The 57,671-nt window shown below is 44.2% G+C and carries 53 protein-coding genes and 1 pseudogene (2 of these 54 cut by a window edge); 40 read left to right on the forward strand and 14 right to left on the reverse strand.

The features are described 5' to 3' along the window. On the forward strand, window positions 1-1,009 hold the 3' portion of the coding sequence (locus VCHENC03_RS18145; protein WP_009705263.1) for a GGDEF domain-containing protein. Its footprint begins 353 nt before the window's first position; 1,009 of the gene's 1,362 nt are visible here — the last part of the coding sequence; its start codon lies beyond the left edge, outside the window; the stop codon is at window positions 1,007-1,009. Window positions 1,010-1,217: 208 nt separating this feature from the next. Continuing rightward, complete coding sequence (locus VCHENC03_RS18140; RefSeq protein ID WP_009705264.1) at window positions 1,218-2,105, forward strand: LysR family transcriptional regulator; 888 nt, start codon at window positions 1,218-1,220, stop codon at window positions 2,103-2,105. Between the two features lie 21 nt (window positions 2,106-2,126). Here VCHENC03_RS18140 and VCHENC03_RS18135 read toward each other — a convergent pair whose 3' ends face one another. After that, window positions 2,127-2,735 carry a response regulator transcription factor gene (locus VCHENC03_RS18135; RefSeq protein ID WP_009705265.1) on the reverse strand — a complete coding sequence of 203 codons (609 nt, stop codon included), beginning with the start codon at window positions 2,733-2,735 and terminating at the stop codon, window positions 2,127-2,129. 366 nt (window positions 2,736-3,101) lie between these two features. Between VCHENC03_RS18135 and VCHENC03_RS18130 the strand changes: the two genes are divergently transcribed. From VCHENC03_RS18130 to VCHENC03_RS18120, 3 genes are all read left to right on the forward strand, one after another. After that, window positions 3,102-5,021 carry a HAMP domain-containing methyl-accepting chemotaxis protein gene (locus VCHENC03_RS18130; RefSeq protein WP_009705266.1) on the forward strand — a complete coding sequence of 640 codons (1,920 nt, stop codon included), beginning with the start codon at window positions 3,102-3,104 and terminating at the stop codon, window positions 5,019-5,021. Between the two features lie 100 nt (window positions 5,022-5,121). Then, a complete protein-coding gene (locus VCHENC03_RS18125) occupies window positions 5,122-5,844 on the forward strand; it encodes a nitroreductase family protein (RefSeq protein ID WP_009705267.1) in 723 nt (240 codons plus the stop codon). Window positions 5,845-6,105: 261 nt separating this feature from the next. Continuing rightward, the gene (locus VCHENC03_RS18120; RefSeq protein ID WP_009705268.1) at window positions 6,106-7,086 is read left to right on the forward strand and encodes a chemotaxis protein; all 981 of its coding nucleotides are present in this window, start codon (window positions 6,106-6,108) and stop codon (window positions 7,084-7,086) included. A gap of 44 nt (window positions 7,087-7,130) precedes the next feature. Here the strand turns inward: VCHENC03_RS18120 and VCHENC03_RS18115 are convergent, their stop codons facing one another. Continuing rightward, window positions 7,131-7,679: a type II secretion system protein gene (locus VCHENC03_RS18115; RefSeq protein ID WP_009705269.1), complete on the reverse strand. Its 549-nt coding sequence runs from the start codon at window positions 7,677-7,679 to the stop codon at window positions 7,131-7,133. Window positions 7,680-8,032: 353 nt separating this feature from the next. Here VCHENC03_RS18115 and VCHENC03_RS18110 point away from each other — a divergent pair, with 353 nt between their 5' ends. From VCHENC03_RS18110 to VCHENC03_RS18090, 5 genes are all read left to right on the forward strand, one after another. Continuing rightward, window positions 8,033-8,755: a sulfite exporter TauE/SafE family protein gene (locus VCHENC03_RS18110; protein WP_009705270.1), complete on the forward strand. Its 723-nt coding sequence runs from the start codon at window positions 8,033-8,035 to the stop codon at window positions 8,753-8,755. Between the two features lie 82 nt (window positions 8,756-8,837). Continuing rightward, complete coding sequence (gene rarD, locus VCHENC03_RS18105; protein WP_009705271.1) at window positions 8,838-9,743, forward strand: EamA family transporter RarD; 906 nt, start codon at window positions 8,838-8,840, stop codon at window positions 9,741-9,743. 105 nt (window positions 9,744-9,848) lie between these two features. Further along, window positions 9,849-10,235: an MAPEG family protein gene (locus tag VCHENC03_RS18100; protein ID WP_009705272.1), complete on the forward strand. Its 387-nt coding sequence runs from the start codon at window positions 9,849-9,851 to the stop codon at window positions 10,233-10,235. After that, window positions 10,229-10,762 carry a hypothetical protein gene (locus VCHENC03_RS18095; RefSeq protein ID WP_005441327.1) on the forward strand — a complete coding sequence of 178 codons (534 nt, stop codon included), beginning with the start codon at window positions 10,229-10,231 and terminating at the stop codon, window positions 10,760-10,762. The genes VCHENC03_RS18100 and VCHENC03_RS18095 overlap by 7 nt, the downstream gene beginning before the upstream one ends. A 366-nt stretch (window positions 10,763-11,128) precedes the next feature. Then, window positions 11,129-11,668: a phosphatase PAP2 family protein gene (locus VCHENC03_RS18090; protein ID WP_009705273.1), complete on the forward strand. Its 540-nt coding sequence runs from the start codon at window positions 11,129-11,131 to the stop codon at window positions 11,666-11,668. Window positions 11,669-11,743: 75 nt separating this feature from the next. Here the strand turns inward: VCHENC03_RS18090 and VCHENC03_RS18085 are convergent, their stop codons facing one another. Continuing rightward, window positions 11,744-13,108 (reverse strand): endonuclease/exonuclease/phosphatase family protein, encoded by a 1,365-nt coding sequence (locus tag VCHENC03_RS18085; RefSeq protein ID WP_009705274.1) that lies wholly within the window; start codon window positions 13,106-13,108, stop codon window positions 11,744-11,746. Window positions 13,109-13,476: 368 nt separating this feature from the next. On the opposite strand from VCHENC03_RS18085, the gene VCHENC03_RS18080 reads away from it, so the two are divergent. After that, on the forward strand, window positions 13,477-13,791 hold the full coding sequence (locus VCHENC03_RS18080) for a DMT family transporter (protein WP_005441333.1): 315 nt from the start codon (window positions 13,477-13,479) through the stop codon (window positions 13,789-13,791). Window positions 13,792-13,880: 89 nt separating this feature from the next. On the opposite strand, the gene VCHENC03_RS18075 is transcribed toward VCHENC03_RS18080, so the two are convergent. Next, on the reverse strand, window positions 13,881-14,780 hold the full coding sequence (locus tag VCHENC03_RS18075) for a DMT family transporter (protein ID WP_009705275.1): 900 nt from the start codon (window positions 14,778-14,780) through the stop codon (window positions 13,881-13,883). A 150-nt stretch (window positions 14,781-14,930) separates the two neighbouring features. On the opposite strand from VCHENC03_RS18075, the gene VCHENC03_RS18070 reads away from it, so the two are divergent. The 4 genes from VCHENC03_RS18070 to VCHENC03_RS18055 all read left to right on the forward strand — a co-directional run bounded on the left by VCHENC03_RS18070 (window position 14,931) and on the right by VCHENC03_RS18055 (window position 18,112). Next, window positions 14,931-15,383 (forward strand): NUDIX hydrolase, encoded by a 453-nt coding sequence (locus tag VCHENC03_RS18070; RefSeq protein ID WP_009705276.1) that lies wholly within the window; start codon window positions 14,931-14,933, stop codon window positions 15,381-15,383. A 16-nt stretch (window positions 15,384-15,399) separates the two neighbouring features. After that, entirely contained in the window at window positions 15,400-15,987 is a 588-nt protein-coding gene (locus VCHENC03_RS18065) for a GNAT family N-acetyltransferase (protein WP_009705277.1), read from the forward strand. A 173-nt stretch (window positions 15,988-16,160) separates the two neighbouring features. Then, window positions 16,161-16,571 carry a GNAT family N-acetyltransferase gene (locus VCHENC03_RS18060; protein ID WP_005441349.1) on the forward strand — a complete coding sequence of 137 codons (411 nt, stop codon included), beginning with the start codon at window positions 16,161-16,163 and terminating at the stop codon, window positions 16,569-16,571. Between the two features lie 128 nt (window positions 16,572-16,699). Further along, window positions 16,700-18,112, forward strand: a complete 1,413-nt coding sequence (locus VCHENC03_RS18055; RefSeq protein WP_009705278.1) for a coniferyl aldehyde dehydrogenase — start codon at window positions 16,700-16,702, stop codon at window positions 18,110-18,112. Window positions 18,113-18,237: 125 nt separating this feature from the next. On the opposite strand, the gene VCHENC03_RS18050 is transcribed toward VCHENC03_RS18055, so the two are convergent. Then, a complete protein-coding gene (locus VCHENC03_RS18050) occupies window positions 18,238-20,955 on the reverse strand; it encodes an SO2930 family diheme c-type cytochrome (protein WP_009705279.1) in 2,718 nt (905 codons plus the stop codon). A 45-nt stretch (window positions 20,956-21,000) separates the two neighbouring features. Continuing rightward, entirely contained in the window at window positions 21,001-22,287 is a 1,287-nt protein-coding gene (locus tag VCHENC03_RS18045) for an outer membrane protein transport protein (RefSeq protein ID WP_032802373.1), read from the reverse strand. 468 nt (window positions 22,288-22,755) lie between these two features. Here VCHENC03_RS18045 and VCHENC03_RS18040 point away from each other — a divergent pair, with 468 nt between their 5' ends. Continuing rightward, a complete protein-coding gene (locus tag VCHENC03_RS18040) occupies window positions 22,756-23,733 on the forward strand; it encodes a ribonuclease Z (RefSeq protein ID WP_032802374.1) in 978 nt (325 codons plus the stop codon). Between the two features lie 87 nt (window positions 23,734-23,820). Here VCHENC03_RS18040 and VCHENC03_RS18035 read toward each other — a convergent pair whose 3' ends face one another. Further along, the gene (locus VCHENC03_RS18035) at window positions 23,821-24,300 is read right to left on the reverse strand and encodes an aminoacyl-tRNA deacylase (RefSeq protein ID WP_009699021.1); all 480 of its coding nucleotides are present in this window, start codon (window positions 24,298-24,300) and stop codon (window positions 23,821-23,823) included. 129 nt (window positions 24,301-24,429) lie between these two features. Here VCHENC03_RS18035 and VCHENC03_RS18030 point away from each other — a divergent pair, with 129 nt between their 5' ends. The 3 genes from VCHENC03_RS18030 (at window position 24,430) to VCHENC03_RS18020 (ending at window position 27,009) form a co-directional block, all read left to right on the forward strand. Further along, on the forward strand, window positions 24,430-25,971 hold the full coding sequence (locus tag VCHENC03_RS18030) for a glutamate synthase-related protein (RefSeq protein ID WP_032802375.1): 1,542 nt from the start codon (window positions 24,430-24,432) through the stop codon (window positions 25,969-25,971). Between the two features lie 113 nt (window positions 25,972-26,084). Next, the gene (parS, locus tag VCHENC03_RS18025; protein ID WP_005426938.1) at window positions 26,085-26,537 is read left to right on the forward strand and encodes a type II RES/Xre toxin-antitoxin system antitoxin; all 453 of its coding nucleotides are present in this window, start codon (window positions 26,085-26,087) and stop codon (window positions 26,535-26,537) included. Between the two features lies 1 nt (window position 26,538). Continuing rightward, entirely contained in the window at window positions 26,539-27,009 is a 471-nt protein-coding gene (locus VCHENC03_RS18020) for an RES family NAD+ phosphorylase (RefSeq protein WP_005447071.1), read from the forward strand. Window positions 27,010-27,056: 47 nt separating this feature from the next. On the opposite strand, the gene VCHENC03_RS18015 is transcribed toward VCHENC03_RS18020, so the two are convergent. Continuing rightward, entirely contained in the window at window positions 27,057-28,904 is a 1,848-nt protein-coding gene (locus VCHENC03_RS18015; RefSeq protein WP_009705283.1) for an acyltransferase family protein, read from the reverse strand. Between the two features lie 255 nt (window positions 28,905-29,159). Here VCHENC03_RS18015 and VCHENC03_RS18010 point away from each other — a divergent pair, with 255 nt between their 5' ends. Further along, on the forward strand, window positions 29,160-29,435 hold the full coding sequence (locus tag VCHENC03_RS18010; RefSeq protein WP_005441361.1) for a nitrogenase-stabilizing/protective protein NifW: 276 nt from the start codon (window positions 29,160-29,162) through the stop codon (window positions 29,433-29,435). Between the two features lie 149 nt (window positions 29,436-29,584). On the opposite strand, the gene VCHENC03_RS18005 is transcribed toward VCHENC03_RS18010, so the two are convergent. Beyond that, window positions 29,585-30,685, reverse strand: coding sequence for an alkene reductase (locus tag VCHENC03_RS18005; RefSeq protein WP_009705284.1), 1,101 nt, complete (start codon window positions 30,683-30,685; stop codon window positions 29,585-29,587). 11 nt (window positions 30,686-30,696) lie between these two features. Beyond that, window positions 30,697-31,083 (reverse strand): annotated as a pseudogene (gene gloA / locus VCHENC03_RS0125525) (lactoylglutathione lyase). Window positions 31,084-31,374: 291 nt separating this feature from the next. Between gloA and VCHENC03_RS18000 the strand changes: the two are divergent. The 4 genes from VCHENC03_RS18000 (at window position 31,375) to VCHENC03_RS0125530 (ending at window position 33,318) form a co-directional block, all read left to right on the forward strand. Further along, window positions 31,375-31,890, forward strand: a complete 516-nt coding sequence (locus VCHENC03_RS18000) for a hypothetical protein (RefSeq protein ID WP_009705286.1) — start codon at window positions 31,375-31,377, stop codon at window positions 31,888-31,890. Window positions 31,891-31,977: 87 nt separating this feature from the next. Beyond that, a complete protein-coding gene (locus VCHENC03_RS17995) occupies window positions 31,978-32,316 on the forward strand; it encodes a DUF3465 domain-containing protein (RefSeq protein ID WP_020196297.1) in 339 nt (112 codons plus the stop codon). Then, window positions 32,313-32,834, forward strand: a complete 522-nt coding sequence (locus VCHENC03_RS17990) for a GNAT family N-acetyltransferase (protein WP_009705288.1) — start codon at window positions 32,313-32,315, stop codon at window positions 32,832-32,834. Before VCHENC03_RS17995 ends, VCHENC03_RS17990 begins: the two co-directional genes overlap by 4 nt. Window positions 32,835-32,976: 142 nt before the next feature. Next, window positions 32,977-33,318 carry a GNAT family N-acetyltransferase gene (locus VCHENC03_RS0125530; protein WP_009705289.1) on the forward strand — a complete coding sequence of 114 codons (342 nt, stop codon included), beginning with the start codon at window positions 32,977-32,979 and terminating at the stop codon, window positions 33,316-33,318. Between the two features lie 96 nt (window positions 33,319-33,414). Here VCHENC03_RS0125530 and VCHENC03_RS17985 read toward each other — a convergent pair whose 3' ends face one another. The 4 genes from VCHENC03_RS17985 to VCHENC03_RS17970 all read right to left on the reverse strand — a co-directional run bounded on the left by VCHENC03_RS17985 (window position 33,415) and on the right by VCHENC03_RS17970 (window position 37,790). After that, entirely contained in the window at window positions 33,415-33,594 is a 180-nt protein-coding gene (locus tag VCHENC03_RS17985) for a hypothetical protein (protein ID WP_009705290.1), read from the reverse strand. A gap of 45 nt (window positions 33,595-33,639) precedes the next feature. Beyond that, on the reverse strand, window positions 33,640-33,975 hold the full coding sequence (locus VCHENC03_RS17980) for an Hpt domain-containing protein (RefSeq protein WP_009705291.1): 336 nt from the start codon (window positions 33,973-33,975) through the stop codon (window positions 33,640-33,642). Between the two features lie 3 nt (window positions 33,976-33,978). After that, entirely contained in the window at window positions 33,979-35,523 is a 1,545-nt protein-coding gene (locus VCHENC03_RS17975; RefSeq protein ID WP_009705292.1) for a response regulator, read from the reverse strand. Window positions 35,524-35,645: 122 nt separating this feature from the next. Continuing rightward, window positions 35,646-37,790: a serine/threonine-protein kinase gene (locus VCHENC03_RS17970; protein WP_009705293.1), complete on the reverse strand. Its 2,145-nt coding sequence runs from the start codon at window positions 37,788-37,790 to the stop codon at window positions 35,646-35,648. A gap of 318 nt (window positions 37,791-38,108) precedes the next feature. On the opposite strand from VCHENC03_RS17970, the gene tagH reads away from it, so the two are divergent. From tagH to tssH, 16 genes are all read left to right on the forward strand, one after another. After that, window positions 38,109-39,278 (forward strand): type VI secretion system-associated FHA domain protein TagH, encoded by a 1,170-nt coding sequence (gene tagH, locus VCHENC03_RS17965; RefSeq protein WP_009705294.1) that lies wholly within the window; start codon window positions 38,109-38,111, stop codon window positions 39,276-39,278. A gap of 9 nt (window positions 39,279-39,287) precedes the next feature. Beyond that, window positions 39,288-39,743 carry a type VI secretion system lipoprotein TssJ gene (gene tssJ, locus VCHENC03_RS17960; RefSeq protein ID WP_009705295.1) on the forward strand — a complete coding sequence of 152 codons (456 nt, stop codon included), beginning with the start codon at window positions 39,288-39,290 and terminating at the stop codon, window positions 39,741-39,743. Between the two features lie 20 nt (window positions 39,744-39,763). Further along, window positions 39,764-41,089, forward strand: coding sequence for a type VI secretion system baseplate subunit TssK (tssK, locus tag VCHENC03_RS17955; protein ID WP_083481816.1), 1,326 nt, complete (start codon window positions 39,764-39,766; stop codon window positions 41,087-41,089). A 14-nt stretch (window positions 41,090-41,103) separates the two neighbouring features. Continuing rightward, entirely contained in the window at window positions 41,104-42,393 is a 1,290-nt protein-coding gene (gene tssL, locus VCHENC03_RS17950; protein ID WP_009705297.1) for a type VI secretion system protein TssL, long form, read from the forward strand. A 14-nt stretch (window positions 42,394-42,407) separates the two neighbouring features. Continuing rightward, window positions 42,408-45,926: a type VI secretion system membrane subunit TssM gene (gene tssM / locus VCHENC03_RS17945; protein WP_009705298.1), complete on the forward strand. Its 3,519-nt coding sequence runs from the start codon at window positions 42,408-42,410 to the stop codon at window positions 45,924-45,926. Continuing rightward, window positions 45,908-46,603 carry a type VI secretion system-associated protein TagF gene (tagF, locus tag VCHENC03_RS17940; RefSeq protein ID WP_009705299.1) on the forward strand — a complete coding sequence of 232 codons (696 nt, stop codon included), beginning with the start codon at window positions 45,908-45,910 and terminating at the stop codon, window positions 46,601-46,603. Before tssM ends, tagF begins: the two co-directional genes overlap by 19 nt. Window positions 46,604-46,613: 10 nt before the next feature. Next, the gene (locus VCHENC03_RS17935; protein ID WP_009705300.1) at window positions 46,614-47,408 is read left to right on the forward strand and encodes a PP2C family protein-serine/threonine phosphatase; all 795 of its coding nucleotides are present in this window, start codon (window positions 46,614-46,616) and stop codon (window positions 47,406-47,408) included. Next, window positions 47,401-48,540: a type VI secretion system protein TssA gene (gene tssA / locus VCHENC03_RS17930; RefSeq protein WP_009705301.1), complete on the forward strand. Its 1,140-nt coding sequence runs from the start codon at window positions 47,401-47,403 to the stop codon at window positions 48,538-48,540. The genes VCHENC03_RS17935 and tssA overlap by 8 nt, the downstream gene beginning before the upstream one ends. A 15-nt stretch (window positions 48,541-48,555) precedes the next feature. After that, window positions 48,556-49,086 carry a type VI secretion system contractile sheath small subunit gene (gene tssB, locus VCHENC03_RS17925; protein WP_005426987.1) on the forward strand — a complete coding sequence of 177 codons (531 nt, stop codon included), beginning with the start codon at window positions 48,556-48,558 and terminating at the stop codon, window positions 49,084-49,086. After that, the gene (gene tssC, locus VCHENC03_RS17920; protein WP_005426776.1) at window positions 49,086-50,579 is read left to right on the forward strand and encodes a type VI secretion system contractile sheath large subunit; all 1,494 of its coding nucleotides are present in this window, start codon (window positions 49,086-49,088) and stop codon (window positions 50,577-50,579) included. Before tssB ends, tssC (VCHENC03_RS17920) begins: the two co-directional genes overlap by 1 nt. A gap of 81 nt (window positions 50,580-50,660) precedes the next feature. Continuing rightward, window positions 50,661-52,172, forward strand: a complete 1,512-nt coding sequence (tssC, locus tag VCHENC03_RS17915; protein ID WP_032802377.1) for a type VI secretion system contractile sheath large subunit — start codon at window positions 50,661-50,663, stop codon at window positions 52,170-52,172. Between the two features lie 9 nt (window positions 52,173-52,181). Then, complete coding sequence (locus tag VCHENC03_RS17910) at window positions 52,182-52,979, forward strand: type VI secretion system accessory protein TagJ (protein ID WP_009705303.1); 798 nt, start codon at window positions 52,182-52,184, stop codon at window positions 52,977-52,979. Between the two features lie 8 nt (window positions 52,980-52,987). Beyond that, window positions 52,988-53,452 carry a type VI secretion system baseplate subunit TssE gene (gene tssE, locus VCHENC03_RS17905; protein WP_005426975.1) on the forward strand — a complete coding sequence of 155 codons (465 nt, stop codon included), beginning with the start codon at window positions 52,988-52,990 and terminating at the stop codon, window positions 53,450-53,452. Further along, window positions 53,449-55,272, forward strand: a complete 1,824-nt coding sequence (gene tssF, locus VCHENC03_RS17900) for a type VI secretion system baseplate subunit TssF (protein WP_009705304.1) — start codon at window positions 53,449-53,451, stop codon at window positions 55,270-55,272. The genes tssE and tssF overlap by 4 nt, the downstream gene beginning before the upstream one ends. Then, window positions 55,269-56,231 (forward strand): type VI secretion system baseplate subunit TssG, encoded by a 963-nt coding sequence (tssG, locus tag VCHENC03_RS17895; protein ID WP_009705305.1) that lies wholly within the window; start codon window positions 55,269-55,271, stop codon window positions 56,229-56,231. Before tssF ends, tssG begins: the two co-directional genes overlap by 4 nt. A gap of 10 nt (window positions 56,232-56,241) precedes the next feature. Beyond that, window positions 56,242-57,671: the 5' portion of a type VI secretion system ATPase TssH gene (gene tssH, locus VCHENC03_RS17890; RefSeq protein ID WP_009705306.1), read on the forward strand. 1,135 nt of this gene lie beyond the right edge of the window; the window shows 1,430 of its 2,565 coding nt (coding positions 1-1,430); it begins with the start codon at window positions 56,242-56,244; its stop codon lies beyond the right edge, outside the window.

Below are 57,671 nucleotides of genomic sequence, written 5' to 3' on the forward strand. Positions count from 1 at the left end.
TGACGTGGTGCTTTACTTTCGTTCCTATACCGCTAACAAGTTTATTCTTGAAAATCCAATCGAAGAGCTCGAGAACTTAGCAGCACCATTTGATGTTGATTGGTGTAAAGAGACTAACTCGTGCGTTTTGGCGGCATGGAAAGATCAATTAGCCGATCGGATTTTGATTTCACAGCCGTTTAAAACCACTTATTCGGACAGTAGGGCATTCAGTGTCATTAGCCCTGTGTATTACCAAGGACAGATTGTTGGAGAGTTTGGGGAACAGATATTTCTTGATTCTTTGAGAGCGGAGGGTAAAGCACTCACGGTAGACATTAATAATGGCAACAAGCACGTTGTGGTCTATTTTCCGCATTACCCGTGGCCAGATTTTGCTTACACGCAGACCTACGTTGCGGATAACAATAACCTAATCGTTTATAAGTATCCGTTTAGTAAAATACTGATCGATTTTGGGTTCTTGTACCTGATTATGTTCGCAGTGATATTTGGTTATTACTCCAAAGCGCAGGAATCTAGAGAGAGTAAGATTCAGCTAGCAAATGCCATTAGCGATGCAACCAAAGACGAGCTCACCGGGTTGTTTAATCGCAAGGTCTTTAAAGAGCAGGCATTCAAGAACAAGATCAAGATGACCACTTTCACTGTCATTGCGATTGATGGCGATAGAGTAAAACGTATCAACGATAAATACGGCCACCATGTTGGTGACGAGGTTATCTCGATAATTGCGGATGCGATGAAAAAAGTCTTTAGAGCGACGGATTATTTGATTCGGACAGGTGGTGATGAGTTTATCGCGATTCTTCCTGATTGCAGCGAGAGCAAGTCGCTAATGCTGGCCAAGAAACTGCGTTCAGTGGTGAAGGAGAACCGTTTAAAGAGCTTAGATATCGACGTTAGCGTAAGTACTGGTATCGCCATGAGCACCGAGCACGAGACGTTGAACGATGTCATCATGCGCGCTGACGAGGATTTGTACGAGTGTAAGCGCGAGCGATGCTAATTTGAGACAGTGTCTTATGTCTGCAAATTACAGTAAATGACTTAAATGTCAGTAAGCGACGATATAAGAGTTTGATAAACTTGACCAAAACGTGACTTTGGTCTTCTATAGTAAAGCAGCCTATGCAAAGGCTGCTTTCTTTGTATTTGGCTGAAGGTAATTATAAAAATCACAATTTTAATCTTTGATTCTATTTGGTAACCGCGCTGTGAATAAAGATCTAGACCTAAACCTCCTCAAAATACTGGTGCTGCTAGAACGACATCGCCAACTTAAGCCTGTTGCGAAAGCGCTGGGCAAAAGCGAAGCATCTATCAGTAAATATCTCACCCGTTTGCGAACACAACTGGAAGATGAGCTTTTCATTCGTCACGCTCATCACTTTGAACCGACAGACTATTTGAAACGAAAGCTACCAGAAATCACAGGTGCCCTCGACCAGCTTGAGTCTTGTCTTGTGAGGCGAGAGTTTGATCCTCTGTCTTATGACAAGAGCATCACCATCTGCTTACCGCAATCTGCGCAACAATCTTTTGGTCATTTGCTTTTAGGTGACTTAATGGATTTGTTTCCTAATGCCTACATTAATGTGGCAAGCAGCACCGACAATACGATTGACGATATTCTTGAAGACAAAGTAGACATGCAACTGCACTATTTTAATGAAGAATACCCAAAATCCATTCATCAGCAATTTATCGGTTACGCGCCAGCCGTTATTGTCGTGCCTGAAGAACTGGGTATTACCGATCTAGAAAAAGCGTGTGAGCTTAAGTTCATTTTGCTTGAGCTCGCAGGTTGGAAGGATAGGGAGCAAGTCACCAAGCGAGCGCTTGAGCAGGGCGGATTGAATATTGACCGAGTTGCGACTATCGGGAATATCACCAGCTTACTCAAGGTGATCAGAACAAGGGCCGCAGCGACAATTTTGCTGGAGTATCAAAAACCGATTGATGGTTTTCATTTTATTCCGGTACCTGAAACCTTCTATCCTGAAGGGCGTCCAAAAGTGGTGGTACAAATGAAGCAAACTCATCGCTACAACTCGATGCACCAGTTATTAACTGATGCTATCGCGAGATACGTAATTACTTAACCTGACTGCTTGAAAGCGAAACTAACAACAGAGACTGCCACACTCTTCTTGAGGAAGGGTGTTGAGAAGTTCTACGACAGACTCAGCATGATACTTCTTCAAGATTCGAGTTTTGTATGTACTGATGGTCTTAGCACTCAGTGACAGTTGCTCAGAGATCTTCTTATTTGAGTAACCTTGGGCAAGATAGTGGAACACCATTGCTTCACGATTAGATAAAGTGACGTTACCCGATGACTGGTTATGCGTCGCTTTAAACATCGAATATCCACGAGTCACACTGACGATGGCATCCATAATGGTGGCTTTCGCTTCATTCTTATTTAGAAAGCCGTGTGCTCCCATTTCAAATGCGGCTTTAGACAAACTTGAATAATCACGAGAAGAAATAAACAAGATTTTGCCTTGGTAGCCTGTCGCTAATATGTTCTTAGCCAAGCGCATGCCGTCTCGATCACCTAGCACGACGTCTAAAATAACCAAATCTACAGGTTGGTTACGAATGATTTCCATAACTTCAGCGCTGTCTGTTGACTCCACGACGTTAACAGATTGGAAAGCGGTTTGAACAAGAGAAGCGAGTGCTTCGCTATATAACGGTTGGTCGTCGATAATAAGAACGTTATTCATATTTGTGCCTCACCTTATATTTCAATTTACTTGCCGCTTCCTTTCAGCACTTATTTAACGAGGTAGGATTGTAGGAAAAATCCGTGAGGAGTGGGTGAAAATGACAATTTCATTATTTGAAAAGGCGTGTCTCGCATATGAGAAAGTGTCACGCTAAAAATAATAGAATCAGTTAGATAGCACGTGAAAGAATGACGGTCTTACATTGACGTATCAATCTTTGTTTCTCGTCGGAAAAAGCTGACATTCTGAAATAAAATCAATGATAACAATTAGATAGGTTGTTTCGCTTTGATTGGCCAGTTTGCACCTAAATCCGTGGGTTTTTAGTATTTCATTCTTGCTGTTCTCACGGAGTTAGGCGGAATGCTAAACAAGATTAAAAAAATAAAACATAAGTTTTACCTGATTTTAAGTGCCGTTATTTTGGTGCTATTTGCAATCACCGCGGTTGGTATTGTTACCACCAAACACATCAACAATAATTTTATTCATTTTCAAACCATCAATACCACTGCGTTTGAAGCAACCGAAATCGAAACTAACCTTTTGACCGCTCGAACCAATGCATTGACGTATCGGACGAATCGCGATCCACAATTTTTCTCTCAATCTATGGAAGCGTTAAAATTCGCCCATCAAGAAGCCCAAAAGCAGGCTGAAAATGCCTTCGATCCAGAGCGTAAAACTCGATTTGAAAAGGTGACTTCTGAATTAGTTCGCTACATGGATAATCTAAATGACGTTTCTCGCTTAATGAAAGAGCGAGATCTAAAGGTTGCCGAACTTGTCTCTTTTCAAAAGCAAGTGGAATCAAAGTTAGAAAAACGTCTTTCTGAAGCGACCGATGTAACGCAATATCGTGCAGAGCTTGCTGATGCCACCTTGGTGTTTAAAGCGCTAACACAAGAAGCGACAGAATACCTATTGACCAATAATGAGCGAGACTATCAGCAGTTTGAATCAAAGCTCGACGAGTGGAAATTGTATTTGACGCAACTTGGTTATGTTAATCAAGAGCAGTTAAATGCATTAACCGACAGCTTTGCTAGTTCCTTGTCTCAGGTGGCTGTGTTAATTCGAGAAAGAAATGCTCGATGGGACGTGTTAAAAGAGATTGGTTTTGATATTTCAGAACAGATCAACGGTATTAAAACAGACGCCGTCAATGACCAGAACGTACTAAAAGAAGAGATACAACAGAGCACTGAAGAAGCGACGATTAACGTAGCATTAGCGCTGTTCATCGGACTTCCAGCTTTGTCTTTGCTGTGCGTGTTTATATCTCGCGATATTACCAACAATGTCTTGTTCGCAAAGCAAGTGGCTGAGAAGCTGAGCCGCGGAGAGATCTCTGCAGAGCAACAACAAGTGAAGGGGAGCGATGAGGTAGCAGAAATGCTTGATGCTCTACATCACATGGAAGAACAGTTGTATAAAACCGTGTCTGAAGTCATTTCATGCAGTGATCTTCTTGCTTCCGCTTCGGAAGAATTATCAGCGGTAAACTCTGAGATATTAAGCAATGCGCAATCGCAACAAATGGAAACTGACCAAGTCGCGACAGCAGTTAACGAGATGACGGTAGCCATCGCTGAAGTTGCACAAAATGCGAATGGTGCGTCTCGTGAAGCCGAAGTGGCATCGGAGGTGTCTGAACAGGGGCAAGTTGTCATGCAAAGTGCGACTGAGCAAGTCGGCGGGCTAGCAAGTCAAATGGGCACAATGAGCCAGAAAGTCGCGACATTGTCCAATGGTACAGCCGAAGTCGCAGACATCACTCAAGTCATTCAAACCATCGCAGAGCAAACCAACTTACTTGCTTTAAACGCAGCGATTGAGGCAGCAAGGGCTGGTGACCAAGGACGTGGATTTGCAGTCGTTGCGGATGAAGTGCGTCAGTTGGCTCAAGAAACCCAAAAAGCAGTAGAAAAAATTGGCGATCGAATTCATACGTTGCAGCAGAACACGACCCAAGTGGTGGATTCCATTGATGCGGGGCAGCAGATGCTTGAGCAGACGGTTCATCAATCTGCTTCTGCGAACGATGCCTTTATTAGTATCTCTACCAATATTGAACAAACGAACGCTCTGAACACACAAATTGCAGCGGCAACAGAAGAGCAGAGTACGACAGCGGAAATGATCAACCAAAGTGTCGTATCGGTAAGAGACCAAGTCGATCAGACGGTTAACATGATTCAAGACAGCAATCAGGCCGCCGACGAATTGGCAAGAATGTCGATTAACCTTTCAGACCAAATACGTTTTTTCAAACTTCAATAATAAGACGGCCAGACACGATTTTGTGTCTGGCTTTGTATTTGCGCTTGCAGGTGAGGTGTGAATCGGTAAGATCGCGTTTTTCCTATCTTTTGAGTCCGTTATGAACCAACCTTCTTTTGAATCTATTGTTCAATCTCGCCGTTCAGTCAGAAAGTACGACGCGAGCGCTGAGTTTAACCATGATGATGTTGCCAAGGCCCTTGAGCTAACCACATTAAGTCCTAACAGCAGCAACATGCAGATGTGGGAATTCCATCGTGTGATCTCAGAAGATAAAAAAGCAGCACTTGCTGAGCTTTGTATGGGACAAAACGCCGCTAAGACAGCCAACGAATTGGTGGTGTTTGTTGCCACGACTCATAACTGGAAAGAGCGCGCAAAGCGCAACGCAGAGACTGTGCGCCAAGCTTTTGAAGGCCGTGACGACGCTGCGGCCAAGCGCGCTCTAAAGTACTACGAAAAACTCATCCCGATGGTTTATAACAACGATGCAATTGGTGTTCGTGGAGTCGTTCGTAAGCTCTACAGCTGGTGGTTAGGGCGTAATAAACCTATGGTGCGTGAGGTGAGTAAAGCGGATGTTCGCGTATGCTTGCACAAAAGCGTTTCTCTTGCTGCCATGACCTTTATGTATGCCATGAGAGAGAAGGGCTATGACACTTGCCCGATGGAAGGATTTGATTCGAAGCGTGTCAAAGCTTTGCTTGGCTTACGTGACAGTGACCAAATCACCATGGTGGTTAGCTGCGGTGTTCGAACGGAAGAAGGCGTATACGGTGAGCGTCACCGAGTTTCGAATGAGTCGGTTATTAAAACACACTAATAAATCGCTAAACTTTCTCTATTTGCTGCCGCTATCTAAACAGACGTCTTTTCTATATCGCACTCATGGCTGGATTTTGTTCAAAAATGAGACGAAATTTCATCATTTGATATAGAAGTGTGCGGTCAGCATCCTTTTGATTATTTACAAATTCTGTCTCAAAGACTACAAAAGGACTCTTGGATTTTTACGCCTGTGAAGTGATTCTCTGTGGCATTGCATCAAGCCTTTTCTTGATGCGTATTTTGGATAATTGGGTTTATGAGTAACGTAACCAGTACTATTCTGACTGAAAGTGGCACCAATGAGCTTGAAATCATTGAGTTCCATCTAGAAAAACAATTGCCAGATGGCAGCACAAAAACATGTTATTACGGTATTAACGTCGCTAAAGTGCGTGAAGTGATTCGCGTGCCGGAGACTACTGATTATCCGAATGCACAACCTCATATGATCGGCGTATTCTCGTCGCGTGAAGTGTTAACGCCATTGGTTGACCTTGCTGGTTGGCTTGGTGTTCCTACGCGTCGTGATCTTGAGCGTAAGTTTGTTATTGTTACTGACTTCAACAAGATGACGAATGGCTTCTTGATCGACAGTATTTCGCGTATCCACCGTATTTCTTGGAACGACGTTGAATCTCCAAGCCAATTCTTAGAAGCGGGTGAGCAAGACTGCGTTGTTGCGGTAGTTCGTAAAGATGGCAATCTGATCATGATCTTAGACTTCGAGAAGATCATTGCAGACATCAACCCAGAACTGAGTATGGAAAAGTACGATGTGACGGGCGATAAGTCGGTTGATCTAAACCAACGTATGGTCGGTAAGCGTAACGCAAAAACCATCATGGTTGTGGATGACTCTGCGTTTATTCGTTCATTGATTCAAGATACATTGGCTTCTGCGGGGTATAACGTGATCACCTGTAAAGATGGTGGCGAAGCGTATGAAAAACTGATGAGCTTGATCGACGTAGCGAAAGAAGAAAACTTGCCAATTCGTGAGTTGCTTGATGCCGTTGTTACCGACGTAGAAATGCCTCGTATGGATGGTATGCACTTAGTGAAACGACTACGTGATACGGAAGCCTACAGCCAAACACCAATCGTGATGTTCTCCTCTTTGATGAGTGAAGACAACCGTGCGAAAGCGTTATCTCTTGGTGCGAATGACACCATCACGAAGCCAGAGATTGGCCGTATGGTGAACATGATGGATAAGCACGTGTTTAGTTTCGCGTAACTTTCTACAAATATAAAAAAGGCTGCCGATTGGCAGCCTTTTTACTATGGGCAAGGAAGAACTTCGAGCTTGTAGTTATCTGACTTGCTTCTTGGTGGACCATATAAAACCCCACATTCGGTTAGGCTTCCCTTAGGATCATCTTTCGCAATGATGACAATTTCTCTGCGATTATCGTCTTTAGGATGACGCAAGATTTCCCAGTCCGAATTTGAGCTCTCTAGACTCTGAATAAGAAGAGGCAAACTATCGTTGTCTGCATCTGGATAGCCATAGAGGAACACACAGTTGTTGCTCCCACCCACGTTACATCCGTCGAATGGTAAGTCCTGTTTTGGAATTGTATAGCTATCCGAAACCTTATAAGAGTTGTAATTCGATACATAAGGTAAATGTTCTAGACCGGCAGTCGCCATTTTCCCATATCCAATTCCTAGACCTGAAGCGATTGCACCTTTCATACCTTCTAAACGAGCTTCGCGAGCATCGTCTTGAATGTTTAAAAAGCGTGGCGCGGCAGTGACAGCAAGGATTCCGAGAATTACGATAACAACAACAAGCTCAATTAAAGTAAAACCTGATTTTCTTTTCATAAACCATCTTTAAGTTAGGTTGATACGATAGTCTAATATTTTTGTATTTTATGGTGCTATAGACTACTAAAGTTCATCTTTGGTGAATTTTATTGGTGAATTCACTCTAAATGGAGTGTGATTATAGTTCCATATTTTTGTTCTTGATAGCATTCGTTTTATAAATGTTATGACAGGGCACCACTGATTTTGTAAGTCGTAAAATGTGAGACTTAAGAACTCAGATATTGAAACATTTTGATTGTGTTTTTAATGGCTTTGGTGAATCCTACGCGGGGTGAGAGTGAGGTATTGATAGGTGGTGTGTATTCAATTAGCTCTCTAATAATTAATTAAAATATAAGATCATGTCGATGGATTTCGATTCAACTAATTTGCTTGCAATGGGGCTGATTTTTCTTGGCTCTTATGTTCAAACCGCCATTGGTTTTGGCCTCGCTATTGTGGCTGCGCCATTACTGATTCTTTGGGCTCCTGAGTATGTACCCGCACCAATCTGCTTGGTTGCTCTGTTTATTTCATTAATGAACGCAATGAAGCACCGCAGCAGTGTTGAAATTGGTGGCCTAAAAATGGCTTTGATTGGTCGTGTGCCAGGCTCGCTAGCCGGTGGGGCGTTGTTGTTCTTTGTTTCCACTGAAGCACTCACTCTTTGGATCGGTTTTCTCGTACTATTTGCCGTAGCAGTGAGCGTACTTCCATTCCGTATTGAGCCAACACCAGGACGCATGACGTTCGCAGGTTTCTTTTCTGGTCTGTTTGGTACCAGTTCTGCGATTGGTGGTCCACCGATGGCTTTGCTATTGCAACATCAAGAAGCGAATCAGTTACGTGGTAACCTGTCTGCATTCTTCGTATTTAGCTCTATTATCTCTTTGATAGTTCAGATACCCGTTGGCTTCTTTAATCTTCATCATTTGGTGATCACGTTGCCATTGCTGCCAGCTGCTGCATTTGGTTATTGGTTAGCAATCAAAACGACACAGTCATTGCCGAAAGAAAAGATTCGCTTTGGCGCACTTACGCTGTGTGTTGTTAGTGGTATTACCGCCGTGGTTCAAGGCTTAGCACTGTAAAGTTAAGTCATCGTTTCAAATTCGCTTTACAAAAGCACTTTGCTCTATAGAATCGCGTCACTTTTTATTTGTCGAGTTAGTTATGAACAGCAATCGTTACGGCAACTTTATGGCTGCATTGTCCTTCGTCATTTGGGGACTGTTGCCAATTTACTATCGCTTTTTACCAAACGCATCGATGGATGAACTGCTTGCGCTGCGTATTATTGGTTCAGTGCCTGTAGGGTTTGTTCTCGTTCTGTCGATTACGCGTCATATGCCAAAATGGTCTGCGATCTGGCAGGATAAAAAATCGCTTTGGTATACGTTTGTTGCCAGTAGCTTAATGTGTATTTCTTGGGTGGCATTCACTTGGGCGTTAACAAACAACCGCGTCATTGATGCGAGCTTGGGTTTCTTTATTGGCCCATTAATCTCCGTTGCACTCGGCGTGTTTGTGTTGGGCGATAAGCTTTCAAAAGGGCAGTTTATTGCGATTCTTCTGGCGACCATTGGTGTGTTATATCAAGTTATCCAGTACGGTCAATTACCGTTGGTCGCTCTCACAATGGGGATATTCTTCTCTCTTTATGGTTTGTTTAAGAAGAAGATTAACTTTGATTGGAGTACGACGCTGTTTATCGAGGCGGTAGTGCTGACGCCAATTGCACTCGCTTACTTATTCGCAAAACAAGTCACAGTGGGCGAGTTGGCCTCTACCATCGATACGAGCACCTTTATGCTCTACTTGGGTAGTGCGCCTGTGACACTTTTGCCGCTGATCTTCTATTCGATTGCGATTCGCATCACCAATTTATCGACGGTGGGGTTGATGCAGTACATTGAGCCAAGCTTGCAGTTTGTACTGGCTGTTGTGTTCTTTGGTGAGATGTTCGACAGCGTTAAAGCGGTGACTTTTGCCTTTATTTGGGTGGGTCTTTTGTTCACGATCTTCGAGGGCATCGCTAAGCTATCAAAAAGAAAAAAGCTTGCTGACCACTCAATTTAGCCAATTCCTTCTTTAGATTCATAGGGCTAGCTTATATTTAATATATAGTTAGCCCTTAGTTTTCGTTATTAGAATGCTATCGCAATATCTAAAGAAGGAAGATTTATGATCACCGCTCTCTACGCATCCATTCTCGCTTTACTGCTCATCTGGCTTGCTTTTCAAGTCATCAAACAACGTCGAAGCAACAAAATCGCCTACGCTGACGGCGGCGTTGAAGCGCTTCAAATCGCCCGAAGTGCCCAAAGCAACGCAAGTGAATACATTCCTATTACTCTGATTCTAATGGCTCTCGTCGAATACAACGGTGCATCGGTTTGGCTGATTCATCTTGCTGGTGTTGCATTCGTCATTGGACGCATTATTCATGCGCGCGGAATATTAGGTGAAGACTTAAAAGGGCGCGTGACTGGGATGAAGTTCACCTTCTTTACTATGATTGGTTTAGTGGTGCTGAACTTAATCTACTTACCTTACGGTAATTTATGGTAAAAAACGCGACTTACTTACCGCCAGCGTGGCTACTGGTTCTTATCGGATTGGTGCTAAATATCGCGGCGATCGTACTGACGAGCGTGGTGCTCGATAAACTAGGAAAAGAAACCAGTTTGTTGGCCGATCAAAAGGCCGACAACTTGTACTCCATTCAATTGGCGTGGAACAGTGTAGAAACGCTTGAGAGAAAGCGAGAAGTGTTGCTACTGCATCTCCATTTGTCGCAAAGCGAAGCGGTGTCTGAAGAGATGAATCAAGTCCTACAAGGACACCTTTCTGCATGGACGGGTGATAAGGTTAGCGCCATTGAGATCACCCAACTGCCCAACCTTATGTCTGAAATCAATCAAGCTCAAACTAACTATCGAAACCGCATCGACAGTTACTACCTAGAAAACCTTGAGGTAACTGAAGTTATGTCGAGTTTGGAAGAAAAGATCGCATGGTACAAAAGCATTGGACTGTTTTTGCAAGTTTTTGGCTTAGCTTTGATTTTAGCGCGAGACCTTGCTCGTAAACCTTAATGGCCGATGTAACTTGTTTGCCATTTGCAAAAGACTGTTTGCAATATGCATATGATTTTATCTCGCAAGAGTGATTATTCGTTCAAATTAAGTGCAAATGGTTAAATAACAATCGGTTTGACTGCATCAGAAAGTTGGCATGCCTAATGCTTTAGTTATAGTGACCCTTTTAAGCCGAGGGTCACCTAGCCAACTGACGTTGTTAGTGAACCCAATTGTTCACACGTATATACAGCCAATCACATCTCTTGTGGTTGGCTTTTTTTTCACAATCAATTCACGTTTTAATTGTTACAGTTTCCAGTCGAACAATGGCGATGGCTGTGGTAGTTTTCGCGCGCATATAAATTCTAATTGGTTGTATTAATGAAGAAAGTTGTACGTTTAGTTGGTGTTGTCTCTATTTTTGGCGTCCAATCGGCAAACGCGATGAGTGAAAAAGATTGGGACGTGCTTACCGATATCGGTGCTTATGGTTTGGTTGCAACGGCTGCCGCAATACCTGCATATAAAGGGGACTGGGAAGGTTTTTGGCAAGCTGGTTTCAGTATTGGCGCTGCGTCAGGAATTGGTTTGATTGGTAAAACGACCATCGATGCGGAGCGTCCTGACAAAAGTGGTAATGACAGTTTCCCTTCTAACCATACGGCTAACGCTTTTGCTTCGGCGACAAACCTCTATTTACGCTATGGTTGGGAAGCGGGCTTACCTGCTTATGGGGTCGCGACCTTAGTTGGTGTTGGTCGAGTTGAGGCGAAGAAACACTATTGGCGCGATGTGCTTGCTGGCGCCGCTTTAGGAACCTTGACCGCATACGTGTTCACTGACGCTTATGATGAAAGTGTTCAACTCGTTCCTTGGGTGACGAGCGAAGATATGGGTGTATCACTTACATACCGCTGGTAGTTTGAACGTTGAAAAACAAAAAGCCTCGGCATAAACCGAGGCTTTGTTGTATCTGAATGTTAGCGTGTTCGCGTTTTAGAACTGAGCTTTAATCCAGATCATACGGTGGTCAGAAGAAACATCTTTACCATTACCGTATTTACCAATGCGGTCATCGTTAAACAGTTTACGACCTTCTTCGTATGATGCAGCCCAGTAAACGCCAGAATCAACCACGTTTAGGTTTGCTGAAGGCATTGCATAGTCAACACCCAGACCGAACGTCGAAGTGATGCGGTTAGGGATTGGGTGAGTAGAACTGCTATCTACTGCGTGTTCCGCAGCACCGAAGCTAGTTGGGTAAAGCTCACCGTTCATCACTTCTTGGTTTACTAGTGGATCATTATGGAATGCTTGCATGATGTCACTAAAGCCGTCGCCATCTAATGGATCAAGGTTTTGGTCACCCATCATGACGAATTTTGCACCTTCTGTCAGACCACCTTTGTTGCCAGCGTCATCGTAGAAATACTCTTTGCCTTGTACATAGTGATGCCAGAACTCAACTTCAGCTCCGTTTTGAACTTTGTTCTTGCCTGGATCGAATACTGGTGGAGTAGGGTGAGACATCAGTAGGTGAACAACTTCGTCGCCTTTCTCGGTAGGAATAATAATTGGTGCATCTACGTGGTTTTTAGACGACAGGCGAACGACGTCCCACTCTTCAGCAGTGTACCAATCGTCACCACACTTCATGCCATCTGGAATGGTTTGTGAGCCGTCACAGATTGTGATTTTAGGGATTTCTGCGCCTTCCATGTCTTTCCATTTGAACTCTTGGAAAGTACGAGTGTTTTCTGTGTCGATCTCGTATTTAGACATCAACGCGAAAGCGTATTGGCCGTGGTAGAAACCAAAGCCCCAAGCATCGCCAGGAAGCTGGCCAGCTGTGCCGTTGTTATCTAGGTCAAGACCACTGTTTAGGCCTGTGTTTGTTGAGTAAGACTCGGCGTAAGGGTACTCGATTGGTTCTAAGTTTGCATCACCACCTGCACCGTCAAGACTTTGCGCAACAGATAGGTAGTTGTTTTGGAAACCTTCCAAAGCAACCATATCTTCACCATTACCGTCGTTGTTGTATTCCGCCATCATAAGAACGTCAGGACGGTTCTTCTGAATGATTGCAGCAACGTTACGGATCTGAATGACTTTCTCAGCCATTGTTTTGTCTTCATCCGCGATGGTGCCATCAAGGTAAGCGGTGACAAGCTCAGTTTGTTTTGCTGGCTCTACCTGCATTTCAGCGACAAGGTCTTCAAAAGTACTGCGATCAAAAGAGAGGTTATAAGTGGCGATCTTTACTTCTTTAGGTTGAACATCTACGTATTCAGTGTCGTCATTACAGCCAGTTAAAAGCGCTGCACCAACAAGGAGAGCAAGAGGAGTTTTGATGTATTTCATGGGTATGTCATACCTTATAATTGGATTCGCGCAAATACTAAAGTTATCAGTAGCTTTTGTAAGCGATCTAGGTCACACAAACGATTGCGTAGTTACACGTTTGCTTAACTTTTGTGTGATTAATGCAATAAACGCATCATTTTCAACAGCAGAAGGTTATATTCAAACTGTTAAATAATGATGTCTATTTTATTTAATGTGATTGGATTTATATTTCATATTAATCGGTTTGGATAGATTTTGTTCGTTACTCATCTGAGTTTTAGTAGTGGGAAATTTTTCTTTATACTAGGCGTCTAACAGAAGTGAGGACGACCTCACCGCTCTTTTCTTTCTCGGGGACGACCCCAATCGTTAGGAATCTCTAAATGGCTTGGGCAATTCTTTTTCTTGCTGGTCTATGCGAAGTCGCATGGGCGGTCGGGCTCAAATATACCGAAGGTTTTAGTAAGCTTGCACCGTCTGCATTCACTATTGGATTTATGGGGTTAAGCTTTTGGTTACTGGGTATAGCGCTTAGAACGTTACCGTTAGGTGTTGCTTATGGCGTTTGGGTAGGTATTGGTGCGATAGGTACCGCAATTGCCAGTATCTATTTATTTAATGAGCCTGCCACGTTAATCAAGCTTATCAGTTTACTGCTCATTGTTGCTGGTATCGCGGGTTTGAAGTTCGCAGCTTAGCGTTACAAATACAGCCAAAAGAAAAGCCAGAGTGATGCTCTGGCTTTATTGTTTTTCGTTCAAACGAAACGTAAGTAGAAGGGCGATTGCTATCGTTTTATAAACGGCAACTTGAGATGCTGACCAAATACGTTGATCAGCGCGCCTGTCACGATTAATGCGCCACCTAAGTATGTCCACGCCGAAGGTAATTCACCAAAGAAGACGATGCCCAAAACGACAGAGAAAATGATCTGTACATAAGAATAAGCCGATGCTTTTCCTGCTTCTTGTGTTTGCATTGCTTTCGTGAGGCCCAGTTGTCCTATTTGCGTAAAGACGCCGACTAAAACGAGCATCATGGTCAGATACAAATCTGGCATGACGAATTGATCCCCAATCAAAAGAATCGATGCAGGCAGTGCCACCAAGGGGAAGTAAAAAATGATCACCGAGCTGTCTTCGGTCTGACTTAACTTACGTACGATTACGTACGCGATGGAGCTACCAAAAGCACCTAAGATGGCGATCATCACACTGAACATGGGTAAAGCATGTTCGGCGTCTGGGCCGGTTTCTGGCCTCACCATCACGTATACCCCAAGCAAACACAGAGCGATACAGATAAACGTCGAAGACTGGATACGTTCTTTAAGGAAGAAAACCGCAAGTAAGGCAGTAAATACAGGGTGGATGTACTGGAAAATGGTCGCTTCAGCTAGTGGTAACGTTGTAACGGAATAGTACACGCACATCAAAGCCATGGTGCCTACAGCGCCTCGCGCGAAAAGGAGAGGTTTATTATTACCCCAAACCGAAATGCCTTTGCGCTTTACATCGAGATAACTGATCACCAATGAGACCAGTGCCCTTGCTGCTACGATTTCAAATACAGGAATGCCGTGCAAGCTAACGTGCTTTACGGTGGCAGACATTAGTGCAAAGCCAAAAGCGGACAGCACCATAAAGCGCACGCCAATGGGAATCATCGAATTGATTGAGTTAGGCATCTTACTGCTCGTTTATTGAGGGAGATCGCACTTTAGCATACTAGACTGACAAAAAGATCAGCACCTTGTGATTAAGACTCCGGATCTTCTTGAACCAAGGTAGACTGTCTCGTTCAGATATAAAAACAATAAATACATAAGGAGAAAGGGATGATTCCTATTCAAGCAACGCATGTGTCTGGTGTGGTGATTTCCGAATTCGACGGCATAAAGAAAATGCTGTTGTTAGAGCGAGTCAAAGGTGGTTATTGGTGTCATGTCGCTGGTGGTGTGGAAGAGGGCGAAACTGGCTGGCAAGCCATCGTACGAGAGCTTAAGGAAGAGACACAAATCGAAGATGTAGAGCTCCATAGCGCCGATTTTTTAGAACAGTTTTATGAGGCACACAAGAATCGAATCATGGTCATTCCTTGTTTTGTCTTGTTCTGCAAACCGAATCAAATGGTGACGCTAAATCACGAACATACGGATTATCGTTGGTGTACATTAGAAGAAGCCAAACAGCTCGCACCATTTGCCAATCAACATCAACTATACGAGCATGTATGGAAGCACTATGTTGAAAGCAAACCTTCGCCATTCACAGTGATTAAACAAAAGTAGGTCAACGAGTTCTCAGATGTACCAAGGATATGAAAAACACCAATTGCGACAAATCACAGAGCGCATTTCCGTTGAGCCTTTATTGACGAAGCATGCGACCCCTTTGCTTGCTGCGGTGAATAAGAGCCGTGAACACTTGTCACAATATTTGCCTTGGACGGATTGGGTGACGAATCGCAGAGAAGCCGTCGCTTATATATCTCAACGTATTAACTCTAACGCGTTTGAGGCGTATTGGTTTGCCATTCGCCTCGATCAGAACTTTGTTGGTGTGCTCGGTATGAAAGGCGTGAACCAAGAAACGGGTGTGGCGGAAGTGGGATATTGGCTTGCCGAACAGGGGCGTGGTCATCGCATTATTGATCACGTTTTATCTGTTCTATTGCCATTGGTTCGTGAGCGAGGGCAGACAAGTGCGATTCAATTCCATTGTATGGAAGGCAATGTTCCGAGCATCAAGATTGCAGAGCGAGCAGGGGCGGTATTAAAGGAATACATAGACCATGATTTTGAAATGCTCGACTCTCGTCAGAGGTTAGGAGTTTATGAGTTGGTATTTGAAGCACACCCAAGGACGAGCCATTCGCTAGAAGAGCGTGTATAACCGCAACAAATTTGAGCCTACTGGAAAAGGGGCGTGATGGTTGTAAATTGTTCGATTTAAGCCTTTGTCACAAATTACAAACTGCATTCAGGTTTTCGTGATAAGAAACTTATCATGTTCGAAAAGATAATCCATTATTGCAGCGATGAATGAGTACTCATTGGTATTTAGAGATGGAAATTGCAATTAACCGGATCACGTGGCAGCAAGCCATGCCTATCCGACACCAAGTATTATGGCCTAACAAGCCTGTGGAACATTGCCACGTAGAGGGTGATGAAGAAGCAGAGCATTATGGTGCGTTTGTTGATGACGTTTTAGTCGGCGTTGCGTCGATATACCTTGACGACAATCAAGCTCGGCTGCGTAAGTTCGCCATATTACCTGATTATCAAGGGCAAGGTATTGGCTCTTCAATGGTTCGCTATATTTTGGTGAACTTGAAGCTATCTCCTGTCGAGTATTTTTGGTGTGATGCAAGAGAATCGGCGCTCATCTTTTACGAACGTTTTGGAATGCATACAGAAGGTGAACGTTTTTACAAATCGGAAGTGCCGTATTTTAAAATGAAGCTTGCGCTCTAATGAACAGAAATCTGAGTTTCAACTCTAACTTCCTAACCTCTTAAATAGTCACAATGTTGCACCTATGTTAAGTTTAAATCGTACATAAGTGCGACATTGCCAGTTGTAAGGGGTACAAGGAGAAAATCATGAATGCGATCGTAGACGTCGAAGTTGGTCAACTGCTGCAACAAAAGTTAGATAAGCTCAAAGCCGGATACAACACGGATCCTTATCCGAGCTTGGATTCGAGAAAGCAAAAGCTGACTCTCCTTAAACAAACCATCTTAAATAACCAGCAAGACTTGGTGGAAGCGTTAAGCGCCGATTTCGGTTATCGCTCTGAATTTGATACGGCAATGACGGATGTATTGCCGACGGTTGCGCAAATCAATTACACCCTGAAACGCCTCAATAAATGGTGTAAGCCAAGTCGTCGTCATGCAGGTTTGTTGCTTGCTCCTTCAAAAGTCACCGTTGAATATCAACCGGTTGGCGTGGTTGGCATCATTTCGCCTTGGAACTTCCCAGTCATTCTCAGTTTATCGCCATTAGTGACCGCGCTTGCAGCTGGTAACCGAGTGATGATGAAACTCTCTGAATGCACCCCTATGACCAACAAAGTGATTTCTGAGATTTGTCGAGCATTGCCTGAAGATGTTGAAGTCGTAGAGGGCGAAGCGGAAGTTGCTCAAGCGTTCAGTAAATTGCCGTTTGATCATCTGCTGTTTACAGGATCAACCAACGTTGGTCGCGCGGTTGCTCGTGCTGCTGCTGAGAATTTAACTCCAATTACGTTGGAGCTCGGTGGTAAGTCACCGGTGATCGTGGCAGATGACGCTAACTTGAACAAAGCAGTTGATGCGATTCTATTTGGTAAATGCATCAATGCTGGACAAATCTGTGTTGCTCCAGATTATGCCTTTGTACCAGAGGGAAGAATCAACGAGTTTGTCGCGTTGTTCCTACAACGTTTTGAAGCGCTGTACCTCAAAGGTCAGGATGACCAAGGCTTTACTCATATCATCAATCAGCGCCAGTACGACCGTTTAAAGGCAGTATTGGAAGATGCCAAAGCCAAGGGTGCAGAAATACATACCGTGTCCGAGACGAGCACAGAGGGGCGACTATTGTATCCGCACCTAGTGACCAATGTTTCGGAAGAGATGACCATTATGCAGGAAGAGATTTTTGGTCCTCTTATGCCAATCAAGTCTTACCGTGAGATCCAGGAGGCCATCGACTACATCAACCAGAACCAACGCCCACTTGCGCTTTACATCATGTCAGAAGATAAGAGTGTTATTGAGCATATTACCCGTAATACCCACAGTGGCGGTGTTGGGGTGAATGACACCATCTTGCACGTTGGTGCGGAAGACGCGCCATTTGGTGGTATTGGTGAATCTGGTATCGGCCACTACCATGGCGAGGAAGGTTTTAGAACCTTTAGCCACGCCAAAACTGTTCTAAATACACCAACGTGGTTACCTCGTGTAGGTATGTTGATGGAACGACGTGGCATGGCCATCAAAGCATTACAGAAATTCTTTATGCGTTAACGCCACTGATATTGGAACACCCAAGAATAAGAAAACCGCCCAGTGAGGCGGTTTTTGTTTGTTGTTAAATCGGGTTGTTGAAGTAAGTTAATGGCTACCTAAACATTCGGTAGCCATTGATGTTATTACTCTACGCAGTTCCAGCCTGTGGTATCAATCGAGTTAATCCAATCGGCAATTAACTGAACACCTTCATCATGAACAACGTGTCTGCCTAGTTCTGGCATCATATTTCCGTTGTCGACATTGATGCGGTAGTGCAACACAGAGTTTTCTGGATCACCCGGTACAATCACGTACGGAGATGGGCCTTTGTGGAAGGTGATACCACGAGCACAGATGCCCATTTCACTGATCCCTTCACGCCAGTATTCAAACTTGAACGGGTTGCTCGCCGCTTTACCTTCGGTGCGGTGACAGTGCGCACAGTTCACATCAAGGTATGCTTTGGCATAATCCAATAGCTCAGTGTCCGTTAGATTGTTCGCTCCCGCTTCGGTATCGAACACAGGGGTCTTAGGTAAGTTCTCCGGCGTATCTGGTAAAGCTTCTGTAAATAGCCCTAGCGTTTCCCAATGCACAAGCTGGTTAACTGGTGAGCCATCAGAGACATCCTGAACACTGTTTAGGTTACGTGCTTTAGGACCAATAGGAGAGAAACCTTTTGGCTGTGTGTTACCAGTAGGATCGGAGACATCAGATTCTACTTTGTGACACAAGGTACACTCATTTCGGCTTGGTACTTCATAAGTAAAGTTCAGTGTCTCGCCATTGTGTTCTACGCTGCGCTCAAAGGGTACCGATACGGCAGTCAGGTAGGCGTCGGTTTTGTCCTCGTTCCATACGTAAGGCAGGGCAATCCAACCGCTGTCACGACGAATCAATAGGCGAGTCTCAATGAGCTCTTCGTTTTCACCACGGGCATTCTCAGTGCTCGAAGGTAGCGCAAAGGTTTTAATCAACACGGTACCGACTGGGAAGTCGAACACCTCTTGCTCACGATAGCCTGCAGAGGCTTCGTTCGGCATCACAACAAAGCGGTATTTGCGTGCGTAGTCAGTAAAGAGTTCAACGTTCATCTCATACAAAGTACCTTTCGCAGACGCCGCTAAATTGAGGTTTTGTGTTGGATCTTTGGCATCTTCAAATAGATTGTATTGCGACAAGCTCACACAGTTTTCACCGTATGTCGCGCTTTCACGAGTAATCGCATCCCAGTTAATACCCGTCACGTCGTCTAAGGTACAGCTTGCGTTGCCGACGATACCGTTTGGTGTATCTGGATTATCAGGATCCGTCGCTCCGTCTTCGGTTTGATTGTAACCATAAACCACGCCATTAATTGTGACGGTATTGATGTCTAATGGCGTCTTAGAATCACAACCTGCGGTAAGTAGCGTTGTTTGCTCGTTCTCATATAAGAAATCTGCGTTGGCTGGGTTTTCCGCATAACGACCAATCGCGGTTGGATCCATGTTATCAACTAGTACACCGACACTTGCGCCATTGTTTACTAAACAGTTGCTATCTGCATCGGTAAACTCGGTAAGGTAATTCCAGTTGGTTGTTCCTGTCATACCGTTGAGCGCATCACGCAATGGTGCAAACATTTGTGAACGAATCAGTGACTCACCAGCGCCATCATAAAACAGAGCAGGGAAGGCTTGATGATTTAACGTGTACGCTAAAATCATATCTTCAATCAGAGAACCATTTGGATTGGCGCCCGTGTTGGTAATGGTGTTGTCGTGGAAATACATATTGGTCGGAACAGGGTTCCAGCCCTGCATAACGGCATTGCCTTCAGATGTCCCATTGAGCGGACTGTAAGCGTTAGGATCGCCGTTCACTAACAAGTAACTCGTCATCGCAAGTGCCATTGAGTCGTGGTTAGTAATCGTGTTGTTGAAGAACTCACTATTACGTCCAGACAGAATGACGACGCCAGTACCAGGAGGAACGATGCCCACCACGCCACAGCCACCTAGTCCATTTTGACAGGTGGTATCAACATAATTCTCTAAGTTGTTGTCACGAATGACGTTATCAAAGATACGTACATCATCAATTAAGCGACCAATAGTGGTAGCGCCCGGTAGGTCAAATAGCAGCACACCGCCCGTGTTTCCAAGCGCTAAGTTGTCGTAGACATCCACATTCGAACTGTTTTCAATCTCGATACCGGCGATGTTCTTTTCCGCTACGTTGTCACGGATAACCGCACCGATGGTTTGACCCACATAGATACCCGCATCGGCACTGCCATAACTCCATGTATCTTCAATCAAGACGTTTTGAGATTTTACTGGATAGATGCCGTAAGTGCCGCGTAGGTTACCATCTTCGTCACGTGCACGAGGCACTTCGAGCCAAACCGCCGCGACATCACGAATAATGATGCCTTCAACCCCGTCGGCTTTAAGACCGTTTTTAGAGGCTTCCGCAATTTGGAGATCGGAGACGGTGATGTTCGAACCACCACTGATGGCAATACCATCTTTGCCATCCACGCCACTGAAGTCGAGGTAGGTTTGGTCAATACCTGCACCACGTAACACGAGGTTATTCTTTGAATCGACCGTCAATTGATTGTTCATTTTGAAACAACCAGCGGGCAGTGTTACCACGCTGTTGTCTTCGGCAAGTTCGACCAGGTTTTCAATTGCGGTGACTTGTTCTGCGCTCGCCCATTCCTGACCGTTGCCACATAATTCTGGTGTACCGTACTCAGATAATTCATAACCGCTAGAGGTTTGCGGTTCATCATAATCGTCACTGTTACAACCCATCAAAAGACCGGAACTGATGAGTGCAGCGACAACCGTTTTGTTTATTCCGTGCATGATTTGCTTCCCTGTAATTAGTGTTATTGACTCAGTCAGGAATAATTAGAAAGAGTGGTTGTATTGGATTCCGTATATGTAGGCGTCCCCTTCGGAGCGATAAGCGATATCAACACCCGGTAGAGCGTGCGGCTCAAGCGGCTCAGTGAACGTGACTTCTTCGGCATCAATAAAGGTGAATCCAAAGTCGATTCGGCTGTTTTGATTGAAGGCGTACGTGGCACCAAAGCTGTAATTGATTCGGTCGGAATCTGGCAAGCTAATGCTCTTGTTGTTCACATTAGGCGTTTCGTCGTAAGCAATACCGGCGCGCAGAGTGAAGGAAGGGTTGAGTTGGTAAGTTGCTCCAAACGCATATTTGAAGGCATTTTCGAAGTTCTCATCCTTTTGTAGAACTTCTTGCCCATCAACGGTGGCGCGGATTTCTTCAAACACATCCCAACCCGTCATCATTACACTGTAGTGAATAGCCAGTGGGTCAGTGATCTGATGGAAACCAGAGAACTCAGTAATGCTCGGCAGGTTTAGGGTTAGGTCACCCGTCACGGTTTGACCCGGCGTCGAAATCGCACTTGGAATATCTGAGTAATAATCGCCTTCAAAATCCACATCCACTTTAGAGCGATAGCTTAACCCGAAACGGTGCCTCTCGTTGATCTCCCAAAGTGCGCCGAGGTTAAAACCGTAACCCCAGCCATCACCATCGAGTGATTTCGCCACGTCGGTGCGAGCAAAATTTGCGCCCGTATCAGCATTAATCGCATCGGCAAGAATACCCAACGTACGTGTGAGCTTGGCTTTACCATAAACAATGCTAGCGCCAGCACCAACACTGAACTCTTCGTTGATTCGGTAGGCGATGGTAGGGTTAAAATTAATCGTTTCTAAACTGGTTTCCCCACCAATCGGTCCGGCTAAATAGTCATCAGGGTATTCGGTTGCCAAACCAAAGTCAGTGAAGATACCAAGCCCCCATGACCACGAGTCATTGATTGGGGCTGCGATATAAAAAGATGGCACAACCACATTGTCGACGACGTCATTGTTGGTTAGCTGATTATTGAAGGACTCTGAAGGTCCGTTACCGGTTACGCGAACCTCTGGCATGATGTAAGCAGCACCTACGGACAATTGATAAGAATCGAACATCGTAATGGCTGCAGGGTTATGTGCGACTACTGATGCACCGTCTGCTATGGCGGCTTCGCCTGCATTAGCGCGCCCTAGGCCAGCGGCTGAATGTTCGGATAATTGAAATCCAGCGGCGTATAACTTAGGGGAGCTGAGCGCTATACCTATTGCAAGCGCGAGTTTTGCATTCCTTGTCTTCATATCACTCTGAAACTCCATGTGTTTTTAGGATGCGTTTTAAATAAAAGTGCCTGATAACCTATACAGGGGATGAGTAGGTTATTTGCTAAACACTCAGCTCAAGCATAAAAACAATTAACATATTTGTAACATTGAATTTCAGGATTTGTTATTACCATCTCATATAACTAATGGTTTGTAGTTTTGGGTGTAAATATCTGTAAATGTTATAGTTAAGCTCGATTTATACATTGTAGATTTTTCACGAAACAGCCCTATGGTGTTTGATGTCCACTCAAAAAGTGCGGCTTAAGTGTTATAGAATAGTGAATGGTAATCAGTGTATTTTTGTACGCTTGTTTTAAACGAGTGTTTAATTGATATTTAAAGCTTAGTGTTAAAATCGGTCAGAATCATGCAATTTATCACTGAATCGAATGCTAAACTTTATGAGTGATTAGAGCTTTTACTTAAGGAATGGGAAGTCATATGGAGCTGTATTTCTTAGGAACGTCCTCTGGGGTTCCAACTAAATCCCGTAATGTTTCTGCGACTGCTTTGCTGGAGAGCAAGGGAAAAGGGTGGTTTCTAGTTGACTGCGGAGAGGCGACTCAGCACCAATTGCTATACACTCCGTTATCACTTAATTATTTACGAGTTATTTGTATTACCCATATTCATGGCGACCATTGTTATGGCTTACCGGGCTTACTCGCCAGTGCAGGCATGAACAACCGCAAAGATCCTCTGACGATCATTGCGCCAGAAGGGATTAAACAGTGGTTTGAAGCGACTCAAGCGTTCACCAAACTCTATCTGCCATTTGAGCTTCACTTCATTGAAGCCGAACAGTTTGATTCGATTGAAATTGGTCAGTTTACGATTACCGCTACCGCACTTTCCCATCGTGTTCCTAGCTTTGCTTACTGTTTTGAAGAATCAACCATTCGCATGTATCCAGACATCGATAAGCTTGAGCAATTGAACATACCGAGGGGACCAATCTGGGGAGAGCTTGTGCGGGGGAATGATGTGGAGTACCAAGGTCAAACCTTAATGAGTAATGCGTTTACTAAGCTTGCACATCCACCGAGAAAAGCGATCATTTGTGGTGATAACGACACCCCAGAGAAACTCGATAGTCTAATTGAAGGCGCGCATCTGTTGGTACACGAATCAACGTACTCAGAAGCGATGAAAGAGCGAGCAGGAGAAGTCGGTCACGCCTATTCCTCACAAGTTGCCAGTTATGCGCAGACAAAGCAAATTCCGAGCTTGATTCTCACTCACTTTAGTCCTCGCTATCAATTCAGCCCTGAAGCGGAAGTGTCGATTGAGCAGATTCGGCAAGAAGCTCAAACTGCTTACTCTGGTCATCTCTTTCTTGCTCACGATCTCGCGCATTATCGAATTGACAGAGCGGGTTTGGTTGAGGAGGTTAAAGACGCTAAAGATAAGAACGAATAAAGGCTCTTGTCGCGAAAGCAATTCAAAATGAAATCGTCACAACAAGAGCCAACTTGTTCTAGGCACTGCATTCATTGCAGCTTAAGACTAATGAAATACCTGACTACTAAAACGTAGAAAACGACTTTCTCCCATCAGTTCACGGAACGCTTCTTTATCCAGCTTAATCAAGGTTTCGTGATCGCCTGCTTCCAAATATACATGCTCTAAATTGGCGAGCATTTCATCGCAAATGGTTGCCATGTGATAAGCGCTACCCACCGGAGGTATCGCGCCGTTATCGCAATCGGTAAACAAACGATAGACTTCTCTTTCTTTGATTAAATGGAAAGAGGCGTTGAGCTCGTCATTCAATCGAGACAAGCTGATTTTATTATTCGCAGGCAAGACAGCCATCATATGACGACCTTGGTGATCTTCCAAAATCACGCCTTTTGCCAAGTTATTGAGAGGGATACCCGCTGCAACACCGCTTTGCAGCGAACTATTACTATGACTGTGATTCACGGTTTGAAAGTGAATATGGTGCTCAGTCAAATAGTGGTCGAGCCGGGTTGACATGGTCATGTTAGCCTCCTGAGTGTTGAGACCCACATAAAGTATAGGTAAATCTCTATTCCCCAGACGTTTTACTTGAGCTGTTCTACGCTTACTGGAAGCCAACCACAGAGTATGGCATTGAAAAAGGGAAGCAAAATGAGCAAACCAGTAATAGCGGATAACAAACCCATCAAAGTTGAGCTTGTGCAAGGACAAGAATATTACTTTTGTCGATGCGGGCGATCTAAGAACCAACCTTATTGTGATGGCTCCCACGCCGGAACCGATTTTAAACCCATGAGCTTTGTCGCTGAGAAGGATGAAGATGCGTATCTGTGTCAGTGTAAACACACCGCAAATGCGCCTTTATGCGATGGGACGCATAAGCAGTTCACCTCTGAGCAAGTGGGACAAGAAGGTCCGGGTATCCAAGCCGGACATAACGAAATCCCAATTGCAGTGGCGACGCAAGAAGAACCCACAGTTGAGTTTATTCACCAACTGGCAAGAGAAGGGCTATCAAAGTTAGGGCATCATGGACCGATGACGGCGATGGGAGTGCCGAGAGACCAATTGCCACATTGGGATGAACTGCAAATGATGGTCGCACAAATGGCAACCAAACCTCTGATGGAGGATGTGCTAGTCAAAACTGAATTGGTAATTGGTCCCAAAGCGAAGAAGCCGTTAGTGCTCAAAATTCCGTTGTTTGTCTCTGACATGAGCTTTGGCGCGTTATCAGAAGAAGCCAAAATCTCACTCGCGAAAGGGGCGGAGTTAGCCGGAACCGGAATCTGCTCCGGAGAAGGTGGCATGTTGCCAGAAGAACAAGCGGCGAACTCCCGTTATTTCTATGAACTAGCGAGTGCGCAATTTGGTTACGACGAATCTAAGTTGCTCAATGTTCAAGCCTTCCACTTCAAAGGTGGGCAGGGAGCAAAAACAGGGACTGGTGGCCATCTACCAGCCAATAAAAATGTGGGTAAAATATCGCAAGTGCGTGGCATTCCCGAAGGGCAATCTGCGATTTCACCACCGACGTTTAAAGATCTGCATACCGCAGAAGATTTCAAAAAGTTTGCAGATCGGGTACGTGAAGTGACAGGCGGTATCCCGATAGGCTTCAAGCTCAGTGCAAACCATATCGAAGAAGATATTCAGTTCGCACTTGATGCCAGCGCAGACTACATCATTTTGGATGGTCGTGGAGGAGGTACGGGCGCAGCGCCTGCTATGTTCCGTGATCACATCAGCGTGCCAACCATTCCCGCTCTCGCTAGAGCAAGACGCTATCTGGATGCACAAGGTAAGAGTGACCGTGTCACGTTAATTGTCACGGGTGGACTGCGTGTTCCAATGGACTTTGTAAAAGCGATGGCGCTCGGTGCAGATGGCGTTGCGATTTCTAACAGTGCAATGCAGTCGATAGGTTGTGTAGCCGCGAGAATGTGTAATACCAACAATTGTCCAGCAGGCATTGCGACACAAAAAGCCGACTTAAGACAGCGGTTGAATGTGGATAAAGCCTCGGTTCAATTGAAGAACTTCTTTGAAGCCTCGGTTGAGTTGATGCAAGTGATGGCAAGAGCGTGTGGACACGATGATCTCAGCAAGTTTAATCAACACGACCTCGCCACTTGGAATCGCGATATGGCGTTGCTTTCTGGGGTGAAATACGCAGGCGTAGACAAGCCTTAACGTTTCTCTTGTTCTGATTCGTGCCCGTTTTACTGTGGCTGCAATTTGTACGATTGATAATTGAGCTCATATGGACCATAATATTAAGACCATTTGGTCTGTAGGAGCTCAGTATGGCAACGGCAACATTAAAAAGCTTTAAACCGAAACTGCCTCACAAGGCAAACTTTTGGTTTATGCTGGGCATTGAAGATGCCGAAACCGGTCGTACCGATGCGGTTCATAAAGGGTTTGAGCCAAAGGTATACCGTAATATCGTCGAGCGTGTGAAGCTTTCTCAAAGTGAATTCCAACACGTCACATTGATCCCGGTGAGCACCATCAAACGTCGACTCAAAAACGAAGAGCGCTTCAACACGCAAGAGAGTGATGCCATCTATCGTTTAGCTATGCTACTTAAGCTAGCAACAGAACTGTTTGATGATGAAGAACGCGCGCTAGGTTGGATGCGGGAAAATGTTTACGGTTTGGGTGGCAAGCGTCCACTAGACATGGTTTCTACCACGGTTGATTTTGAAATCGTCAAAGATTTGATTGGACGACTAGAGCACGGGGTATTCTCGTAATATGAAGCTCTATCGACTGACTCAAAAGAAGTTCTCTGAGTCTCCATTTAGCCCAATCGGTGCCAAGTTATACGGTGGGCGATGGAACTCGAAAGGAACCGAAGCATTGTACTTTTCTCAATCCGAATCTCTATGCTCGTTAGAAGTTTTCGTTCATGTAAACAACGATCCGGCGATCACCAAGCTTTACGATTTGTATCGTATCGAGATGCCAGAGTACTTAATTGCTGCACTGGATGAAGAAGACTTACCAGTCACTTGGCGCTCCATTCCTGCTAGTGAATCCACACAATACATCGGCGACCAGTTTCTCAACGATCCACATCCTGAGTTTGCTGCACTGCAAGTGCCTTCAACGATTTCGCCTCGTGACAACAACTACGTCGTCAATCCAAACCATCCCAAGATGAAAGACATCCTGAAGAAAGCAGAGAAGCTTGATTTTGCTTTCGACCCAAGAATCTTCAAATAGAAAAGCTCAGCGTTTGAATTCGCGCTGAGCTTTCTTTTGTCATTGCGTTAATGCTGAGCAGTGAGTTGTTGATTGTCACTCAACTCCTTTTGATAGCTACTCAATACAATTTCAGCCCCTTTGTAAGAGAGGTGGCTTGCATCGGTGTACATGGCATTGTTACTGCCCACTTTCATTGCGCATTTGCCCTGTTGGCAGATGTAGTTAGTAAGGTCGACAAACTCCACATGTTCAAATTGTTCAAAGTACGCTGCCAGCGTTGCTACATGATGCGGGTGTGACTGCTTCGGCGAAAAGTCACATTCATTGCCTTTGTTATCACCAAATAATTGTGCTTTCCATAAGCATTCGCCAATAGCATGCGGTGCAGAAGGTGTCGGACCAAAGACAACGATCTCTCTATCTTCTAACTCATTCAATAGATGGGTGAGCGAAGCTTGGTAATCTTGCTTAGAGAGCTCTTTATTGAAGTTAGAAGAAATCACCACACGTCGAATTGAAGGCGTATTCAGAATAGTTTCGACTGCATCGGTGAAGAAGCTTCGACACGATAGATTTTTGACTCCTGCAATCATGTCGACATAACCCACCGCACAAGAATCTTGCGTAAGCTGGACAACTCCCGTTGGCGTGTCATTCGAGAGTTGCTGAACAAAGACCATGCTGTGGCTGTTACCCAATACTGCGACAGTAGGCTCTGAAGATGATGAACAAGTGTCGTTGATGGTTGTATTACCATTACATGCAATGCCATAGCCATTGTTTACACGCATAGCTTCGAAAAACGCACTACGGTCGGGAAAGCCTCCATTTTTATGACCGACGACACCAAAAGCAAGCAACGGCAGGGTGATTAACACAAGTGAAGCAGCAAGTGTGCTCATGCCGATTTTCTTGCGGCTACGGAAAGGTTTTTCAACAAAGCGCCAAGTTAAGTAAGAAAAGGCAAATAGAGCGACAAGATAAAACGCTAGGCTGAACTCTTGTCCTGCGGTCAGCACATATCGATAAAAAACCAGCAATGGTATATGCCATAAATAAAGGCTATAGCTGATCAACCCAACAAAAACCACTGATTTGAGGCTTAGAGCTTTACCCAACGTGTTGTCTTTGGATGAAAACAAAATGATAAGTGCGGTGCCAATCACAGGGATTAACAGCATGAGCCCAGCGCCATCTTTTGATTTATCAAACAACAAAGCAGAGGCGAGAACTAGGGTTAAACCAATCATAGCTAAGGTATTGTTGGGTTTGATGACGGTTTTGCGCATCACTAGGGCAATCAGAGAGCCCGCTGCCAGTTCCCACGCACGAGAGAAAATCATGTAAAAGGCGAAATCAGGATCACCACTGGCGTACCAAATAGTCATCAGGCTTAATGCAAACACCGCAATGAAGAAGGTGAGGTAAGACATGAGCTTGCCTCGTGCCAGAAGCATAAGCAGAAGAGGGATTACAATGTAGTATTGTTCCTCCACACCTAAGCTCCAAGTATGAAAGAGCGGATTGGCTTGTTCTTCCAGCCCAAAATAATTGTGCCCTTTGAGGTAAAGCAAAACATTAGAAGCGGACAGAATGGAAGACACAGAAAACTCGCCCACCTCTTTGTGTGCATGTGGAAGGAACAACCACCAAGAGAGTAGGTAACATACTGCAATAACCAGCAGCAGTAAGGGCAGAATCCTACGAATACGGCGCTCGTAGAAATCAGCAAGGCTGAATTGGTTCTTATCCAAATCGTTTATCACAATTGTGGTAATTAAATAGCCACTGATCACGAAGAACACGTCTACGCCAATAAAGCCACCAGCGAACGCTTCGATGTCTGCGTGGAAGAAGATCACCAATATGACGGCAATCGCTCTTAATCCATCTATTTCTGCTCGGTAAGTCATCATCATCTCTCCCTAGTCAACAAACTCACTAACGCAAAATGCGCACCAAAAATTAGGCTCATAAAATCAGTGAGTTAAAAAGCATTCTGAAGATGAGAAGAGTTTTGCAGGTTGACTTCTTATATTGATTTTCATTTTGAAAATTTAAAACTCGGCGCTTTCTAGCAAAATGACGTGCTACGGATGTAAATCAAAGAACGGTTGAACGGAAGTTTTTATACTGCAAGCTAAGTGAACAAACTCAGAAACGAGGCTATGAGCCAAAACGATATTCAAGCCAAGATTGCCAGCTTTACTTGTATCGAAGAAGCTTTGGATTACTTCGATATTGGTTTTGACAGCCGCTTTATTGATAAACACAGAGTGGAGTTAGTGAAGCGCTTCAATGGCTATTTGATTCTGACTAAGCCTGAAGATTGGTTTGCGGCTCGCCGTGCATTAAAGAACGCATACTGCAAAGTGCAGCGAAGTTTGTTGGATAAAACCACACGCTCGGCTTGTCGTGGTTGCACTTCTTGTCAGCGTCGTTAGAACGCATTTCAATACCCAAGCCATAATGCCTGATAACACTGGGCGCTAAAAAAGAAACCCCGCAGATGCATTCAAACTCATCTGCGGGGTTTTTAACTATTCAACTTGCCTATTCAAATAAGTCGGCTGAACTAGGCAAGCTCAACGGTTTAGTTTGCTTGGTAAGTCGGGTAATCCAACAGACCTTTTTCGTTACCACCAAACAGCGTCGCAGGATCGTGAGCTGCTAATGGGTAATCGTTCTTGATACGGTTCGGTAGGTCAGGGTTCGCGATGAAAGGACGACCAAAGCCAACCATATCTGCCAAGCCACTTTCTAGAGCTTCAGCCGCTTTCTCTGTGTTGTAGCGACCTGCATAGATGATGGTGCCTTTGTAAGCTTCACGAACGGCTGTTTTGAACTCAGCAGGCGTATCTGGTGCGTCATCCCAGTCTACTTCTGCAATGTGCATGTAAACAACGTTTAGCTTATCAAGCAGCGCAGCAGCAGCTGTGTAAGTTTCTACTGGTGTTTTATCTACAGTACCGTTTAGTGACGTAAACGGAGCAAGACGAACACCAACGCGATCAGCACCAATCGCTTGAGTCATCGCTTCAACCACTTCACCCAAGAAGCGTAGACGGTTTTCAACTGAACCACCGTATTCATCTGTACGGTTGTTTGCTTCAGAATCGATGAATTGGTTTACAAGGTAGCCGTTCGCTGCGTGCAGCTCAATGCCATCAAAGCCCGCTTCAATCGCATTCAATGCCGCTTGACGGTACTCTTCGATAACCACTTTGATGTCTTCTTTCGTCATCTCACGTGGTTCTACCACGTCAACAAAACCAGGTTCATCCGTGCCGTTATCGATAAACACTTTCACGTTTTCTGCTTTCAGTGCAGAAGAAGAAATTGGTTGCTCACCGCCAATGTTGTCAGGGTGGGTCACACGGCCTACGTGCCAAAGCTGAGCGAAGATCGCACCGCCTTTTGCGTGTACTGCGTCAGTGACTTTTTTCCAGCCTGCGATTTGTTCTTGGCTGTAAATACCCGGTGTCCAAGCGTAACCTTGACCCATAGGTGAAATCTGTGTGCCTTCTGCAACAATCAAGCCCGCAGATGCGCGCTGTGCATAGTACTCAGCCATCATGTCGTTTGCGACGTTACCAGGCTGGCTTGCACGAGAGCGAGTCATTGGCGGCATAACGATACGGTTCTGAAGCGTTAGAGAACCAAGTTGTACAGGTTGAAACAATGTATCTTTCATGACTAACCTCGTTATTTGCTTGTTTGAATCAATTCGATTTGGTAACCGTCAGGGTCTTTGATGAATGCGATATGAGTTTCACCGCCTTTCATTGGACCTGGTTCACGAGTGACATTGCCACCAAGTGCTTTGATTTTGTCGCATGCAGCGTAAATATCTTCACAACCTAATGCCATGTGACCGAACGCATTACCTAGGTCATAGCTGTCTGTGTCCCAGTTGTAAGTCAGTTCAATCGTCGCGCTGCCTGGTTGGTCTGCGTTACCGACAAACACGAGAGTGTAACGGTATTCTGTGTTTTAGAAGCGATCAAGCTCGCTCATACCAAGAACTTTGGTGTAAAACTCGATGGACTTATCCAGGTCAGCCACGCGGATCATAGTGTGAAGAAATTTCATATTTAACCTTCTTATCTCGGCTTGTGAGGCAATGTCGGTGTGACAAAGGCATTTCAACAAGCAACGTTGTTGAAGCTAAAGATAAAGGTATTACATGCAAACATGAAATTATCATTGATTATTGTTTGTATAATATTCTGTTATCAAAATCGTAGGGTATTTGATCATTTTGGTGGCTCATTAATCGAAGTAAAAGCGCGAGGCACTTTAACCTTTTATTTTTAATATAAATTACTTACAGTGATTGATTATTGGGTTGAATGCATACTAATGAAAACAAAAGGACAGCGGATGAATGAATCAGTGTATCGTGCAATGTCTTGGCTGAAAGGAATTCTGGATAAGCAAGATATTCGTTACCAGATTGTCGGAGGTTTCGCCGCCCACCTTCATGGCGGTTCTCGGCCTATTGCTGACATTGACCTCTATATTGAAAAAGAGGATGTACATGCGCTTCTACCGTTCTTTCAACCTTTTGTAAGTAAACCGCTCAAACACTACTGTGAAGAAGGGTGGGACTTAGAATACCTTCAGCTGATTTATGAAAACCAGAAAATTGAAATCGGATTAACTCCGGGGACGAAGATTTTCAACACCTCAAACCAACAATGGGTATCGCTTGATATTAATTTGTCCAAATCCGTACAGCGTGATTTTTATGGGCTAACTTTGCCGGTCATCAATGCAAGCTCTCTTGTTGAGTACAAACGAATCCTCAATCGAGAAGTCGATCAAATCGATATCAAAGAGCTAGAAGAAATCCAACAAGCGGATAGTGCTCAATCAATGACTCAAACCAGAATTTAGAGAAATACAAGGCAACAAACTATGAAGAAAAGTAAGTTTCTATTGGCATTAATACTCGGCAGTTTGGCTGTAATACCGAGTGTATCAATGGCGAATGACCAAGTATTGAAGCAAGCTTATCAGTCGCAGCAAAGTGATGTACAAGTTCGAGGTTCAGGTGTGGTCATTCGTGTGTTACGAGATGACAACGTTGGCTCGAGACATCAAAAATTCATCCTTAAGCTAGAATCTCGCCAAACGCTTTTGGTTGCTCACAATATTGACTTGGCTCCAAGAGTTGCGAATCTGAACGTTGGCGACCGTATTGAATTTAATGGTGAATATGAGTGGAATTCAAAAGGTGGTGTCTTGCACTGGACGCACCACGATCCACAAGGACGCCACGAAGGTGGTTGGTTGAAACATAATGGTCGAACGTACCAATGAACATTGTTCCGGAGCTAGATTTAAGCCCCGCCGAGCATCTAGCCATCAAGCATTTACGAAATGCCGCATTTCCTGAACATCAGTCAGACCGCTCTTATTACAAACAGTTACCTCATTATCGTGCTCTTGAGTTTCAAGGTACAAAGCTGATTGGCTATATGGGGTTGGACTACCGCGTGATGAACTTGAATGAACAGCCAACCAAAGTGTTGGGGATCATCGATTTATGCGTTGATACTGATTTCCAAAGGAAAGGTGTCGCTTCAACAATGCTTACTCGTGTTACAGAGTATGCCCAAGACAAAGACGTTGATTTAATAATTCTTATAGCTGACGATCCTTCGCTTTATATAAAAAACGGATTTCAGTGTTTTGAGGCAGACGCGGCCTGGTTGAGAGTGCACGAACACAAAAATTATGGCGTCGCGGAAGAAAGGCTCAATGACCTTTATGTGAAACCATTGCGTGGTCAAATAGTGACAAAGGGTGCACTCGATTGGTTGGGGTATATGTACTAACCATCATAGAAAATATCGAATTAGACATGATTAAGGAAAGGATGCCATGAATGTCTCTCTGAGAGAGGTTACGAAACAAAACTATGAACTCGTCTGCGACTTGGACGTAACGAAACCATAAGAAGAATTTGTAGCATGCAACATGTGGTCGCTGCTGGAGTCTTTCTACAACGAAGGCCATGTAGTTCGTGCAATCTATCTAGACGAGGAAGCCGTTGGTTTTTTCATGTGGGTTCATGAAGGAAGAGATAAAGTTTCTATTTGGCGTTTTATGGTCGATGCCAAACACCAAAACAAAGGAATAGGGCGAGTTGCATTAAAACTGGCAATAGAAGAGATCAAACAAGCGCCCAATATCAAACAAATAGAGATCTGTTACAACCCGACTAATCCAGTCGCCAAGCCTTTCTACAGTCAGTTTGGTTTTGAAGAAGTTGGTCTGGATGAAGATGGTGAAGATATGTTGGCAATCATCGAACTCTAACGCAGATACCATGAAAAAGGGGTCAGCACAGCTAACCCCTCTGATTCAGAATTTGAAAAACCGTAATGGTCGCGTCTAGCTCCCTCTATCGGTCTTTCATTTTGCGTTTGTTACAGCAAGCAATAATTCGAGCTCTTCAGGTGTCAGTAAGTCTTTGTTTTTCAGGACTTCACTTTCTTCTAAAGAAAGCCGCGTCTGGCTTATTAAGTATTTTTTTTGAGTTGGCGTCAGATCCTTAAGCGAATCTATCAACTCTTTAAAATTTGTGTTGTTCATAGCCTAGCATTTCCAATTAACGTAATATTTTTTATTGTTTTGTCACTAATCCATGTTGGATAAGTAATCAGTTATCTGTTGGTTTATCGTAACCAACTCTTTATTAACTATAGCCAGATCCCCGCTATCTGGTGCGATATTATCTCTTGTGTGCTCCTCTATATTGTTAAGTGCTGATACTGCTGACTCCTCTCCAAAGCTTGAAAGGATGCCTTTTAGACTGTGTGACAGTAGGAACAACTCAGGCCAATTTTGGTCTTGGTTAAGCTGATTAATACGGTCCAATCCATCTTCGTAGTCTTCCATATAGGTTGAGAAAACAGCAAAGATAATATCGACATCGTTGTCCATATAAGTATTGAGTACTTCGAAATTGATCATTGCTCATCTCCACTGTGTGGCTTGTAGGTTAAAAGGGGTTGGCAACTGGGACGAGTAAGAGCCGGACAGGTAATCTTTGAGCCAGTTAGACCAATTGGGTGGTAAAGGACGCTGAGAAAGAAACTCAATGCTCTCGTCCAATATAATATCTGTTGCATCAATGCTGTTATCAGAGAGTTTTTTGAGGCGCATTTCAGTTGAGAACGGGTATCTATCCCTCAAGCGCTTGTCGTTGTTGTCTCCTTGAGCGCTTTGCTTCATCGGCACTCCAGACTTTGCCGCGAGTAGTGCCAGTAAGCTCTGTTTAATTGCGAATTCACCGAAGAAATCCATCAATGGAATCGCTTGTTTTAGCAAGGGCAACGGGGTTTTATTTGGCGTTGCATAGTAGTAGCTGAGAGACTTCATCAGCTTTCTGTGCGCGTATTCTGGTCGCGCTTCAAGCAACAACAACTTGCATTGCATCATTTGCTTGAAGGCCGCTAAATCGACTTGCTGATTTCGGTTCAGTTGTTTCTCTGCCAGTAAGCAAAATTCATTCAGTTTTATAAGTACTTTTTTCTTCTCGTTGGCACTCGAAAGCGTCTTGAAGTGTTCATTAATTAAATCAACATACGAATTCATCGCAGACAACCAGAGGGTATCAGTTGAAGAGACATTCGAGGCATACAGATACCCAACCTCGTATAGCCTTTCTATCTGTCCAAGCTTGGATACTATTCGAGAAACAGTGACCATACGTGCGCTACTGCTTGGTGTAAGCTCAAACGCTCGGTTTGCCAGAATGGACGCATTATTGTGCTGGCCAAGTGTTTCGTATAAACCAACGAGATTATCAATTGCTCTCAAACAAAGAGGGTTATGCGTGACATAGTTTGCCAACACATCCACCGCTTCTCTGATCTTTCCTTGTCTATGGAGTAAAAAGGCTTCGGCGCAGATCCGGCTCGCGTGCTCTTTGTCATTGCAGAAGGGAAGGAAGTTCTCAAGCACATCAAACTGCTGAGTCTCGACCAAGGTATCGATAAGCAGTGATTCTACACAAACGCTCGTCGCATACTTTTTATGTAGGCGCGCTACTTCAGCGAGAGTGAGTGTACTACATTTACCCAGTGATTGACGTACTTCCGCAAGGTTATGCTGCTCTTGTAATGCAGCAAGCATCTTGTTCTTCAACGCTTTGGTTTGAAGTGGTTTGGTAAGAAGGTGTCTTACTCGGCCAGAGAGGGCAGTCAGTACCGTTTCCTGCGTAGCGTCACCAGATATCATAAGAACCGCAGTGGTGTCCGAGATTAACTTGGCTCGGCTCATCAAATTGATCAAATCAAGCCCAGTCAACTTAGTCGATAGGTGATAGTCCATCACAATAAATGAGTAAAAGCGTGTTTTCACCGCGTTCAATGCTTCTTGAGCGCTATTCACACAAGTGATGTTCGACAATTTTGCCCCGAGCGAAACCAGTTGATGCTTGATCAACGTCGCTGATGTTGAGCAGTCATCAATGACTAAAATGCTGATGTTATCGACTTCGATCTTCCCTGCGGTCAAACTTCTACCTATTTATACGGATTAGCACACTCTAAAATAAAGTTAGTCATCAGTTTGCATAAAGGCAAGTGGTTTTTGCGACAAAGAAGGGGCGATATGCCCCTCATCAACTTTTGTAGTCATTAACTCTGTTCTGCGTCACTTTCTAACCGTTTTAATAGCTCGTTCGCCTTTTTCATTGCACGCCTTGCACTCTTGGATTTTCGTTTATTCAGCAAGATATCGGAAAACTGAAGGTATTTATCAGCAGTTTGGAACCTAAGGTCGTTAATGTCTTGAAAACCAGGCGGAAAGTTCTCGGCAAACGCGTCAATGTCTTTTACTAACTTATCGAGATTTACAGTCGTGCGAGCCTGTTTTAGGCGGTAGTGCAGCCCTTCAAACTCTTCTTGATAGAGAAGGCGGGCGGCATCCGAGGGGAAAGCAAGTGGGTTAGTGCTGTCTTTGGCTGTCTCATACAGCTTCATTTCCAACACGGCATCTTTCATCGCATTGCTGAAAGCCAAGTTTTCTTGGTGTTCTTCAGATTCAGAAAAGAACGTATTTCCAACCTTAATCAAGGTAACCAAAGCGGCAGCATCTCTCAGTTGAAGTGCGTCATTCAAATGCTGCCCAAATACTTCACTAGCCAGAGAGCTTGGTGTGAATGGGTATTCTCGGTGGATCTCTTGCAGCTCTTTCTTGAGATCATAGATCGATTTCTCACCTTCAACCTGAGCATAAACGGATTTTTCTAAGTGGCTGTTTATCTGACGTGCAATCGAAAGAAGCGTTGAATGTTTACTTGATTGAATATCCAATGCCAACACTTCAATTTTGTGTGAGTCAGGGTAGTAAACCTTTGCTTGTTGCAAGATGGATTCAATTTGATCGTAATTTGGGTAAGTGGTGACATCGGAATTCAGTACATCATCAATTTTCGACTCAAACTCGCCCAAGAGGTGGGGCTTATACAGGCGTAGGAAGCCCGCCTCAATCACAGGGTGTAGCCCTTGTTTGTCATCTATTAATGCTTTTGTGTCTTCTGGTAATGTATTGAGTAACTGTTCGGCCAACTCGATCGTTTGCTCTTTCTCTGCCAGTGCTAGGTTTAGTTTGGAGATCGTACCTTGTTGCTGTTGATAGAACATGCCAAGTGCCGCCAATAAAGCGACACTAGCAGCAATACCAGAGTACAAAGGCCAACGGTTTCTATTGAGTCGCGCTTTTATGCCAACACAGTTCAAGCCTTGAGGTACGGTTCCTGTTGCAAAAGCATTAGCGAATAGACTCCACTTTGAGAAAGGTAAATTAGTTGGCTTCCTCACTTTAATGCCTTTTTTCAACGCTTCATCGGCAGGAGTTCGACCATAAGGATGCTTGCAGCTTAAAAGCTCAAAAGTAATGCAGAAGAAGGCAAAAAGGTCGTCACTGAATTTAGGCTCTTTACCTGATAAAATGTCTAATGACGCATAATTTGGCGTATAGCCAAGTGTGTCTGTATCTTGGGACTTGCGCTTAGCGGCGTATTGGTCATGCTTTAATTGCTGAGTTTTCGATACACCAAAATCTAACAGTTTTACCTTTCCCTCTGACGTTAGGATGATGTTGGCAGGTTTTAAATCGGCATGAACGACGCCGAGTGAATGCGCATACGACAACGCGTCCAGTGTTTGATTAAGAATCGATAGGGCAGCGTTGTATCTTAACCCGTCCGGTCGAGAGCGTTGAATTATCCCTTCCAAAGTTTCACCATCAACGTACTCCATAACAAGGAAATAAATGTCACCATCAACACCAAAGTCGTAAACGCGGATAATATTCGGGTGGCTTAACTTCTGAGTTTGTTGTGCTTCACGAATCAGCATGCGTGCGGTCTCAGGCTGCGAGGCATACTCATTCTGGAGAACTTTAAGTGCGACATATGGAGTATCGGAACCGGACGATTCGAGGATCTTGTCTTTCGCTAAAAAGACATCACACAAACCACCATGACCAATTAAAGACTCGATTTCATACCGGTTTTTGATTGTCTCACCGAGTAAAGAATCAGGACGCTTTTTATGAGCGCTGTTCTCGAAGTTAGAGTGAGGGTTACCCACTGGTGGAATAGTGTTTTGATTATGAGACACTTTTGTATTTGTCTCATTATTATTTTGGGCTGAGCCTTCATTATTTATATTACCCATCTTGTCGTTTGTATTTTCTCTTTTTTGAGTCTTTACAATTTTTGTTTTATCACCATTCGAATCTTTATTTATAGAATTGTTTTTACTTTGGTCGTCCATCACGAGCCTCCATATAAAATGATGGTGTGAATATATAATTCATCAACTAATGAAAAATAGTTAAATGTTGATTTCTCGGTAAAGCTAACATCGGTTTTTTGACGAATGAAAAATTTAGCGTCAAAAATTTGAACCTCGTTGTATATTTTGTTCTGGGTAATAATCCTCGATTGCTTTGCTGTAAATTTAATTCATTATTCCGTTCGTGAAATCTAATTATTATTTGATTAGGCATTATTAACTTTAGTGTTAATAAGATGTCGCCTAACTATTAAGAACTAAATTTATATATTAAGCAGTTCCTTTGGCGAGGTTTACATGACGTTGGTTTTAACCATTACGAGCTTTCATAAGTTCACACCAGAGATAGACAACGAATTCATTTTTGACGCGACAGGCGAGCATGAGAAAGTCAGTTTTGGTCGCTCAGAACAGTGCGATTGGACGTTGCCAGACCCTGAAAGAGTCATTTCAGGTAAGCATGGAGAGTTGATCAAGTTTGGTGACAAATATTTGATTAAAGACCTCTCCACTAATGGCACTTTTGTAAACAACGCAGTCAGCCCTGTTGGTCAAGGAAATGAATTAGCACTGAATCATGGTGATGTAGTGACCCTCGGCGATTATCAAATTCAAGTCAACCTTGAAGAGCGTCGAATTGACGACTCTTTAAATGAGGCTAATAAAATCAATGAAGTAGGTGAGAAAGTTGCTATTGAAAACTTGGCTCACGACAACTTTGGTTTGAATGCCTCAGATCTATTAAAAGAGAGCGTTTCTTCCGAGTTTCAACTAGATATCGGTCTCATGGATGACTTTTTAGATGCACCTACATCCCACTCTCAAGATGACCGAGAAGAAGAAAAGCTGCCTTCCCATACTCCAATCTCACATGAGTTCGATGAGAAAAATGCACAGGCTTTTATTAGAGGTTTGGGTATCAACCCAAATATGGTCCCGGATGAAGGCAGTGAGCAATGGTTTGAGCAGTTAGGTCAATCGTTTTCCCTGATGCTATTAGGCTTAATGGAAACATTACACAATCGTGCCGAGTTTAAACAAAATAATCGTTTGAATCATACGGCATTTAGAAAATCTGAAAATAACCCGTTAAAGTTCTCTGCTAATTTAGAAGACGCAATTCATAATTTATATAATCGCCAGTCGGCAAGTTTTATGCGAGCTGATATTGCGATAAAAGAGGCATTCTTTGATATTGAAAATCATGAGCGTGCCTTAATGAAAGGTGTCGAGGGTACTGTATCAAGTGTTATGTCATTAGTAGAGCCAGCAACGATTTATTCTGATGCGATGTCCAATGATAGTATCTTAAATAAATTAATTCCGGCGAGAAAATATGCATGCAGTTGGAAAAAATTTGAAGGTATTCATCATCAATTGACAGATGAAGTTATAAATAAAGAATCGCCATTTTATTTAGAAGATTTTGCAAAGCATTATGAAAGTGCGCTAAAAGCTAAAATTTAAGGGATGATGATGAAAGCGACAATGAAAACTCTAGTTCTATTTTTAACTGCACTACTTGCGGGCTGCTCCGCTGCAAACCTTTTGGTTGCCCCTTACGCTGATTTAGAGCTAGCTGCAAAACACAACATCAACCCTGATTCAAATGGCAGACCTTCTCCAGTCGTTATTTATGTGTTTGAGCTCACTTCTTCGACGGTGTTTGAAAGCCAAGATTTCTTTTCAATATACGAAAACTACGACACAGTTTTGGGGCCAGATTTAGTGAACAAATATGAGATATCGCTAACGCCTGGCCAAGAAGAGGTTTATCACGCAAGTATGTCTGCTAAGACGAAATATCTCGGCTTAGTTGCGGCTTTTCGAGATATAGAAAACTCAAATTGGCGACAGGTGATTAAGGTTGATCAAACCGGGTACAACACCTACCAAATTCAACTAGACGATTTGTCTTTGTTCGTTAACTAATCTTGATTGGTGATAAAACCATGACACATTACTCCCGCACAGCATGGTGTGAGGGGATGTTTTTACGTCCTCAACATTTTCAACAAAGCGAACGTGCGATAGAACAAGAATTCAAGGGGCTAAATCGCTTTCAACACCCTTATAATTGGGGCGTTTACAAAGTCCGTGTTAACTCAAACAGCCTTAAAGAAGGGCTGGTGGAAGTTGAGAGTATAGACGCAATTCTGCCTGATATGACGGTCGTCCAGCTACAGAGTACGAACGCTGAGCTCAGCCCTTTGAGCATTGAAAAAGGTACGCAAGGCACGCTCGTTAAGTTAACCGTGCCGGCGAAGAGCTTGAAAGAAAAAATGGTCGCTGATGTTAGCGAAGGCTTGGTGTCGCGATATTTGTTGAAAGATATTGATGTTATTGATGTTCAGACAGGTCAAGACGAAGAGTGTATTCAAGTCGCATCATTGAACATGGCGTTGAAAGCGAACAATGAAAAGCTTTCTGGTTTTGTTGAATTGCCTATTCTAAAAATTAAAGAGGTAACAAGTGAAGGTGTTGTTATCTTGGATGATGAATTCACGCCACCGAACCTAAATGCGCTTAATGATCAAGCCATGATGAGCTGTCTTAAAAACGTCTCTGCAATGACTAAGATTCGTGCTGATGTCGTCTCTCAACGCCTGCTTCAAGGAAAGATGGCTTCTGCATCAGCGGTGGATTTCATCATGCTACAAATGCTAAACCGATATGAGATGGTTCTTAAGCACCTAGGAAAATTAGATCAAATTCATCCGCTCGAGCTTATTACTTTATTGAAGGGCTACGTCGGCGAACTCTCGACATTTTCAAGCAAGACGAAACGTATCCCTGCGTTGTCTGATTATGATCATATAAACCTGACTCCTGTTGTTCAGGAACTTAACCAAGTGTTAAGCCAATATTTAAGCGTTGTACTCGACCAGACCGCTAATAAGTTACCGTTAGAGGCTCGCCAACTCGGTATACACGTCACACCATTACCAGACAAGCGACTACTTGATTCCAGTCAGTTCGTATTGGCTGTTAAGGCTGATACGAGCACTGACGAGATTAGACGATTGGTACCTGCGCAACTTAAGTTTGGGCCAGCAGAACAAATTCGTGACCTCATTAACAACCAGATCAATGGCATCAATGTTGCGCCACTCAATATTGTTCCGAGGCAGATTCCTTATCAAACCGGGTACGTCTATTTTGAAGTCATCAAAAAAGGACCTTTCTGGAACCGGTTAAAAGAGAGTGGTGGCATCGCTCTACAGTTATCTGGCCAATTTCCGAATGCAGATATTGAGCTTTGGAGCATTAACCAATAACGGGTGAAGTCACTATGGAACAGACAATTATTAAGCCAACGCCAGGTGGAAGGCCAGTAGCCAAAGTATCTCAGCCACAATCGGCAGACAGCACCGTGGTGATTTCAAAAAGCACCGAGGTTGTGAACAATGACACGGTAGTCGCCTTTGGCACTAACCCAATACTGGCGGAGGCTAATGGCATCCTTTCTATCATTGGTCAGATAAGAGCAACGGCGACGCACTCTGATGTGTTCTTTTTAAAAGAAACGTTAGCGCAGAAATTAAGAGATTACGAGAATCGACTACGTCAGAAAAATATTAACTTAGAAACGATAGATACGGCACGTTACTGTTTGTGTTGTGCAATTGATGAAGCGGTATTGAATACAAATTGGGGTAGCCAATCTGCTTGGAGCCACGATTCATTATTAACGTCGTTTTATTCGAGCAGCCAAGGTGGTGAGGCATTTTATCAACACCTTGAGAAGTGTATGTCTTCTACTGAGTCTCATTTAGATCTTCTTGAATTAATGTATGTCTGCTTGTCCTTGGGCTTTGTTGGTCAATATCGACTAGAGAAGAACGGACTCGAAGCACATCGTCGTTTAAGAAAGCAGGTGATGGCGACGCTCAAGAATCATGGCCGAGGTCTACAGCAAGGCTTGAATGATAATGTCGAAGCCCGTCTTCTTAATGGTGCGCAAATCTCTGAACGAGCGCCTTTGTGGGTTGTTTGCTCGGTCACACTTGCTTTGTTGGTGTGTATTTTTATGTACTTTAGTTATGACCTTAACAAAGCCTCCAACCAAACTTTTACCAACTTGATCAACTTGATCGCTCCGGTACAAGTTGAATCAACGGTTCAAACTGATTCTCAAGTTACCGATATCGCTGAACGCATTTCCATGTATCTCGCAACAGAAATCAGCAAAGGTTTAGTCACGGTCGATGCGCTTCCAGACCGAGTTCGAATCTCCATCAAAGCTCAAGATCTCTTTGAGTCTGGAAGTGCCGAGGTTGTTGAGTACATTCAACCCGTGATATCCAAATTGGCTCGAACCTTAGAGGCGACAGAAGGGAAAATTTTGGTCACAGGACATACCGACGACAAGCCAATTTTTACCAGCAAATATCCTTCCAACTGGCACCTGTCTCTGGCAAGAGCTACCGCAATGTCTGAGCAGTTGATTGCGAATAGTGCTTTAAAGGGACGTGTGTTGCCTGAGGGGTTAGGGGACGCGAGGCCGTTGGTAGATAACACTAGCGACGAGAACCGAGCGCTTAATCGCCGAATCGAAATTGATCTAATGGTTGCGAACTAAGGAAAGTGAGATAAATGAGTATCCGAGAAGTAGGCAAAATCTTTACTCAACGCTGGTTTATTGGCTTAGTTGGTGTCGCTGCTTGTTCAATCTTTATATGGGCTGTTGGGCCACTAATTACCGTTGCAGGTTATGAACCTTTAAAGACGGATTTTCAACGTCTCGTCAGTATTTTGGTGTTGGTTTTCGTTTGGGGGATCTTCAATCTTACGAAACAACACAAGCAAAAAGTAAAAGAAGACGAGAGTATTCAGACTTTGTTAGAAGTTGACTCTCAATCGGATAAAGAAGCCGCTTCTGAAATCAATGTCTTGCAAGATAGGATTGAACAGGCAATTAAAGTCGTGACTAAAACGCATAAAGGAAAACGCAGCCTTTATGAATTGCCTTGGTACGTTTTGATTGGTCCTCCTGGTACGGGTAAAACAACGGTTCTCAAGCAGTCCGGCTTGGAATTTCCTTTGGCTGAGTCAATGGGTACAGATTCGGTCGCTGGGGTTGGTGGCACTCGACATTGCGATTGGTGGTTCGCGAACAAAGCGGTGTTAATTGATACTGCAGGGCGCTACACCACGCAAGACAGTCAGGAAAAGGTCGACTCAAAGGCTTGGCACGGCTTCCTTGGACTACTTAAAAAATACCGAACTCAGAGACCAATCAATGGCGCTATCGTGACGGTGAGTTTGGCCAGCATGATGTCGCAGACTCGCACTGAGCGCAGCTTGCACGCAAGAGCAATTAAGGCTCGTTTACAAGAGTTGAAAAATCAATTAGGCATGCAATTTCCAATCTACGTACTGCTTACTAAGATGGATCTCGTCGCGGGGTTTAATGAGTTTTTTTCTGACTTGAGTAAAGAAGAGCGAGACGATCTCTTTGGTTTTATGTTCCCTCAAGATTGCGAGGATGAGAAAGGCGTTATTTCTCTTTTTAATAAAGAGTTTCATCACCTATTAGAACGTCTTGATGCTCGAATGTTGAGGATCCTTGAAACTGAAGATGATCTTGATAAGCGTGCGCTTATCTTCGAGTTTCCGAAACAGCTGCGTGTACTACAGGCAAACTTAGACGAGTTTTTAACCGATACTTTTGCTCAAAACAGCTTTGAAGAACCGACGCTCATCCGTGGTGTGTTTATGGTGAGTTCGCTTCAAGAAGGGATCCCTGTTAGCCGTTTAATGAATGAATCCACAAGTGGGTTGGGACTTGGCAAGCTTGGGCTATCAATGAACAGTCGAAGTTCTGATAGTTACTTTGTCAAAAACCTATTTGATCGAGTGATTTTCAAAGAGCAATTGCTTGGTACGGTGAATCGTCATTATCAAAAACAGTCTAGTTGGCTTCATCGAGGCGTTTACATCGGATGTGCAGTGGCACTGGCAGGTGCCTCGGGCGTTTGGTTCACCAGTTACCAGTGGAACGTGAACCTTATTAATCAAACCAATAAGCAGACTGACCATATCAACGCAATGATAGGCGCGGATAGCTTGGACTTTGATTCAGATATTATCAGTGCAATAGAAACGCTTGATCGCATCATGATGTTACCGCTCGGTAAACAAAGCGATTATGAAGACGAAACGGCGATCAAAAAGTTTGGCCTATATCAAGGGGATAAGGTCTCTCAAGCGGCGAACAACGCTTATACCTCTGCGTTAAATAAGCACTTTGCCCCAATGGCGCTTCAGAGTTTTGTCTCTGAAATGGAAGGAAACCAAGAGCATCGTCAATATCTATACGAAACACTCAAAACTTATTTGATGCTGTTTAACCCAAATAAATATCAGCAAGAGGAAGTTCTGAGTTGGTTTGGTTTCTACTATGAACGTCATTACCCAGGTGTACTTAATGAGGTGCTAAGAGAGCGCTTAATGACGCACACTCGAAACTTGCTGGACAGCAATGAGCGAGGGCTTTCTTACGACGAATCATCGGTAGCGGAGGCTCGAGAAGTCTTAACACAAATGTCTTTGCCGGAGCGTGCTTACCAACGTATGAAGTTGCAGTTTGCGAAAAGCCATGTGCCTTCATTTAGGTTGACTGACGTTCTAGGGCCGAAGGGTTTAGATCAGTTCGAACGAAACAGTGGTAAGCCACTATCGCAAGGCATTTCCGGTTTTTACACTTACAACGGATTCCATAGCATTTTTCAAATTCAAATTAACCGCACGGTAAAAAGTTTGATGGAGGAAAACTGGGTCTATGGGGACGATTTAAAAGCGCATGAAATTGACCATGCAAGCGCTATTCGAGGTGTACAAGAGCGCTATTACCAAGATTATATCAATGAGTGGAAAAACCTGATTGAAGACATCCAGCTTAAACAGGCGCCAAGTTTAGAGTTGGCTTCCGCTCAGGCGAGGGTGCTCTCTGGTGTCGAAAGGCCAATTGAATCACTACTGCGTGCGATTCAAAAAGAAGTGGGCTTAACGAAAGTGGTTTTGTCAGAAAACCAAAAAGCCGCTTCTGAAGTTGCGGGAAATGTAGCCAAGGTGAAGTTTTCAAACACGGCTGACAAGCTCGATCTGTATTTACCTGAAGAAAATGCATTTAACGTAGCCTTGCCCGGGAAAGAGGTGGAGCAACACTTTACTGAAATTCTACGTTTGGATGAGCAAGATTTTGACGACATTCAGCAAGCAATGGTTAATCTGCGTTCTTACTTGTCTGATCTATCAAGCTCAGGGAACAATCAAAAGATTGCTTACAAGAGTATTCTGGATGGAACGGTTACCCAAGATGTAGCAGTTTCTTTTGAGCGGGCGCGAGAGTTGCTACCAAAGCCCTTTAATCAATGGTTAGGTGAGTTGTCTCAAGAGTCAGTGAAATTTGCTGAGAGTGGCTCTAAAGATCACCTAAACCAACTTTGGCAAACGCAAGTAGTAAAACCGTATCGTCGTTCTATCGCGGGACGTTATCCTTTTGTTTCAAATGCGGCCAAGGAAGTGCGACTTAAAGATTTTAAACGTTTCTTCGGCTACGGAGGAACGATGGACTCTTTCTTTAAAGAGTATCTCGAACCATTTGTGGACACCTCCTCTAGACGCTGGAAACTTGAGAAAGAAATCGGTGTGAGACCTGAAACATTAGCGGTGTTTCAACAAGCAAAGCGCATTAGACAAACCTTCTTTGAATCTGATAACTCGCTGAGAGTCGAGTTTGGAATGAAGCCAGTCTATCTAGACCAACATATCACTCGCTTTGTATTGGAGTTAGGTGAACAAGACCTCGTTTATAAACATGGTCCAGCACGTGCTAAATCGTTAAGTTGGCCAGCAGGTCAAGATCAAACTCGAATCGTATTTACGCCGCCGGAATCAAAGCGAGAAATTGCTCATACATATGAAGGTGAATGGGGCATCTTTAGATTGCTAGACCAATCGCTTAAAGCGCGTCCGGAGTCACGAAAAGACAACATCGTGATGATTGATCTCAATGGTAATAAAGTTCAGCTGGAGCTGATCCCTTCGAGCACGGTAAACCCATTCTGGTCAAATGAAATGGAGAGGTTCCGATGTCCACAAACGCTTTAACTTCTTCTTGGGGATACATAGGGAAAATGCCGGCTAAAGGGGATTTCGTTAAAGACGGTTTGTCCCAAGAATTTACTGGTCGTTGGCACGACTGGCAGCAAGCAGTGATTGCCGTTAGCCGTGAGCAACTGGGGGAAAATTGGAGCGAGTATTTTTTGACTGCTCCTATCTGGCATTTTGCGCTTGATGTTTCTTATATGGAAGACGCCACTTATATCGGCAGTGTCATTCCGAGCGTGGATTCGTCAGGTCGCTATTTCTTTTTTACGGTGGCGCGCGCAGTACAGGGACCTGCGGTGAACTATTGGCAACAGAGTGACTGGACACAGCATAGCCAAAACCTTGCAGTTGCCGTATTGAGTGATGAATTTGTTTTCGATGCATGGGCACAAGGGCTGACAGACTCTGACAATCTATCTGCCGAAGAAGCAGGTGTAAGCCAAGTTCCAACGATGGTTTATGAAAGTGAACTGTCCGTCATTTATCAGCGTTCGTCGCAGCTATCAGTGAACAGCCTCTTGAATCGAATGATTGGTAAGGACTACAAAACGCCTTGCTTTTGGTGGACAGACGGTTCGGACAACATCGAACCGTGCATGTTGGTGACATCTGGCTTGCCCTCGATAGGACAATATTCCGCAATGCTAGACGGCAATTGGCAAAAGTGGAACTGGTAGGAAGCGAAGAATGAATTGGAATTACTTTACTTTTGCTAAGACGCACCCAGGCAAAGTGCGACCTTATAACGAAGATGCCTTGCTTGAGATGTCTGAAGCTGGGCTTTGGGTTGTAGCGGATGGAATGGGTGGACACAGTGCGGGGGATATTGCGAGTCAGATGTTAGTGGATCGTATTGCTCGCCATATTAAAGACAGCAAAACGACGAATATCGATGAACTAAGAAAGGTTGTCCAGCAAGCAAACAAAGAGATTTTTGATTACGCCCAAGCCCACTTAGAGGGCAAAACCATGGGAACGACTCTTGTCTTATTGTTTGTGCAAGATGGCTACTTCCACTGTTTATGGGTAGGAGACAGCCGCATCTATCAACTCAGAGAAGGTCGCTTCTCCCAAAAAACCAGAGATCACAGTCAAGTCATGGATTTGGTTGAGCAAGGTCTATTGGCTTTTGAGGATGCAGAGTCACATCCACTGGCTAATGTCATTACACGAGCGATTGGTGTGGACGAAATAGTCACGATAGACCAAGTATCAGGCCAGCTTGAAGACGGAGACCAATTTCTTTTGTGCAGTGATGGATTATCAAAAGAACTCACCAACGATGAGATGCACAAGACACTTTATGCAGACTCGGTTAATCAGGCGGGCTTAGCTTTGATGCATTCTGCATTAGTGAGAGGTGCGAGTGACAATGTCACGTGTGCTTTGATCAAAGCCTGTTGTGAGAGAAGCGAGCTAGACGGACGAACACAAGACGATGCCACTATCCCAGTATTCTTGAGGAACAAGGCGAATGGTTGATCCAAAAAGTGTATCTGACTCTAGCAGGGTATTCGATTGGTTGGCTCCGGTTCTATTGCCAGTATCAGAAGAGCGCCCAACAGGTGTAGATCCGCGTGAAGACGTGTCACCTCAATCAGCATACTACCGTTTAAAAGACAGTCGAATGGCGGCACGTAATGCTGAGCGCAATGCGATTATCGAAGAAGAGAGCATATTAACGCACACTAACTTGTGGCGTGTCTTTATTGACGAGGTTCCGGATATTCTTTCTCGCCAATCAAAAGACTTAGAATTTGTTGCATGGTTAATCGAAGCCCTCACGCGTCTTTATGGATTTCGTGGCATGGGGGTTGGCTATGAAATTGCCTCAAACTTCATCGACAATTTTTGGGAACAACTGTATCCAATGCCTGATGAAGACGGAATGGAGACGCGTATCTCTTCCATTATTGGCCTAAATGGTATCGATAGTGAAGGAACGTTGATTTTTCCTTTAGCATCCATTCCCCTTACTGACATGGGGGTAGAGCAACCGTACGCCTTTTGGGAATATCAGCAAGCGATTGAGTTAGAGAGACTTGATGAAGACAAGCGCCGCTACAAGGTTGAGCAGGGTGCTGTTGAAATGTCCAAGATTAACGACACGGTGAAATCTACATCTGATGAGTTCTATCGTGAACTTATCTCTGACCTTGAGTTTGCGATGGCTGCGTTTAGCCAATTTAGTCAAAAGCTTGATGATGCGGTAGGGGACGTTACACCGAGCTCATACATCTCCAAGAAACTAGATTCAATACATTCGGCATTAAGGCATCTGTTGGGCGTTCGTTTTCAAGCTCCATCAGAGGTGACTGAAGTTATCCAGCTCGAACCGACTGAGGATGAGGAAGCACCAACGGTACAGAACCAAAACGGCGCTTTATTGATGACAAACATGCAATCGCGTGAACAGGCGATTGAGCAGTTACAAAAGGTGGCAGACTTCTTTAGAGAAAGTGAGCCTCATTCACCAGTTTCTTACTCCATCGAACAAATCATTCGTTGGTGTGGAATGCCTCTGCCGGAATTACTGGCGGAATTGATCTCCGACGGAGATGCAAAGAGAAGCTATTTCCGTTTAGTTGGCATAGCAGAACAAAATGAAAATTAAGAAAGGGAGAACGGTATGACGAGTATCCACTCGAAACTGTCACGAGTAAGGAAGCCTCGTGTTCACATTACCTATGATGTTGAAACTGAAGGTACAACGCTGAAAAAAGAGCTTCCTTTTGTTGTTGGTGTAATGGGCGATTTCGCAGGACAAAATACGGAAGCGCTGAAGCCACTCAAAGACCGTCGCTTTATTCAGATCGACAGAGATAACTTCGATGACGTTCTAAAGAAAATGAACCCATCAGTGAAGTTTAAGGTTGCCAACAAACTCGCGAAAGATGACTCTCAATTTGAAGTTGATCTGAGCTTCAAGTCGATGCAAGACTTTGAGCCAGCAGCGATCGTTAATCAAGTTGACCCACTGCGCCAGTTGATGGAAACACGCAATAAGCTACGTGACCTAATGACCAAGGTGGATCGTTCAGAAGAGTTGGAAAATATCCTTGAAGATGTCTTAAACAACACGGATAACTTAACCAAGCTGGCAGGCGAGCTAAAACTAGGTGACGCTCACCCAACGGATAATCCAGAGGGGGTGAAGTGATGACAACGCAAATTGAAAAGCAGCTTGATCCTACCGTTGGTGAGCAGACTTCCTCTTTTCTAGAGCAAGCGATTGGCGCAACTAAGCAAACAGAAGCTTCGCGTGCTGAAGAGCTGATTAAGACGTTAACTGAAGAGGCAATGAAAGGCACGGTCTCATGGAATAAGAACCTAACCGTGACTTTCCGTGAAGCGATCAACTTACTCGATCGTCAGATTTCTGAACAGCTGTCTGAAGTCATGCACCATCCAGAACTGCAAAAACTTGAAGGATCTTGGCGTGGTTTGAACTACCTAGTAATGAACTCAGATACTAGTTCGACACTCAAAATACGCATGATCAGCATGACGAAGAAAGAGCTTCATAAAGATTTGAGTAAAGCGGTTGAGTTTGATCAAAGCCAGATCTTCAAAAAAGTTTATGAGTCGGAATTCGGCAGTGCCGGTGGTGAGCCATATGGTGCATTGATTGGTGATTACGAATTTACGAATCACCCAGAAGACATTGAATCACTTCGCTTAATGTCTAATGTGGCCGCGTCTGGTTTCTCTCCATTCTTATCTGCGGCTTCACCTGCATTGTTTGGTTTTGATGAGTGGACAGAGCTTTCTAAACCTCGCGATTTGGACAAAGTTTTCGAATCACTGGAATATGCTCAATGGCGTTCTTTCCGAGAAAGCGCAGATTCTCGTTTTGTAAGCTTAACCATGCCAAAAGTATTGGCGCGTTTGCCTTATGGACAAGCAACTTCGCCGGTGGAAGAGTTTGGCTTTGAAGAGTTTGACGTTGACTCAGTGTCGGGTATTGCAACGAATGCTGAACATAATGATTACTGTTGGATGAACTCTTCTTATGTGCTGGGAGCTAAGCTTACCGATGCATTCTCGAAATATGGCTTCTGTACCGCTATACGTGGTGCAGAAGGTGGTGGCCGAGTAGATAATCTACCGACGCACTTCTTCATGAGCGATGACGGCGACCCAGATATGAAATGCCCGACAGAAATTGGCATTACGGACCGACGCGAAGCGGAACTAGGTAAACTTGGTTTCCTTCCTTTGTGCCACTATAAGAATACCAACTACGCGGTTTTCTTTGGTGCACAAACCTGCCAAAAACCAGCCAATCACGATTCTCCTGATGCGACTGCGAATGCGGCCATTTCAGCACGCTTACCTTACATGATGGCAACGTCACGTTTTGCTCATTACTTGAAGGTCATGGCGCGCGATAAGATTGGTAGCTTTATGGAAGCTGAAGACGTGGAGTCGTGGCTAAACCGCTGGATCTTAAGCTACGTGAATGCCTCAGAAGGTGGTGGTCAAGAAATCCGTGCGAAATACCCACTTGCCGATGCTCGTGTTCAGGTGAAAGAAATTCCGGGTGCGCCAGGTTCCTACAATGCTGTGGCATGGTTGAAGCCTTGGCTGCAAATGGAAGAGTTGACCACGTCATTACGCCTGGTCGCAAAGATCCCTCAATCGGGTGGCTAAATAATAGGTGGTTGGCCTTTGGGTCAACCACTCCTTCCACGCTTGGGAAGAGAGATTGAGTATAAAAAATGACGATTTGGAATGGTTAACGATATGACATTGAATTTCTTAGACCCAAGTGAACTGAAACACGAGTTCAGTCCACTTGGGTGTGCGGAACTTGATAGTCACTGGGTTACCCAGTTTGTCGAGTCAGTAGATTCAATACATTCGGCAAAAATTTGGCTAGAGGGAACAAAGAGTTCAACTGTTGATGATTTTCGATATAGCGTGTTGATGGCAATCGATCAGATTGACCAAATATTGGAAGAGCAATTGAATGAGATTATTCATCATCAAGCATTTCAAGCATTGGAAAAATCATGGTTAGGTGTTCGCTATCTGTGTGAGCAAACTGCTAGCCAATCCAGTGAGCCTGTGAAGATAAAAGTACTTTCGGCAACATGGAATGAGGTCAGCAAAGACGCACTGAAAGCCATCGAGTTTGATCAATCTGCGCTGTTTAAATTGTTGTATCAGAATGAATATGGCATGCCGGGTGGTGAGCCTTTTGGGGTGGTGATCGGTGATTACGAACTAAGACATGACCCAGCGAAAAATCACTTTGATCGAGATTTAACGGTGTTAAGTAAGGTTGCGCAAACTGCGGCAGCGGCATTCAGTCCATTCATTCTATCTGCACAGCCAAGTGTGTTTGGTGTTAATCGATTTTCAGAGTTGTCATCGACCACAGATATCGGCGCTCAGTTTGAACAAGTTGAGTACATAAAATGGCAAAAGTTACGAGAATCGGAAGATGCGAAATTCATCGGTGTTGCTGCACCAAACGTGTTGTTTCGCTTGCCTTATACCAGAGACGGTTCTCGTATAGAAGGGTTTGATTTCGAAGAGGCTATAAATGATTCTGAGCGCGAATTGCAGTGGGGAAGTGCCGCTTTTTGTTTCGCTGCGATTGCAATTCGAACGTATCAAGAACATGGCTGGTTTACTCACATGAGGGGCGTTAAGCAAGGCGATTACACACAAGGAGCAATTTTAGCGCCCACGCGAAGTTCAGTGCATTTCACCAGCAGAAATACCCGCGATAGAAGTCCTTTGAACTTAAAAGTTTCAGAGCGCAAAGAAAAAGAAATATCGGATTGTGGGTTTATCACCATGTCACCGGTTGCAGAAACCTACATGGTGGGGATGACATCCAGCGTGTCCATTTATAAGCCAAGACAGTTCGAAGAGCAGCATATCACTATGAACGCCAAGTTGACCTCGATGCTGCAATACACGCTTTGTGTTTCACGAATCGCCCATTACATAAAGGTCATGGGACGAGACAAAATCGGTGGTTATCAAGATGCAGATTCAATCCAACGAGACTTCCAAAAGTGGCTTCATCAATACACAACAGCCTCTGACGAAGCTTCGGATGAACTGAGGGCAAAGTACCCTTTAAATGAGGCAAACATCAGCGTTAAAGAAAAACGTGACTCCCCCGGACACTATTATTCGGTGGTTCATTTACGGCCTCATTTTCAACTCGACCAGATGGTGTCGGCAGTCAAACTTATTACGGAATTATCACCAGAAAAAGTGGTGTAAGGGAAGACAATGAAAACATGGAAAAATGCGCTTTCTGAGGGCAACTTACAACAGGCTATAACACTGATTATCGAAGACATTAAAGCTTCACCAAAAGATGCAGGGTTACGCAGTTCTTTTATTGAACTGTTGTGTATTGACGGTGATTTTGAACGTGCTGACGATCAGCTCATACAGTCGATAAAATTGTTCCCTGAATATTTATCTGGTGCGAGTCAGTTACGCCATATGGTGAAAGCGGCACAAGCGCGAAAAGACTTTACTGGTGGGGCTGCCACTGCACAGTTTATTGAATTTGATCAGCAGGCCAACGAGCTTGTTGTAGACCTTAATTTAGCCATCAAAAATGAAGAGTTTGACCATGGCTATGAACTCGCTCAGTCACTGGAAAACATGCGTGTGCAAAAGCCTTTCCTACAAGGAACTCGAGAGTTTGAGGATGTGAGAGATATTGACGATCGTTTATCCGGATACATCGAACTTTTCTCGACGGCAGGTAACTACTTTCTGGTGCCGATCAAAAACATTAAGCAGCTAGACATAAAACAAGCGAGCTCGATGCTTGAACACGTCTGGCGACCTGTTGAGTTTGACATTGAAGGCTTGGGTGAAGGTGAGGGACATATGCCTCTGACTTACATTGATTCCATTACCGACGCGCAAAAACTTGGCCGAGGAACAGATTGGAGACAATTAGGTGAAAGTGAACTGTTTGTCGGCCTAGGTCAAAAATGTTGGCTTGTCGGTGATAAAGCACTGCCTATCTTTGAGCTGAACACCTTGTCAGAAAGCAAGGCATTGGCATAGAGGTTTTTATGCCATTGGTCGCTTCTTTACTCGACAAGCTTATCGATAACGATCCACATCTTAGAGAAGACAAGGATTTTCCGTTGGGTCAGCAAGCATTGGTCGACAATCTTCTAAGAGATTTGGAGTCCATGCTGAACAGCCGTATCGGTTGGACGGAAATTTCGGATGATCTCAGAGAAGTAAAGTCCTCAATTTTAAATTATGGATTACCTGACTTTTCGTCTATGCCATACAGCAGCAAGCAGGGGCAAGATCAACTGTGTGAGATCGTTCGTGATGCGATTTTAGAGTTTGAACCTCGCCTAGAAAGCCCGAACGTTAGCATTCTAGATGAAAAGAGTGCAGTAGACAGAACCTTGAGACTAAAGATCAGCGCGACTTGTCTGATTGGCAATAACACACACGAAGTGACATTTAACTCAGAAGTAGAACCCGTAAGTTTAGGCATGAAGTTGAGCAGAATGAAATGAGTGACGAGTTCCTTAAGTATTACAACCGAGAGTTAGCTTACTTACGCCATAAAGGGCAAGAGTTTGGCGAGCAGTACCCCAAAATTGCTTCTCGATTGGGGATCAGTGAAGAGCAAGTCGATGACCCTCATGTGGAGAGGCTTCTTGAAGGCTGCGCTTTCATGACAGCTCGTATACGTCAAAGTCTCGATAACAGTTATCCGCAGTTTACAGAATCTTTGATGGGGCAATTGCATCCGGATTTTCATGCGCCAATCCCTTCAATGTCGATTATTAAAATGAAATGTAATGAGTCGACCTCTGCTCCCATTGATGTTTCTAAGGGGGAAAAGGTGATGGTTGGCGCGCCGGGTTACAAAGAATGTGAATTCAGAACGTGTTATGAGACAAGAATGTATCCCTTCGATATATCGGCAGGAACTTTTGAAAATGCCCCGATACAGCCGATTGGCTCTCCTTGGGAGCGTTCGTCTAAATCTGTACTTAAGGTAAAGATTAATGCTAATGACGGTGAGTCTGCATTAAGTGAGGTGGGAGTCGAGACGCTCAGATTCTACATCAATGGCCAAGCACAGTTTACTCAACGGTTATATCAGCTATTGTTCCAAAGCCTAATCGGGATCTCTGTCTCGGTGAATGGTTGTGAGCAGGCTTCGTATACTCCACGTCACCGCCAAGCTGTCGGTTTTATAGATAGTCAACAAGTCGTGCCCTACAGCAAGCGAAGCTTTTCTTCCTCGAGGATGTTGGTGGAATATTTACATTTCCCTGAGAAGTTTATGTTCTTTGATGTCGTTGACTTAAATCTCGAAAAGTTAGGTATTAACGAGGAGTTGGAACTCAACTTCTACTTTGACTGCAATGATGACTGGCTGCCAAAGCAAGTTGACAAAGACAGTGTGTTATTAGGTTGTGTTCCCATCATCAATCTGTTCAAAACCACAATGGAGCCAAAGCGACTAGAGCCAGCCGAGTACGAATACCAACTGTCTCCACAATACCAAGAAGCAGAGAGCAACGAAGTGGTGTCTATTTCGAATGTCACGCTTAGAAATTGGAATAAAACATACGAGAACTTGCCCAGTTATTTTGCCGGTGAACACACCCATTACATGAACAAAAGCGAGATTTTTTGGGTCATGAGGCGAGAGGATAAGAATTGGGCAGGTGGGTTCGATGAACCGGGCCGAGAAAGCTACATTTCATTCGTGGATAAAAAGCACCGCCTATTTGCTCCTGAAAGTCGTGAAAACTGGCTGATGTACGTACAGGCGGAATGTTGCAATCGAAACTTACCGCAGAAACTGCCTTTTGGTGGCGGCCTGCCAGAGGTCTCGCTACCGAGTGTTAATGACAATTTTGCTGAGCTTCGATGCCTTGTTTCATTGTCTGAGACGGTGAGGCCGGAAATGGATGAGAGCACGCGTTGGCAACTAACCAAACTGCTTACCCTGACTCATTTTACCGATGAGGACGGACTCTCTACGCTCAAGCAATTACTCAACTTGTATGCGTTTACAGGTACTGCGGAAACGAAATCGCTGATCGATGCTCTCGTAAATTTCGAGTATCAGCAAACAACGGGAAGGGTCAACGAAAAGGGTAAAGTTGGATTTGCTCATGGTGTTAAGCTCATGTTGACCGTCTCTGATCAAATGATATCTAAAGAGCAAGTCTTCCTTTTAGGTTGCGTCTTGTCGGTGTACTTCTCTCAGTTTGCGGAAGTAAACATTTTTACGCAGTTAGAAGTAAAACTTAAATCGACAGGCCAGTTATTTCATCGGTGGCCAGCACTGATCGGAAACAAAGCTTTGTTATGAAACCAGAAGAGTTCTTAATTCAGCTGAAAAAGCGACCGTTGTTCGAAGCGATTCACCTAATCGAGCAAACGTTACTTCGTTCGCAAGCTCAACTAGGTTCGGATGAGTTACCCAAGAAAGAGAAGCTTGAGTTAAAAGTAAACGCCTCATTGGGTTATGAGAATGCACAACTGGTTAATGCGACACTTTCTGAGCATAAATTTTTCCTAGAAACGAACTTGCTTGGCTTAACGGGTGAGCAAGGTGTTTTACCAAGCTACTACAGTGAATTGGCTATCGGGCGTGAAAAGGCCGGTGATGGTGCAATGGTTGATTTTTATAACATTTTCAATCATCGCTTGTTGTCATTGTACTACCGAAGTTGGCAGTTGAGTCAATTTGCGGTGCAAGCACGTGAGCACAATAAGGGCAATCGAGCACCTCTATTGAGCAGTCTTGAAGCGGTAACTGGGCATGAAAAGCGCCTGAACAATTATTATGCAGGATTGTTTGCGCAGAAAGGTCGCGGTAGAGGTGCGCTAAAAGACTTAATTGAACACCTAACAGACTGTGAAGCTAGATTACACGAGCTTCAGGGGCAGTGGATGAGTGTATCGCAAGATGAGCAAACTAAACTCGCTGGGGGATCATCGCCTGAAGGGCAGTTTGCCCAATTGGGGCGAGGAGCTTCTATCGGTGCCAAGGCTTGGAATATCAATGCAGGAATTACGATTGAGCTGTTTCCGACGAACACATTACAGGTTGAGCAATTACTGCCAAATAAATCGAGCTTAGCAACCATAAAGTCAGTTGTGCAGGACTATGTTGGTAAGCATAAGCGCATTAATTGGAAGCTCACGACACGTCATAAACATTTACCTCAAGTTTGTCTTGTTAAAGGTTCTGGTCAATTAGGGATAGGAACCGTTTTGGCAAAACATAAACGAACCAAAGATCGAAAAATAACAATTACCATTTAAGGGAATCAAAATGGCTTTACTCTCACTTTCAGCGTTGGTCGAAAGGTTATCACCTGTTGCACGAGAAACACTTGAGCAAGCAGCCGCTATGGCCAGTTCGCGTACCCACCATAGTATTGAAATGACGCATTGGTTACTCACCATCGTCCAAAATCCCAATCAAATCTATGCTGAAGTGTTCGATAAATTTAATGTCAATGCGCAGGTAGTTGAATCACAGCTACTATCTCAATTAGAAAAGTATAAAACAGGTTGTGAGTCAGTTCCGGGACTTTCAGCACATACAGTTTCGGTGATGCAAAACGCCATGATGGTCGCCACGATTGAGTTTCAAGCAACGGATCTTGATTGTATCCATCTGCTAAGTGCTTATTTGTCCGATGAAAGCTTGGCGAACGTGATGAACCAAGTCAGTACAGAGCTAGACAAAGTAGAGGCGAGTACACTCCTTGGATTATCAGAGGCGAATTCGCCACATCAAGCCGGCGTTACTGGAACTAAAGGGCCGCACGCGGCGTTGGATCAGTTCACCGTGGATCTCACTGAACAAGCAAAGGCAGGGAAGATTGATCCAGTAGTTGGACGAGAGAATGAAATCCGTCTAATGATTGATATTTTGCTTAGAAGGCGTCAAAACAACCCAATTCTGACAGGTGAAGCTGGGGTCGGTAAAACAGCGGTTGTCGAAGGACTGGCTCAAAAGATCGTCGACGGAGATGTCCCTCCAGCGCTAGAAGGCGTTTCAATTAAGTCTCTTGATATGGCTCTGCTTCAAGCAGGAGCGGGCATGAAAGGCGAATTCGAAAATCGGTTAAAAAACGTAATTAAAGAGGTTAACGAGTCTTCCACGCCAATCATCCTTTTCATTGATGAAGCTCATGGTTTGATTGGTGGTGGCGGACAAGCTGGTCAAGGTGACGCTGCGAACATTCTCAAACCTGCTCTGGCAAGAGGTGAGCTGCGAACGATAGCAGCAACGACCTGGGCGGAATACAAAAAATACTTTGAGAAAGACGCAGCCCTGACAAGACGATTTCAAGTCGTCAAAGTGGAAGAGCCAACGCCAGCGGTTGCCGTAAACATGTTACGTGGACTACTGAGTGTTATGGCTGAACACCATGGTGTTTACATCACCAGCGATGCTTTAGAAGCCGCTGTACAGCTCTCCTCGCGTTACATAAATGGAAGGCAGTTGCCAGACAAAGCCGTTTCCGTTTTAGATACTGCATGTTCCCGCGTAGCCTTGAGCCAAAATGCCATTCCGGGGTTGCTCGATAGCAAAAGGAAATCTGTTCAACTTAAACAAGACGAGTTAAAGCAGCTTGAGAAAGAGTTTCAATTTGGCTCGGAGAATACTGAATCAGTCCAGCGCATAAGACGAGATATTGATGAGTTATCTACTCAGGTCTCTGACTTGGAGTTGCAATGGAACAAAGAACA

The organism is Vibrio sp. HENC-03, from assembly GCF_000305755.2.
GTDB lineage: Bacteria > Pseudomonadota > Gammaproteobacteria > Enterobacterales > Vibrionaceae > Vibrio > Vibrio owensii.

Bases quoted from the DNA above. Each gene is read 5' to 3' on its own strand.
- VCHENC03_RS18000 (WP_009705286.1), top strand. From the start codon at position 31,375: ATGAATGAATCAGTGTATCGTGCAATGTCTTGGCTGAAAGGAATTCTG.
- VCHENC03_RS18115 (WP_009705269.1), bottom strand. From the start codon at position 7,679: ATGAAAAGAAAATCAGGTTTTACTTTAATTGAGCTTGTTGTTGTTATC.
- VCHENC03_RS17985 (WP_009705290.1), bottom strand. From the start codon at position 33,594: ATGAACAACACAAATTTTAAAGAGTTGATAGATTCGCTTAAGGATCTG.
- VCHENC03_RS18080 (WP_005441333.1), top strand. From the start codon at position 13,477: ATGGCTTGGGCAATTCTTTTTCTTGCTGGTCTATGCGAAGTCGCATGG.
- VCHENC03_RS18005 (WP_009705284.1), bottom strand. From the start codon at position 30,685: ATGAAAGATACATTGTTTCAACCTGTACAACTTGGTTCTCTAACGCTT.
- VCHENC03_RS18035 (WP_009699021.1), bottom strand. From the start codon at position 24,300: ATGACCATGTCAACCCGGCTCGACCACTATTTGACTGAGCACCATATT.
- VCHENC03_RS17980 (WP_009705291.1), bottom strand. From the start codon at position 33,975: ATGATCAATTTCGAAGTACTCAATACTTATATGGACAACGATGTCGAT.
- VCHENC03_RS18120 (WP_009705268.1), top strand. From the start codon at position 6,106: ATGAGTAACGTAACCAGTACTATTCTGACTGAAAGTGGCACCAATGAG.
- VCHENC03_RS18085 (WP_009705274.1), bottom strand. From the start codon at position 13,108: ATGAAATACATCAAAACTCCTCTTGCTCTCCTTGTTGGTGCAGCGCTT.
- VCHENC03_RS18020 (WP_005447071.1), top strand. From the start codon at position 26,539: ATGAAGCTCTATCGACTGACTCAAAAGAAGTTCTCTGAGTCTCCATTT.
- VCHENC03_RS18010 (WP_005441361.1), top strand. From the start codon at position 29,160: ATGAGCCAAAACGATATTCAAGCCAAGATTGCCAGCTTTACTTGTATC.
- tssA (WP_009705301.1), top strand. From the start codon at position 47,401: ATGGTTGATCCAAAAAGTGTATCTGACTCTAGCAGGGTATTCGATTGG.
- VCHENC03_RS18065 (WP_009705277.1), top strand. From the start codon at position 15,400: ATGTACCAAGGATATGAAAAACACCAATTGCGACAAATCACAGAGCGC.
- VCHENC03_RS18070 (WP_009705276.1), top strand. From the start codon at position 14,931: ATGATTCCTATTCAAGCAACGCATGTGTCTGGTGTGGTGATTTCCGAA.
- VCHENC03_RS17970 (WP_009705293.1), bottom strand. From the start codon at position 37,790: ATGGACGACCAAAGTAAAAACAATTCTATAAATAAAGATTCGAATGGT.
- VCHENC03_RS18125 (WP_009705267.1), top strand. From the start codon at position 5,122: ATGAACCAACCTTCTTTTGAATCTATTGTTCAATCTCGCCGTTCAGTC.
- VCHENC03_RS18095 (WP_005441327.1), top strand. From the start codon at position 10,229: ATGGTAAAAAACGCGACTTACTTACCGCCAGCGTGGCTACTGGTTCTT.
- VCHENC03_RS18075 (WP_009705275.1), bottom strand. From the start codon at position 14,780: ATGCCTAACTCAATCAATTCGATGATTCCCATTGGCGTGCGCTTTATG.
- VCHENC03_RS18130 (WP_009705266.1), top strand. From the start codon at position 3,102: ATGCTAAACAAGATTAAAAAAATAAAACATAAGTTTTACCTGATTTTA.
- VCHENC03_RS18045 (WP_032802373.1), bottom strand. From the start codon at position 22,287: ATGAAGACAAGGAATGCAAAACTCGCGCTTGCAATAGGTATAGCGCTC.
- VCHENC03_RS18015 (WP_009705283.1), bottom strand. From the start codon at position 28,904: ATGACTTACCGAGCAGAAATAGATGGATTAAGAGCGATTGCCGTCATA.
- tssC (WP_005426776.1), top strand. From the start codon at position 49,086: ATGACAACGCAAATTGAAAAGCAGCTTGATCCTACCGTTGGTGAGCAG.
- VCHENC03_RS17995 (WP_020196297.1), top strand. From the start codon at position 31,978: ATGGCGAATGACCAAGTATTGAAGCAAGCTTATCAGTCGCAGCAAAGT.
- tssL (WP_009705297.1), top strand. From the start codon at position 41,104: ATGGAACAGACAATTATTAAGCCAACGCCAGGTGGAAGGCCAGTAGCC.
- tagF (WP_009705299.1), top strand. From the start codon at position 45,908: ATGTCCACAAACGCTTTAACTTCTTCTTGGGGATACATAGGGAAAATG.
- VCHENC03_RS17910 (WP_009705303.1), top strand. From the start codon at position 52,182: ATGAAAACATGGAAAAATGCGCTTTCTGAGGGCAACTTACAACAGGCT.
- VCHENC03_RS18040 (WP_032802374.1), top strand. From the start codon at position 22,756: ATGGAGCTGTATTTCTTAGGAACGTCCTCTGGGGTTCCAACTAAATCC.
- VCHENC03_RS18060 (WP_005441349.1), top strand. From the start codon at position 16,161: ATGGAAATTGCAATTAACCGGATCACGTGGCAGCAAGCCATGCCTATC.
- VCHENC03_RS18110 (WP_009705270.1), top strand. From the start codon at position 8,033: ATGGATTTCGATTCAACTAATTTGCTTGCAATGGGGCTGATTTTTCTT.
- VCHENC03_RS18135 (WP_009705265.1), bottom strand. From the start codon at position 2,735: ATGAATAACGTTCTTATTATCGACGACCAACCGTTATATAGCGAAGCA.
- VCHENC03_RS18055 (WP_009705278.1), top strand. From the start codon at position 16,700: ATGAATGCGATCGTAGACGTCGAAGTTGGTCAACTGCTGCAACAAAAG.
- tssG (WP_009705305.1), top strand. From the start codon at position 55,269: ATGAAACCAGAAGAGTTCTTAATTCAGCTGAAAAAGCGACCGTTGTTC.
- tssB (WP_005426987.1), top strand. From the start codon at position 48,556: ATGACGAGTATCCACTCGAAACTGTCACGAGTAAGGAAGCCTCGTGTT.
- VCHENC03_RS0125530 (WP_009705289.1), top strand. From the start codon at position 32,977: ATGTGGTCGCTGCTGGAGTCTTTCTACAACGAAGGCCATGTAGTTCGT.
- tssK (WP_083481816.1), top strand. From the start codon at position 39,764: ATGACACATTACTCCCGCACAGCATGGTGTGAGGGGATGTTTTTACGT.
- tssC (WP_032802377.1), top strand. From the start codon at position 50,661: ATGGTTAACGATATGACATTGAATTTCTTAGACCCAAGTGAACTGAAA.
- parS (WP_005426938.1), top strand. From the start codon at position 26,085: ATGGCAACGGCAACATTAAAAAGCTTTAAACCGAAACTGCCTCACAAG.
- tssF (WP_009705304.1), top strand. From the start codon at position 53,449: ATGAGTGACGAGTTCCTTAAGTATTACAACCGAGAGTTAGCTTACTTA.
- VCHENC03_RS18090 (WP_009705273.1), top strand. From the start codon at position 11,129: ATGAAGAAAGTTGTACGTTTAGTTGGTGTTGTCTCTATTTTTGGCGTC.
- rarD (WP_009705271.1), top strand. From the start codon at position 8,838: ATGAACAGCAATCGTTACGGCAACTTTATGGCTGCATTGTCCTTCGTC.
- VCHENC03_RS17990 (WP_009705288.1), top strand. From the start codon at position 32,313: ATGAACATTGTTCCGGAGCTAGATTTAAGCCCCGCCGAGCATCTAGCC.
- VCHENC03_RS18050 (WP_009705279.1), bottom strand. From the start codon at position 20,955: ATGCACGGAATAAACAAAACGGTTGTCGCTGCACTCATCAGTTCCGGT.
- tagH (WP_009705294.1), top strand. From the start codon at position 38,109: ATGACGTTGGTTTTAACCATTACGAGCTTTCATAAGTTCACACCAGAG.
- VCHENC03_RS17935 (WP_009705300.1), top strand. From the start codon at position 46,614: ATGAATTGGAATTACTTTACTTTTGCTAAGACGCACCCAGGCAAAGTG.
- tssE (WP_005426975.1), top strand. From the start codon at position 52,988: ATGCCATTGGTCGCTTCTTTACTCGACAAGCTTATCGATAACGATCCA.
- tssJ (WP_009705295.1), top strand. From the start codon at position 39,288: ATGAAAGCGACAATGAAAACTCTAGTTCTATTTTTAACTGCACTACTT.
- tssM (WP_009705298.1), top strand. From the start codon at position 42,408: ATGAGTATCCGAGAAGTAGGCAAAATCTTTACTCAACGCTGGTTTATT.
- VCHENC03_RS18030 (WP_032802375.1), top strand. From the start codon at position 24,430: ATGAGCAAACCAGTAATAGCGGATAACAAACCCATCAAAGTTGAGCTT.
- VCHENC03_RS18100 (WP_009705272.1), top strand. From the start codon at position 9,849: ATGATCACCGCTCTCTACGCATCCATTCTCGCTTTACTGCTCATCTGG.